The following is a 41,875-nucleotide window of genomic DNA, read 5'->3' on the forward strand; positions in this document are numbered from 1 at the left end:
TGTGGTGTACGCGTCAGCTTCACAACCGGAATAATGGGCTCTAATCCAAATTAACAACCTCTCTAACCCGATTAATTAAGTTGGTTGCCAGGCTCAAACGCAACCTTAACGTGACAAGGACAGAACGATGACTCAAGCAAACATGATTCAACCAGAAAACGCGCTTTATATCGCTGGAGAATGGCAAGCGGGCGTGAGCACTGTTGAAAATATTAACCCTTCAGATATCAGCGAAAGTCTTGGTCACTTTGCTCAGGCTAGCGAATCTCAAGTTCAACAAGCAATCTCGGCAGCTAAGTATGCTCAGCCTGAGTGGGAAAAAACGCCTATTGAGCGTAAGCAAGCGGTACTGCAAGCAATAGGTGATGAACTGATTGCCCGTTGCGACGAGCTAGGCACCTTACTTTCTCGTGAAGAAGGTAAGCCTTTTGTTGAAGGGCGCGGTGAAATTTACCGTGCTGGACAGTTTTTCCAGTATTTTGCAGCAGAAGTACTGCGTCAAATTGGTGATAACGCAGCTTCCGTCCGTCCAGGGGTCTCCGTTGAAGTGACCCGTGAAGCCGTGGGCGTTATCGCCATTATTTCCCCTTGGAATTTTCCGACAGCAACAGCCGCTTGGAAGATTGCCCCTGCGTTAGCCTTTGGCAACAGTGTGATTTGGAAGCCAGCGAACCTGACGCCAGCAAGTGCCGTGGCACTGACAGAAATCATCCATCGCCAAGGTATTCCTGCCGGTACGTTTAACTTAGTACTTGGCAGTGGTTCAAAGGTTGGGGATGCGCTGATTCATTCAAAAGATGTGAATGGCGTGAGCTTTACCGGTTCGGTAGAAACTGGTCGTAAAGTTGCAGCAGCAACCGCGCCGAATTTTGTGCGTTGCCAGTTAGAAATGGGCAGTAAGAATGCGTTGGTGATTGCTGATGATGCCGATATTCAAACTGCGGTAGACGCAACCATTGCCGGATCTTTCTCGGGTGCGGGCCAGAAATGTACTGCCTCTTCTCGTCTTGTGGTGATGGACAGTATCCACGACCAATACGTTGAAGCTTTGATCAAGAGAATGAGCGAATTGAAAGTTGGCCACGCATTAGAAGAAGGCGTGTTCATGGGGCCTGTTGTCGATGGCAATCAGCTTGACGCGAATTTCAGCTGGATTGAAAAAGCACGTCAAAGCGGTGGTGAACTAGCCTTTGGCGGAGAGCGTTTGAACCTAGTGCATGATGGCTACTACATGTCACCGACGCTGTTCTTAAATACTCAAAATGATTGGGAAGTGAACCAAGAAGAAGTGTTCGCTCCAATGGCAAGTGTGATTCGCGTTGCCAACCTAGAAGAAGCGATCGCGACGACCAATGACACTCGCTTTGGCTTAACTGGCGGGATCATTACTCAGAGCTTGCGTACTAGCGCCTTATTTAAAGAGCAAGCGCAAACTGGGTGTGTGATGGTCAACTTGCCAACCGCAGGGACAGATTATCACGTGCCATTTGGTGGCCGCAAAGAGTCTAGCTTTGGCCCGCGTGAGCAGGGGCAATACGCCAAAGAATTCTACACCGTGGTGAAGACCGCTTACCAACGTCCTTATTAATCGTGTTCTGGTGGCGGGTTTAACGCCACCATCACTCACCCAATTTAAGACAGTTTATTAAGGAGTGGTTATGTACCAACAACGGATTGTTATCGATGGATTGCAGTACTGCAATTGGGACAGAGAGTATTTTCAAACCTTAAAAGCAAGTGGGATCACCGCAGTACACGCGACCATGGTTTATCACGAAACGGCTCGCGAAACGCTGTCTCGCTTCGCTGAGTGGAATTTAAGATTTGAGCAAAATGCTGATTTGATCATACCGATTCACTCAATGGCTGACGTCGAAGTGGCAAAAGCCACCGGCAAAGTCGGCATTTTCCTTGGTGCACAAAACTGTTCTCCAATAGATGATGAGATTGGCTTGATTGAGGTGATGCGTAAGCAAGGCCTGCTGATCATGCAACTGACGTACAACAACCAAAGTTTACTCGCAACAGGGTGTTACGAGCAGCACGACTCTGGCATCACCCGATTTGGCAAACAAGCGATTGAAGAAATGAACCGCGTCGGAATGATCATCGATATGTCTCACAGCGCTGAGCGTTCGACGCTTGAGGCGATTGACCTTTCATCACGCCCTATTTGTATCAGTCACGCTAACCCGACATTTGCACACGATGCGCTACGTAATAAATCGAACGATGTGATTAAAGCGCTGACCGCTCGTGGTGGTCTCATCGGGTTCAGCTTATACCCGTTCCATTTACCCAATGGCAGCCAATGTTCACTGGAAGATTTTTGCCAAATGGTCGCAACCACTGCGGACATGGTTGGTGTTGAACATTTAGGGATCGGCAGTGATTTATGCCTGAATCAGCCGCAAGCCGTGTTGGAATGGATGCGCAACGGGCGCTGGTCAAAAGCGATGGATTACGGCGAAGGATCTGCAAACAACTCTGGCTGGCCTGATGCGCTGCCTTGGTTCTGCGGAAGTGCAGGTATGGAAAATATTTACAACGGATTAATGCGTCACGGTTTCAGTGAATCCGAGGCGGGACAAGTAATGGGTGAAAACTGGTTTAACTTCCTTAAAGAAGGCTTAGAGCCGATTCACAGGCCTAGCTAAAGACAAGGTAATTAGCCTATTTCGTAACGCGTAACCCAAACATGGAACAGCCTGCTCAATACAAACAACAATAGGGCAGGTGTTAAATACACCTCTTGTAGTCATCATTGAAATGACAGCTGCAATGAAACCTCTGGAGTCAGAGTATGTCTGATTTAACCAATAGCGTGAAACCTTCAAACTTAGACGCGGCAAGCATGAATGCTTCGTTAACGGCAGGAATGAAGAGCCAGTCAACCTCAACAACAAAAGGGACCGAATCCACTTCCGATAAACTCGGACTGAGCAACCCAGCCTTATGGTATAGCGGCGGTTTTATTGCGCTGTTTGTCTCTCTTGCTCTCTATGATGCAGAGCTTCTCTCTAGCCTAGTAAACACAGGGTTTGCTTGGTCGGTTAAAGTTTTTGGGCCTTATTGGCAGCTACTTCTTCTTCTGACTTTTCTTATTGGTCTTGGATTGGCAGCGGGGCGAACAGGCAAAGTGATTCTTGGTGGGCGTGCTAAACCGGAAATGGATGCCTTTCGTTGGATGGCGATCATCTTTTGTACGCTACTTGCCGGGGGCGGGGTCTTTTGGGCGGCGGCTGAGCCAATCGCGCATTTTGTTAGCCCGCCACCTTTGTATGGCGCACAAGAAAATGCTCAGCAAGGTGCGGTCAACGCCTTATCTCAATCTTTCATGCACTGGGGGTTTTTAGCGTGGGCGATTGTCGGTAGTTTAACTTCAATCGTTGTCATGCACCTTCATTATGACAAAGGTTTACCACTAAAACCGCGCATTTTGCTTTACCCAGTGTTGGGCGAACGAGCTCTAAAAGGTCACACCGGTGCGTTGATTGACGCATGTTGTATTGTGGCGGTCGCTGCAGGAACGATTGGGCCAATTGGTTTCCTAGGCCTACAAGTGAGCTACGCATTAAACGCCTTGTTTGAGATCCCTGATGGGTTCACGACGCAGCTGATTATTATCTTATTCGCGATTGTACTTTACACCTTATCAGCGCTCAGTGGTCTTAATCGCGGTATGCAGATGTTAAGTCGCTACAACGTGATTTTGGCAATGGCTTTGATGGTTTACATCCTGCTGTTTGGCCCAACTAACTTCATTTTTAATGGCTACATCCAAGGCGTTGGTAGCATGCTCGACAACTTTATCCCAATGGCTACGTATCGTGGTGATGAAGGCTGGCTGAGCTGGTGGACGGTATTCTTCTGGGGATGGTTCTTAGGTTACGGACCAATGATGGCAATTTTCATCGCGCGTATTTCTCGTGGTCGCAGCATCCGCCAATTGGTTTCCACAATTAGCATTGTCGCGCCGTTAGTGACGTGCTTTTGGTTCACCATTGTCGGTGGTTCGGGCTTGGCGTTTGAAATTGCAGAACCGGGCAGTGTGAGTAAAGCATTTGAAGGCTTCAACCTACCTGGTGCACTGCTCGCTGTAACTCAGCAATTACCGCTACCGATGCTGATTTCAATTCTCTTTCTCATATTAACCACGATTTTTATCGTCACCACGGGCGACTCAATGACTTATACGATCAGCGTGGTAATCAGTGGTGAAACTGAGCCTAACGCGATTATTAGAACATTTTGGGGTGTGATGATGGGGGTAACCGCTTTGATTCTGATTTCCCTGGGTTCAGGTGGTATTTCCGCGCTGCAATCTTTCATCGTTATTACCGCGGTTCCTGTGTCTTTAATTCTTTTACCGTCTCTTTGGAATGCGCCACAAATCGCAATCAAGATGGCGAAAGAGCAAGGCTATTAGAAAAGCAATAACCGTACTAATGAGCATACATTAGACGGCGTGAAAGTAGAGTCAATCAAAAGGAAGGGGCGGGTATGCTCGCCCAAATAGAACATCAAAGGCTAACCAGCGTGTGACCGCTAGAGCTCTGAAAAATAATGGAGCAGCGCTATGCGAACTGGTTATTACTACTCTTATAACGACAAATGGTGGTGAGCAAAATGGATGCACATCGTTCTACCTACACTGAAACAACACTGCGCAATGCAGACACCGTGATGACTCCCGACAGGCTAGGGGCAATGCACCAAACTCGAATCAGCTTCGTAAGAACATTGATCCGTAAAATGGCGCAGCAAAACTGGCAAGTAACTAAGCATGATTGGCAGCTTTGCCCGCAAGGTTACGGCCATGTGATTTACAAATTAGCGACACCAAGCCACGTGTATCATTTGGTTGTGTTTTGCGATCAAATTGCTGATGACGAACGAAACGATCGTGTGATTGCCGAAAAGTGGGATGTGACTTTTGCACTCGTCCTAGGGGGGGTGGATGTTGCGTTACTAGAACAACTTCGCGCTAATGTGCCACTTCAAGAAGCAGGGCGAAATCCCAATAATGTTTTAGTGCTAGCTCGTGCTAACAAGAGTGTTCGTGTGTTTGAACACATTGTTGCTCATCTAGCGAAAGGAGAGCAGCCGTCACCTCAAGAGTTGGCGGAAGTGGGGTATATACTGCGTACCACGGCAGTGTACGGGAACGGAAAGTTTGGCATTGCTGACTTTAAAGTGCTGGAAAACAACCCAGATTTTAATCAGTCGTTCAGTGCGCAAATGTGCGCGGTTTATATGTTGCGTGAGTTCAGCTTAGATTGGGTTCATTATCTTGCAGAGCAGCAAGGTCAGGAACAAGCGACGACGCTACATCGTGGTTTACAGCGTTATTTAGGCGTCGGGAACGCAACAGGGCTTGGCATGGCACCCTATTTGATCAACCACCCAAGTATTGTTGATCAATGGATGACAACCCGAGAGACTGCATTGGCTGCGGTGCTGGCATGTGAAGCTGATGCTAGCAAAGTCGAATGGTTAAGTGCTTTGGTTGAAAAAGGCATTCATCACTTACAACAAGTGATTACGATTAACGAATTACAAAAAGAATTGAACGCGATTGCGGTTCACGATCTCACCCAGTTGCTCAGTAAGCTCGACGCCTTGGTAAAAGTACAGGCAGACGATTTAGGTTTTGCGACTTGGCAAAGCGTCGTTGATAAGTCACAACAGATGAGTTTGGAAGCCCAAGAAATCCTAACTTCTTGTTTGATGGAGCTGTACCCAGATCTAGTGGATTCCTACCAAGAACAAATGAATTGTGACGAGACGTTATCGTTACCAAGTGGCAAAAAAGTGCAAGATCTCCTAGTGACCCTCGAAGAAAACTACCGCTGGGCAATTAACACCGATTTCAATAAACCTGAAAACAATTATTGGTTTTGGTATCGCTCACAAGACAAAGAAGAGCCAAGACTCGGTGTTCGTGGAGAAGAGCCGGGAGAGGAGCGTGAGTTACCCCTTGATATCGGTCGTCAGGCATTTCGCTTGTATCACGCGCTGCTTGAGGAAAAACCAGAAACCTCACTGGCGGAGTTTTTGGTTCAACGCCCACAGTTTCGTGCGATTGCTCGCCGTGTCTGGACGTTAGGGCATAAGGCGATGGGTGATATCCAAATGAATGTCTTGCATCAATCGTCTTTGCCAATGCACTTACTTCGCTGCAAATTGGCAGTGTTTGGGGCTACCAAATTTGACCCGCGTTCGGAACGTTGGGTGCGAGTGACTTTCTTCCAAGGTTCGCCTTTGCTGGATGAAATTCATGAAGATGAATGGCTGTTCCCTCTACTGCCGAGCCAGGCTGAACTTTCGGGAATAGAGCTCCAAGACAACCACGTAAAGGGAGGTACATGCTAATGATCGTTTCTCATAATGAATTGGTTGCGGCGGTGAACAAAGCGTTTCTAGGAATGCGTCGTACGTGCGGCGAAGCGGATGTCATCGCGAATATGGTGGCAGACTTGCAAATGGCCGGGCTAGATGGAGTTCGCCACTTTAATAATGCGAGCAATTTCATGGGGTTGGAAGATGACAGCCCTGTAGACATCAACACCACATCAAATAATAGCATTGAAGTGGATTTACATGGCGGTAGTTTGGCTTGTCATTTGCCTGTGATCATAGATTTCGCCATTGAGAAGATGGTCGGTGGTAAAGTCTTGAAAATTGAACTTAATAATTGTCACAATCGTTGGTTAGCTTATAGCGAACTCGTCAAATTGGCGGCAAAAGGCATCGCCTGTACTGCTCGATGGGAGAACGGATCTGATCCAAAGCACACCTTATATGTTTTGAACCGTGGTTGTGTGGCTCCTGAGCTGTTTTTCTGCGATTCCGCACTGGAAACAACGGATAACGTACACAATATGACAATTGAGCTGTCCGTCCATGACTTCGATTTGGAGGTCTTATCTCAAGGATATAAGCGTCACATCACTTCAAGTTCATTGGCAAAAACGCAAGAGCGCGCTTGGCGCGATGGAATCGAAGTGGACGATGCGGAATGGGCAAGCTTGAAAGAAACGGCGACCGCTATTCTGGTGGAAAACAGCCAACGTTCGATACAAGGGGCGGGAGAACTGACCACTAACGCAGCGTAACCCAACCTAACTAAGAGCTTGAATCCTGCGCGTTTCAAGCTCTTAGTTTATAAATTTGGCAAGTGTTAAAAACCTATTGTGGCGAGTAATTTGAAGTACTGCCGTACCTAAGCTTTATGAAAAATAGCGAGGTAAATACTCTTTGAATTGGGTGTTGAATAAAAAGTAATTTAACGAAATCGCTTTACAATGTGTATTAATAGCGTACTATTCACCTCGCTCTGTTGTTCAGAGTTATTAAATGAAACAGAAAGTTTACGCAAAACCTCAGAATTCCTTCGTTATTGTTGTTATCCTCAGATTTTCCCTTAGCTTCATCGTCACATTAAATAATTCAAGCTCTCAGCGCTTCGCATTTAGCGAAAAATCATATGAATTTAAATACAAAATAAGGGACACATTATGTCTACTAAAACAACTGGTCTAGTAAAATGGTTTAACGAAGAGAAAGGTTTTGGTTTCCTAACTCAAGACAACGGCGGCGCTGACGTATTCGTTCACTTCCGTGCTATCGCTTCTGAAGGCTTCAAAACTCTTGCTGAAGGCCAAAAAGTATCTTTCGAAGTTGAGCAAGGCCAAAAAGGTCTTCAAGCTGCGAACGTTACAACTATCTAATTAAAACTTAGATCTTACTCAAGATTTATATTTAATTTAGAATAAAAGCGTAAATAACTTAGCTGTTATTTACGCTTTTATTTTATATAGCACTTTATAGAATATATTTATTCACATCGATTATTAAAGTAGCCCGTAATTCTTTAACTCTGTTATTTCTACTTCGTATCAATCTCGATAGAATTATACTTAACACAAGTAGACGAAGCTACCTGTGTTAAATAAGGTGCGATTATTCGGTGATATTGACCATCATGTCATCGCTCCAAATGACTTGTTCGGATCCATCCGGCGCCTCTGAGAAGATCTTCACAGCCCAGTAGTTATCCACCTCACCTAATAGCGCCCAAGTCGATGTCCACGCTTCTTCATCAACAAATGATACGTATCCATCTTGGGTAATCTCCCAAGTGAAAGGCAAGTTACTTGGTTGGCCTATATCTTTCGCGTAAGTCCCTGTTCCATCTTCATTGAACTGGTAAACACGAGTTATACCTTTATTGTTAGTACGCAGTACATCCCCAGCTAACAGCATATCTTCAGTGAAAATGTCGTAGCCACCACAATCGAATAAGGCTTGCTTGAATTGACCCCAAGTAGCGCTATTCGCGTTATCTCTGCTATCACCAGAGCGGCAAATATTGCTGACTAACTCGTCTTGTTCTGCGGTTAAGTTGGATGAGGTGGATTGGCAACCTGCAATCAGTGCAGCCGAAAGTACTGTTAAGCCTAGAATCCTTTTCATGGATAAATCCTCTTAATATTGATTTGTTTTTCGAGTGACAGTTAATAATTAGCAAAAAATTGCAGCTCTTCAATATATCTAATGTGATCTATTCGTAGTTTTTATGATTGAAAAATCTACAACTTCATCGGATTTTTGGTGAGAGGGAGGAAGCACAGAAAAATTGCATTACATAACTATCAATAAAATGAAGCAGAAAAGTGATCGACTCGGTGTAAATGTAACTCTAAAGTATTATAAATTCACAAATTGATTTCCATCAAAAAAGTAGGGTTTTTGTGTGATACCTTGCACGCAAAATAAGAAATGATGACTCATTCACCAATAAAATGAAGCCTACAAAAGGAAATTATAATGAAAAAAACAGTATGTGGTCTCGCGGTACTGGCTGCTCTTATGTCTACCAATGTTCTTGCACATAAGGAAGGCGATATTATCGTACGAGCAGGAGTTGCGACGGTCGCGCCAAATGATAGCAGCGGCGATGTATTAAACACCTCTGGTTCTAAGTTTTCTGTCGATTCTAATACTCAATTAGGCTTAACGTTCGGTTATATGCTGACCGATAATATTAGCTTCGAAGTGCTTGCCGCCACACCATTCTCACACAGTATTTCGACCAATCATGGTGATCTCGGTGAAATTGCAGACACCAAGCACCTGCCACCGACCTTTATGCTTCAATACTATTTTGGCGAAGCGAATAGCGATATCCGCCCATATGTAGGTGTGGGTATTAATTACACGGTATTCTTTGATGAAGAGCTGAATTCAACGGGTAAAAACGCAGGGCTCAGTGATTTGTCGCTTGATGACTCTTGGGGCTTAGCGGCGAACATTGGCGCTGATTATATGATCAATGAAGATTGGTTTTTAAATGCGTCAGTTTGGTACGCGAATATTGAAACGACGGCGAAGTATAAAGCAGGTGCGACCCAGTTTTCGACCGATGTGACCATTGATCCGTGGGTATTTATGATTGGCGGTGGCTATAAGTTTTAATAGAGAAGAACAAAAAAGCCCGCTATTGCGGGCTTTTTATTGCTTACCTAGCAATATTTCTGTTGGTGCTTATGGTTGGTGCTTATGGTTGTTGCTTTGTTGGCGCTAGCGCAATCTCACGAATACAAACATTCTGTGGTTGCTGGTAAGCAAAAGAAACAGCACGAGCGATATCATCAGCAGCAAGAACGCCACCCATGTCTTCTTTCCACTCACCGTATCCGTCTTTGATTTCTTGAGAAGTCGTGTGAGACAGAAGTTCAGTTTCAACTGCTCCAGGTGCAATTGTGGTTACACGAACATTAGACGCTGCGACTTCTTCACGAACGTTTTCCGAAATTGCGTGAACTGCAAACTTAGTACCGCAATATGCTGCATGGTTCGGGAACGTTTTCTTACCAGCGATTGAGCTGATGTTAATGATAGTGCCGCTGTTACGCGCTTTCATTGGTGCAAGTACCGCTTGCATGCCGTTTAGTAAGCCGATGACGTTAACATCGAACATACGTTTCCATTCAGAAGCATCTTGTGTATCAATTTGACCTAGTAGCATAGTGCCAGCGTTATTGATTAGTGCGTCTGCAGGCCCAAACTTTTCTTCCGCTTTTGCGATAGCAGCTTCAAAGGTCGCTTGTTCAGTTACGTCTACTTGCTCGCACATGGTGTTCGGTAGGTCAAGTGCTTTTAGGCGGTCAACACGACGAGCCAAAAGAAGTAGAGAGTGGCCTTCGTCGCTAAGACGACGAGCGATTGCTTCACCAATACCAGAGCTTGCACCTGTAATTACGATTAAGTTTTTCATTCTTTATTCCTCTATCTTCATTTGAAGTCTTTTTGTTTAGAGGCAATCAAAGCGTTGCCTAGATGGGATAGTGCCGTGCTTCGTTGCGATGGAGGTATATTAAGAAAAGAATGATTGTTGATATATAGCAATTCAATTGAAACACTGTTGTCATACTGCAACAATGTTTAAGCTGTAGACTACAAAGGCCCATTGAGGGCCTTTGTTATTGCAGTTAGCACAACCTAGATCTGAACTGGTGACTGAAAGGAATCCGGTTTTAGTGTGATGACTGAGCAATTTAGTGTGTTGATCATGTCTTCGGCGGTATTGCCCAGTACTAAGCCTGAAATACCAGAGCGGGACATCGACCCCATCACCACGAGATCCATCCTGTTGTCACTCACATATTGAGGGAATACGTCTCGGGTTTCGCCTTCTAGTAAAACGGTATGAATTTCTGTATCGCTGTCGGCGTAAGGGGATAGCAAAGCATTAAGCCTAGTCAGGCGTTCTTCGTGCATATTTTTCGCTAGCAGCGCAATGTCAATATCGCTGTAACCACTCCAGTTTCGTAGAAAGCCTTCAGATTCAAGTTGCCAGACATGACATAAGGTGAGTTTGGCGTTCATCAGCGAACAAAACTCGACGGCCATCGCCACAAGTTTCGTATTGAACTCATGGTAGTCAGCGTTAGTGAGGTCAATTGCAGCAACTACTTGATTGATCGGCGCTGAATCTTTGCTCAATGACCAAATTGGCGTTTCGGACTTACGCATCAGGTTAAGAGTGTTGCTCCCACGTTCGCATGCTTCTTTTTTACTTTGACGGTAAGAGTCAATAATGACCATAGAGGCTTGGAGCTGAGTCGCCTCTTTGATGATTTCAATAAATGGCACTCCCACGTCGACCTTACTGGTGAACTCGATCTTTGGGTAGTGGTTGTTCAAGGTAAGAATGTGTTTATCTAACGTGTCTTGGTAGTGTTTGGTTGCGTGCTTCAGAACATTAAGTGTTGAACTGGATAAATGGTAGATATCCTTATATTCGGCCAGTTCTTTGATGACGAGTTGTAGCGTCACTTTTGCGCCGCACTGATTAGCAAACTGAAATGCTTGGTGGTGTGAGTCGTTAAGGTCTTGCTCTGGCGCAATCGGTACCAACAGCTGATTAAAAGCCATATTGCCTCCTGCAATAAGTGTCGAATTACAATTGCTCTTTAGTAAACTATAGATAACAGTGCTTGAAACGCCATTGAGTCAAGGACTCAACTGAACTTGCTTTGATCTGACACGGTATTTTTGAGCTGAATGTGTTTCATAGGGCTCGCATTAAAAATCAATGAAGTGTTGTACTGCAATTAACTTGAAGCACTGTTGCCATACTGCAACAATGTGAGGGTTGTTAATTCAAAGGGGTCACCATGCTCAACCAAACTAACTTGTCTGATGTTCGCTCTTTTGTCTTGATTGCCCGTTTAGGTAATTTCACAAAAGCCGCGGAAGAATTGGATGTATCCCGCTCACATGTTTCCAGGCAAATAAGCAGCTTAGAAAAACAAATGGGTGTGACCTTGTTTGTAAGAACGACTCGCACGTTAAGGCTGACTCAAGCTGGGAAGGCGTTGTACCAGCAATGCGAACAAGCTTTACACAATATTGATCAGGCTTTGATTGCTGCGGTTGATGATATCGAGGAAGTCCGAGGTGAGATAAAAGTGAACTGCGTTGGCGGCTACCTAGGGGAAGTGATCATTGCCAATATAGTCAATGACTTTATGTTGCAGCATCCTGATATCACTGTGAGCCTTGATTTCAGCAGCCATCGAGTCGACTTAATTGAAGATGAGTTTGATATTGCTTTTCGTATGGGCAAGTTGGAAGATGCCGGCTTCGTCGCACGTAAGTTGCTCGATATTGAGATGGGAACACTTGCAAGCCCAGATTACTTAGCTCGCAAAGGTCGCCCTGTTTACCCTAAAGACTTAGTCGAGCATGATTGCCTAACGGGGTCCGTTCGTAAGTGGAGTTTTCAATCGTCTGCAGATACATCCAAAAATCTTGATGTGGCGGTAAAAGGCCGGCTTCAATGTAAAAATGGACGGGTATTGGTGAATGGCGCGTTAAGTGGAAATGGAATCATACGTGTGCCTCGAATTTATTGTGAGGACGAGCTTGTTCAAGGCAAGCTGGTGGAAGTGTTTGACCAATGGTTGATCCCTAGCGTTGATTTCTCTGCAATTTACCACCGTGATCGTTACCAGCCTAAACGACTAAGAACTTTTATAGACTTTGTTAAAGAGCAATTTGATAAGTTGTCTTAGTGGCTATTCAAGGCGCTATGACTGAATGTTAATCAAAGTGCAGGTGGTATAAGGTAACTTGAACTACATTTGCGCGATTCAAAGCAGGTCGGTATGGATTTAAATCTCATCGTTCCGTTTTTAAGAGTTTATGAACTGAACAGTATTACTCAAGCGGCGGAAGTCATGGGGGTGACGCAGCCTGCGATGTCTGCCATGGTAAAGCGTTTAGAACAGCAGCTTAATAAGCATTTGTTTGTTCGCCACGGCCGCCGCTTAGAACCCACTTCAGAGGCTCACACCTTAGCTTCTCATTTCAAAGAGATAGAACATCGGCTACTACTGGCACTCGATAAACCACGGGAAATTTTGGTTTATGCGCCTGAACATATTGTTATTCAGCTCCCGATTATTGAAGGAGTGAAACTTATCGAAAATCCACTCTCGGAGTATCAAGTGTTGGATAGTTTGAGACACGATAAGATTGATATGGCGATAGAGTCTAGATTTAAACAAGATAAAGAAAACTCGTTCGTTTACGAGCATATTCAAGACATAGACCTCGTCTATGTGTGTCGGCAAGACCACCCTACGATAAACGACTCCGTAACCTTAGAAGAGTTTTTTGAGCTCGAGCATGTGACTCTGACCTATAGTGAACGTGAAGCGTCTGGGGTAGAAAAATTATCGGGAATGAATTTGCCCCGAAAGATTGTTAAACAGGTAACCAGTCCTAGTTCCATGCTGTTATGCGTGCAAAATAGTGATGCCATTTGCGCCACCAATCGCAGTGATGCGCTAATTGAACAGCTAGGCCTAAAGATTGTCGATGTCCCGTTTCCTATTTCCGCCATTCAATTGGATTTGGTTTATCACAAGAAGTTTTCTGAAAATAAACAGCATGCAAAGGTGCGGGCTTTACTTCACCAATATCTCAGTGATTGTTCATAATCTGTTTGCTTGTAGCTAAAACGATTTGCTCGTGATTTTGAGCGTACTTCCTTTCCTCGCATCATAAATTTCACTTTCTGTTTATCCGTAGTGCTCTATATAAATGGTGTTTATGTAGAGCATCACTCTGCGTGTCTACTTCCGTTGCTCATAACTTTGTACATTTGTCGCTCCTACAGCGAATTGCAGAATTGCAATCAATATAAAGCTCAGAACTATCTGAGCATTATATCTACCTCTAATGAGAACGACGTTATGAAAAAATTAATGATAGCAACGACAGTTGCCGCACTTTCCGCTGGATCCTACGCAAACAATATTGCCATTACTTATGACAATTATGAGGTAATGGAATCTCACGAAGCGATGAGCCGCATTACGGATCTAGCGGGTGACAATAACTTCTTTCACTTCCGAGCAATCACGCCTTTGGACAATCAAACGGTTGTCAGAATGAATCAAGATACGCTATACAGTGCCTATGTTACGGACTTGAGTAAAGAGGCTGAAATCACCATTCCAGATTTGGGAGACCGTTATATTTCGGTGATGGTTGTTTTAGGGGATCACTATATCAATCAGGTGTTTACGACAGCTGGCACGCACAAAATTGAAGCTGACACTGAGCAGACTCACGGCATGATTGTGGTACGAACAGAAGTGAATGCGAACAACCCGGAAGACCTTAAAGAAGTGCATCGTATTCAAGATGGGTTAGTCGTGACAAGTAATTCAACCGCCCCTTATGTCAAACCTCAATATGACCGAGATGAACTGCTTAAGTGGCGCGCGATGTTTGATGAAGTGAGCGCTAGAATTGGTTCATTAAACGATATGCAAGGAGCCCGAGGAAATATGAATCCGCTCATGCACCGTTTAGGTACGGCGACAGGGTGGGGCTTACTTCCTGATGCGGCTGCTCAGTATGTTGGTTATACTCATGATGGTGGTTCCACTGAATGTTCTGTCGCGACGTATGACACTCCGCCTTTTTATAACGACGACACTCGCAAAGGCTTTTTCTCTATCACAATGTACGGTTCAGAAGGGTGGATGATGAATGAGAAAGCCATTTTAAATAAGAACAATATTCAATTTAATTCTGACGACACATTTACGGTCCATTTCGGCGATTGTAACGGTGTTAGAGATATGAAAAATCATTTGCCAGTCACGGAAGGGTGGAACTTCCTAGTACGTGTTTATGAGCCGAACCTAGACATGATGGAATCATACGAACTGCCAGCAGCAGTGCCTGTGAAATAAAACAGGGCTCAGGGACGAGCGTTTTTGCAAATTTATTCTTTAACACCACACTACACGGATGTAGCAATCCCTCCAACTTTAACAAACCACTCGCTAAGCGTTATAAGAGCGATTTACATTGTAAACTCTTTATGAAATAGTGAATTATCAATTCAGTACTCTTGTTTTTGTACTGCTTTTTTCTACGTGAATAAGGAGTGTTATGTACGTAGAGTTACAACCAATCCCTCTTCAATCTCGTCATGTATTAGAAAATTTATTCCCGTATTACATCTACGACATTGAACAATTCTTTGTATTACGCAAATACAAGGGGCATGGTGTTGGAACACAAGCTTTGCAAAAGGTTGTTACCCACTTCCCAGGAAACTGGCAGGTGAGGGTTATGCTCGATAATAAAGCTGGTCTTGGCTTTTGGAAATCGGCCATTGGTCAGCTCTCCAATGACTATCAGTATAGCAAGTCGATAGACGTTGATTTGACCATGCATTTCTTTCACTTTGAAGCAGGAAGATCGTGATGAAAATCCCGCTTACTTTTCTGCATACGGCTGACGTCCATGTTCAAACCTTTCAAAACCTGATAGACGAATATGCCCCACAAATAAATGTTAGGCATGTGGTTGAGCCGAGTTACCTTCAACATGTTCAACAATATGGGGTCGATACAGCTTTGGTTGAACGGCTTACTGGCGATATTGAAACCTTAGCGAAAAGTAGTCAGTTGATTGTAGTGACATGTTCATCGATTGGTGGTGTTGCAGAAGCCTTAGATGGGACGAACGGCTGTGGTGTTCATCGAGTGGACAGAGCAATGGCGGATTTAGCGGTTCAACAAGGAAGCAATATTCTGGTATTGGCCGCGCTAGAAAGTACGTTAGAACCAACTCAGCGTTTATTAGAAGACTCAAAACTGGCGTTGCATGTAAGTGCCAGAGTGTCAGTTCAACTGGTTGAAGGAGCATGGGAACATTTTCAAAACAATGAGCAGACAGAGTATTTGAATGCTATAGCGAAAGCCATCAATGAGGACGAAGACAGGCATGACCTAATCGTGTTAGCGCAGGCTTCTATGGCGGGGGTAAGCGCTTTACATCGTGGAGAAGTACCTGTGTTGAGTAGTCCGACGCTCGGTGTTCTCCGAGCCATTAAGGCGTTATCGGTTTAATGAAGAGAATAGAGTATGTATAAGCTAGAGATTTTTTGCCAGCCACAGCAACAAGAGCTGGTGTTGAGTACATTGCATGAAGCAGGTGTCGACAAGATTGGGGACTATGACCATTGTTGGGCAATTGGCAGCATGACAGGATCCCATTGTGCACTTGAAGGTTCTGCTCCCGTATTTGGTGGCGTAGGGCAAATAGAAAATTATCCATTGATCAAGATTGAAATTAACGTCGAAGGTCGCTTTGTGAAAAGCATTGTTGAGCAGTTAAAAGATTGTCTAGGCTGGGAAGAACCTTTGGTCAATATAATGAAGTTATATAATCACGAGTTTGAGCTGTAGATCGGAATTCATACTAAAGTGCTATGTCATACCCTTTATGCCAATTTTAAACTTATGGTTCATAACCTTTTGATTTAAAGGTGGTAAATGGAATTCGTAGGGGCTTAAAGAGGACTGAGTATGGCGAAGTTTTATTTGTTTATGACCTTTCTTGGGATCTTCATCCCTTATGGGGCATTGATTCCTTGGCTAATCGAGCACGGCTTAGATCTATCTGCGCTCGCTCGTGATGTTACCGTCAATCCGATCAGCCTGTTTGCGTGGCTCGATGTGTTTGTTGCTGCGCTGGTGCTCATCGCCTTTATTGTTTCAGACGCCCGCAAGACGGCGACGCCATATTGGTGGTTAGCGATCGTTGGCACACTCGGTGTAGGCGTTTCTTGTGGACTGCCTTTGTACCTGTACTTAAAAACGCGTCACCAGTCGGGCAGCGTATCGACATGAATAATTCGTTGAGTGATAAGAATCCTCTATGTAACGAATCCCTACACTTCTAGGCAGGTCGATAATTTGAGAGCAAAGCGTGCTTTGCGTTGATTTAGCAATTACTCTTCGAGTGCATCAATCTCTTTTTGAAGCTGTTCAAGTTGCTCCAAGATGAGCAGAAACTTTTCTCCAAAAGGGGTGACTTGATATTCAACTCTAGGGGGGAGTTCATTGAACATCTGCTTATCTAGAATTCCAAACTCTACATTTCGTTTTAGACATTCATTCAATACTTTAGTGGATAACCCTTCAACAGAACGCACCATTTCACCGGGGCGATTTATGCCATTTGCCAGTAATTGGTAAACCGTGAGCGACCATTTACAGCCGTAGATGGTTTCGACCATGCGAGCAGAACGTTCTGGTGCCGATTTTCTTGAAAAAAAGTTTTCCTGATTTTTCATAAAGATGTACCAATAAGTACTTACCTAACCGATTTGTACTTACTATTCATAGTGTTAGTTCAAAGCCTAAGATTACCACGTTCACATGACTTAGGAGATAACAAAATGAACTTCACTAAAAACGGTATTGCAGTCGTCATCGGTGGCACAAGCGGCATGGGCTATGAAACCGCGAAGCAATTAGTCGCTCAAAACATCCATGTGTTGGTTGTCGGTAATAACCCAACTAAGTTAGATAAAGCGGTATCAGAACTTCAGTCACTAGGCCATGCTTCTGGCTGGCAAGCGAACCTTTATGATGATGCGAGTGTGTCGAATCTTATTGCACATCTAGAATCGCTTGATGGTGGTGTGGGTTACCTTGTTAATGCGGCTGGCTACTTTAATCCTAAAGCGTTTATTGAGCATCAAGAGTCGGATTACGGGCAATACATGCAGCTTAACAAAGCGACTTTCTTTATCACCCAAGCCGTCAGCAAACTGATGATCAAAAACGGTGGCGGCAACGTGGTAAACGTTGGTTCCATGTGGGCTAAGCAAGCAATCAAAGCGACACCCTCTTCTGCGTACTCAATGGCAAAAGCGGGCCTGCACGCTTTAACGCAGCACATGGCGATGGAGCTAGCGGAGCACAATATTCGGGTGAACGCGGTTTCTCCGGCTGTGGTTAAAACGCCGATTTACGAATCATTCATTAAGCCAGAAGAGGTGGACCAAGCGCTAGAAGGTTTCAACGCATTCCACCCGATTGGCCGAGTCGGTCAGCCCAAAGACATCGCAAACAGCATCTCTTTCTTGCTGTCTGATAGTGCCGATTGGGTAACGGGCGCAATCTGGGATGTGGATGGTGGCGTGATCGCGGGTCGTAACTAATAAAGCCTAGCTTTTAATATGGAGGGGGTATCAGTAATTAGCAGAGAAGTCGCCCCCTCGTTCAGTATTCACGTAGAATAGACATTAGAAAGACAATAATAATTAAAACGATACTAAGAGTAAGGTCGTCATTATGTTCAACATGGACTTTTCAAAGAGACTGGTTATCGAAACCGACAAGCTCGACTGGGTCGCAAGCCCGGCCAAAGGGGTGTGGCGCAAGCCGTTAGAGCGAGAAGAGAAAGAATCGGGCCACACGACTAGCGTGGTGAAGTACGACCCTCAATCTTCATTTTCTGAGCACCCGCACCCACAGGGCGAAGAGATCTTCGTATTAGACGGCGTGTTCTCAGATGAAACTGGTGATTTCCCTGCTGGAACCTATATCCGTAATCCGCCTGGCAGTGCACACTCTCCATTGAGTAAAGATGGCTGTACGATCTTAGTTAAACTAAACCAGTTTGATGCAAGAGACTTAACTCAAGTACGAATCAATACGCTTGAAACGGAATGGCTACCTGGTATTGGTGGTTTACAAGTAATGCCATTGCATGAATTTGAGCACGAACATGTCGCATTAGTGAAGTGGCCAGTTGGCGAGCGTTTTCAGCCGCATCGTCACTTTGGTGGGGAAGAGATCTTTGTGTTGTCGGGCACTTTTAAAGATGAACATGGCGTGTACCCGAAACACACCTGGATGCGAAGCCCTCATATGAGCGAGCATTTCCCATATGTGGAAGAAGAGACGGTCATCCTCGTGAAAACGGGTCATTTGCCACTGATATGATGATTTTCTCGACAAACAAAATAGAAAGCCGCTGACCAGAAGTCAGCGGCTTTTAAGTTTTTGCTATTTATGTTCTAACGCATCAGAGCATTAGTAGGCGACGCCAATTCGCTGCTGCGGGTATTGGCCTGCTTCGAGTTCGTCAATCATCGCGATAGCGTAATCGGCGACCGATATTTTGCTGTTGCCATCTTCGTCGGTGAGCAGCTGGTCGCCACCGGTACGGTAGGTCGATAGCTTTTCGCCAGGGAAGATTTCTGCTGCAGGGCTAACGAACGTCCAGTTGACCTCGCTATTAGAGTGTTTGAACACCTCAAGGGCTTCACCTTGTGCTAGTGCCTCACCTTTGTATTCTTCAGGAAAGTCAGGAACGGTGACAAGCTTTACGTTGGGCGCTACTTCTAATGAGCCAGCACCACCAACCCAAAGTAGGCGAGGTACATTAGCAGCGGGAAGTGCGTCCAGTAATTGACGAGCGGTTCGTTTAACAATGTCGTGATTGCCAACGCTACGCCCACCGACCGAAGCAATCACCGCATCGACGCCAGAAACGGCTTGGGTAAGATCTAGCTGTGAGTCCAGAAGATCAATCGTGCGAACTTCAGCGTTAGCAAGCTCAAGTCGATTCGGGTCTCTTACTAATGCGATGACGTCATGTCCGCGAGAGCTGGCTTCTTGTGCGATGTGGTTTCCGATCCAGCCTGAAGCGCCTAATACTGCAATTTTCATATGATGTTCTCCAATTGATTAAGTCTGTATCTCGACAACAATTGCAGTGTAATAGCATGCTATTTGGCGATAAATATCGATTTATGATGTAGATTGTATCTACTCTTGATGCTAATTGAATGGTTTGAAGCGGTTTATGGATAAATTGAATGCAATGCGTAGTTTCGTGGAAGTGGCAAACTGTTCCAGTTTTACTCAAGCTGCAGACCAGCTAGGCTTAAGTCGCCTACAAGTCTCCCGTCACGTGCAAGATATAGAATCTTGGTTAAAACAACGCCTGCTACATAGAACAACTCGAAAAGTGAGCTTAACCAGTGCAGGAGAAGAAGCCTTAAAAAGGTGTGAGAGAATTCTGCACGAAACCGCTGAACTTGAGGTGACGGCTTTAAATTCATCTCAACACTTATCCGGAACGATAAGAGTCGCTGCTCCCATCGGGCTGACTCAAAATATGCTACTTGATGTTGTCGAGCAATTTACCGATTTGCATCCAAGCATTACGGTGGAATTGTTTGCGTCTGATCACTTCACCCAGTTAGTGGATGAAAGAATCGACATAGCGCTGCGTTACACCGATCAACCGGATGACAGCTTAATCGCACGTAAACTAATGACAATAGAATCTGTAGTGTGCGCTTCACCTGATTATTTACGTGAATATGGCGAGCCGGAAACGGTTGAAGACTTAAAACAACATAATTGTTTTGTACATTTAGGCTCGGCGACTTGGAGTTTTGTTCAACACAATCAAACAACCACCGTAGAAGTGAGTGGCACAATGAAAGCTAACGATGTCGGGGTCTTGGTTCGAGCGGCTCAGCATGGCAAAGGAGTGGTAAGGTTACCGTGTGATTTGGCGAACCCAGTGATAGAGCAAGGCCTGCTCCGGCCGATATTAACGGAGTTTGTTGTACCCAGTAGCACGTTATGGGCAGTGTATTTATCGAGAAGCTATCAGTTGCCTGTCGTTCGTCAGTTTATTGATTTTGTTGCACAGGCTTGGTCGGAAGATATCACTTTGCGATAACGAAGCGGGGAAATAAAAAAGCCTCACGGCAGAGTGAGGCTTTAAAGGGGGATTCTATCGTTTGATGATTAAGCGAGTTTCAAATCAAACTGATTACGGTACATCACCATATCTTCAATGGTCAGTACTGGCATATTGTGTAGTTTGCCAAAAGCAACGATCTCTGGTGCTTTTGCCATCGTACCGTCTGGGTTGGTTACTTCGCACAGTACACCAGCCGATTGAAGACCTGCCATTTGCATAAGATCCACAGTACCTTCTGTGTGACCGCGGCGAGCAAGTACACCACCTTTGCGAGCACGCAGTGGGAATACGTGACCAGGGCGAGCTAGGTCACTTGGCTTAGCTGTTGGGTTTGCAGCTGTCTTGATCGTTGTTACACGGTCAGCGGCAGAAACACCTGTTGTTACGCCCACTTTTGCTTCGATAGTCACCGTAAACGCAGTTTGGTTAGCGCTATTGTTATCAACAACCATAGGTGGAAGTTCAAGTTGGTTCGCTTGCTCGTCTGTTAAACATAAGCACACAATACCGCTGCATTCGCGGATCATAAGCGCCATTTGAGCATTGGTTAGGTGTTCTACTGAGTAGATGATGTCGCCTTCGTTCTCACGATCTTCATCGTCAAGTAACAGTACGCCACGACCTTCTCGCAGTGCTTCTAAAGCATTTTCAACGCGTGTAATTGGTTCGCCAAATTCGGCAAGTAGTGAAGACTGATTCATGGTTAAACTCCTAAATATCACCAGAATCAGGGCTGTATGAGGGACGGCAACCGAGCACAACAAAGCCAACCCATTACGGTCAGCTAAAGCTCGTCGTGGTTTTCATCCAAAACGAAATGCACCAACGAACAACCAGCAATTGGATCACTGGCAGGTTTGTTGATGTGTTTCCATTCTCTCTCATCCGGACTATAACCGTCGGCTCTGGCATCTCACCAGATCTGCTGACCTCGACGAATCGAGCGCTCGCGGGCTTATCTTTAGGTTTTACTAAGGACATACCGCCGGTGGGGAATTTCGCCCCGCCCTGAGAATAAAAATTAATAATTTGATTGCTACTGAGAGCAGACCAGATGGTATCGGTTTCAGGTTTCTTTGAAAAGGGCTAAGAGCAAAGTTTCAAGAATTCGGATCAATTGAATACCTGAACGTATTTATTTTGGTGATGGTTGACTCAATAATCGAAATAACTCCTTATAAATTGGGGGAAAGTTGACATAACGCTGATGCACTAAGAGTAGGGCGCAAGTAGAATCAGCGCTCATTTTCTGACAGGTAATGATGTCTGTGTTTAAATTCCCTACCTCTAAAACAAAAGGTTTGAAAGTACTTTCATTAAGCCTTTATTCGCTTTTTCCAATCATTTTTGTCGGAATGTCAGCTGACCTCGCCAGTGAAGTGGGTCAGGGCTTTGGTCGATTCATCGAAGTGATGACAAATTCAGCAGGTAGCAAGGGTTTCTTACTGAGCTTAGCCGTTTTGTGCTCGCTTACAGCAACATTAAAAATCCCAAATAATAGAATCATAGGGCTAGGGCTTCAATTGGCGATGATATTAGCATTGAGCTTTATGGTAAAAACCACCCTTAAAACGGTTACTGAAAGTCCAAGACCTTATGTCGAGTATCTTTCCGAACAACGAGTGATCAATGCTCCAGAAGATTTCTATCAACTGAATATGATTGAACGGAACAGTGCGATTGACTCCACTCAAGGCTATGTAAGCGAGTGGAGAACGAAGCACTGGCAAGGTGAGAAAGACTATTCATTCCCTTCTGGGCATACGATTTTTGTTGCGATTTGCGTGGCATTTTTCGGTGGGTTGTTCCTTGAACGCCAACAGTATTGGTTGGTGACAGGCTTGCTTGTGTGGGCCGGAATAGTGGCTTATAGCCGTTTGTGGCTCGGTATGCATCGACCAATGGATTTGGTTGGCTCGTTAGCTTTGGGCGCGATGATCTATCTGCTGGTGCCAACCTTTCAAGGTGGCAAGGTTGAACAGTGGCTTAACCGATGGTTACCTGCAACTAAGTAGCCACAAGCTAAAAAGGCGCCGTCAGAGGCTCCTTTTTTGTGCTTGGAGGCTATGTAAGGAAGTGAGCCCAAATATGTCGACATGCCTCTATTGTTAGCAGCGAAAGGTATCGGGTAAGAATTCTAGAAACACTCTGACTTTTGGCGTTGCGCCGCGGTGACTTGGGTAAACTGCGAACATATCCACACTTTCGAATTGCCATTTTGGAAGTACGTTCATTAACTCGCCCCTCTCGATTGCTTGCTGCGCCATGTATTCGGGTAACTCTGTAACACCCAGGCCATCTTGCGCGAGCTGTCTGAGAACGGAAAAGTCATCACATTTGAAAGCAGGGTTAAAATTGACGGTTTCTCTCTGCGTTTCTGACACCAAGTGCCACTGCGCTTTTTGTTCTTTCATGTTCATCCACAAACATTGAACTTGCTGAAGATCACTTGGCTGCATGATGCGGTGGTTCGCCATGTAACTAGGGGACGCATAAAGTTTAAGAGGCAGCTGACATATTTTGCGCGCTATCAGGGTATTGCTGGCAGAACTGAGTGATTTTAGGGGCGAGCAAGCTTTGGCCGATTGCGAGTGAGACACATACCTTAATCGTTCCTTGAGGCTTATCCAGTAAGGTTTCGACAGTTTGCTCGGCTGGCATTGTTACCGACGTTTGTTTACTTTTCCCTGCGCTTTCTGCGGTAGAAGAAGGTTACGATGTCTACGCTGTGATAGACGCGTCTGGCACTTGGAACAAAACGGTTCAAGAAGTAACAATTCAACGCCTGACACAAGCGGGCGTAAAAGTGACGACCTGGGCATCTGTACTGGCTGAATTGATGAACGACTGGCGTAGTGATTACGGGGAAGTACTGGGTAGAGTGCTCGCCGAGCATACAACTAAGTATGGTTATGTGATGAACAGTTACTTTGCCAAAGGGTAAATATGATGAGTGGCGAACCGAAAATTTCGCTACCCAACCGGCATTGGGTGGCACTGTATACTTTTGTTATTTTATTGCCGTTAGTGTATTTGAACCCACCTTTGGTGATGACCTATATAACTGATAACCATGGACTTGTTACTGTTTTGTCAGTCGCTATCATTGTCCCGATTGTATCGTATTTGGCGCTGCCTAATTGTTTGAAAGCGCATCATCGAATCGTGAATAAAAAGTAAAACAAGGTGGTAGTAACTTGGCAGAATTACGGTGAAATGATTTGTAGTTGATAAAAAAGTTGTTACTATCGTCGCATACATAGTCGGGGGGCCACTAGGCTGAGATCGCAATTGCGAGACCCGTTGAACCTGATTCAGTTAATACTGGCGTAGGGAACTATTAGTCTTGCGATCGGCAATGTGATCCCACTTTTGCCATGGTAAGAAAGTTCCTGCACGTCGGTTTAGGAGCTTTTATGCCACACTCTACCGCGACAAAATCTTCTTCTGTTACCACTCCAATCGTATTAACCATTGCAGGTTCCGACAGCGGTGGCGGAGCGGGTATTCAAGCTGATATCAAAGCCATTTCCGCGACAGGTGGATATGCATGTTCGGCAATCACTGCGATTACAGCTCAGAATACACTCGGCGTTTCAGCCATTTTCCCAATTCCTCTAGAACATGTTGAGCAGCAGCTCGATGCCGTATTTTCTGATCTTAATATTGTTGCGGTCAAAGTGGGTATGCTGGCCGACGCGAATATCATCAAAACGGTTGCTGCAAAAATTAAACAATATCGTCCTGAATTTTTGGTGGTCGATCCCGTCATGGTCGCGACAAGCGGGGACTTGTTGTTGCAAGAGTCTGCAATAAGCACCCTCAAGTCTGAGCTTCTTCCTCTTGCTGACGTCATTACCCCTAACCTACCGGAAGGTGCGGCACTTATTGGTGGACAAGTCCCTTCTAACGAAGATGAAATGTCCGACATGATCTCTCAGTTACGTGAATTAGGGGCGCACTCAGTATTACTGAAAGGCGGGCATTTAGAGCAAGACGAGAACAGCAATGATCTACTGATCTTCCCAGATAAAGTGAAACGACTAAGTGCGAAGCGCGTTGATACGCAAAACACCCACGGCACAGGCTGCACTTTGTCCTCTGCGATTGCTTCTTATTTGGCGCAAGGCTATTCACTGATTGAAGCCGCGAAACTTGGTAAGTATTACATTTCGAGTGCCATTGCCCATGCGGACGAACTCGACGTTGGGAAAGGCCATGGCCCTGTTCATCATTTCTATAATGGCCACGCCGATGTTCGCTAAGCAGCTCGAAATTTCAGGAGGGTATCTGCGCTATTTAGACAGTGCTCACCCCACCGTTTTCGGTTTGAATATGCAAATCCCTGTAGGCCGATGGACGTGTTTACTTGGCAGAAGTGGCTGCGGTAAAACGTCTTTGCTTCGACATTTAGCTGGGCTTTTGGGGAGTAAAGCCGAGTGGATTGGCGATATTGATCTCGTCGATGCTGAGGCGAGAGAGCCGATTTCAATCAGCGATAATATTGCCTATATGGCTCAGCAAGATTTGTTGATGCCTTGGTTATCCGTATTAGATAACGTTTTACTGAGTACTCGTTTTGAAAGCGGTCGCCAGTGCCACGCATCCCGAGCGATGGCCTTGTTGGAGCAAGTCGGCTTGGCGGATAAACGCGATGCATTACCTCAGCAGCTTTCTGGGGGAATGAGACAACGAGTTGCGTTGGCACGCACGCTGATGCAAGACAAGTCGATTGTATTGATGGATGAACCTTTCTCGGCGCTAGATGCTGTGACCCGTCATCGTCTTCAAAATTTATCTTACGAATTGTTGAAAGATAAAACGGTGGTGTTGATTACGCACGATCCTCAAGAAGCGGTTCGACTTGCGAGCCGTTTATACATCATGCAGGGCTCGCCTGCGTATGTTCAATCTTTGCCTGTCCCTAGCTCAGAGATCCCAAGAAAACTGGATGCAGAATGTGCCTCTCTTCAGCAACAAATTATCGAACAGTTGGAGAGGGACTATGAGTGATCTAACCCTAGTGAATAAGATATCGCGAAGCCTTAGTAAAGATACCAACGCTCACCCAATGATAAGAGGAATGATCAGTGCTTTGGTGATCATTGGCTTGTGGCAAGCCGTGGTGGTTGTCTTCGACATGCCGGCTTTCATTCTACCCGCTCCACTCGATGTATTTGAACGTTTGATACAGCGATATGACGTTTTAGCAAGGCACTCATGGGTTACCGCTCAGGAAATCGTGTTGGGTTTATTGCTCGGTCTGTCGATGGGCATGATGTTCGCCCTGCAAATGTTGCTATTTAAGCCTGTGAAACGTTGGTTGCTGCCTATCTTAATTGCCAGCCAAGCCATTCCTGTTTTCGCTATCGCGCCAGTATTAATGCTTTGGCTTGGGTATGGCATTGCCTCAAAGGTGGTCATGGCGGCGCTGATTATTTTCTTCCCAGTCACGACCTGTTGTTATGACGGACTTCGAAATACGCCCACTGGCTACTTGGACTTGGTGAAAACCATGGGAGCAAGCAAGTGGCAAACGCTCAGGTATGTTCAATTGCCCGCTTCGTTGCCTACTTTAGCTTCAGGTATTCGTGTCGCCGTGGTTATCGCTCCCATTGGGGCGGTTGCCGGTGAATGGGTGGGGTCAAGTGAGGGTTTAGGTTACTTGATGCTGCAAGCGAATGCTCGAATGATGATTGATGAAATGTTCGCCGCGTTATTTATCTTATCTGCGTTGTCGGTTTCTCTTTATTTCGTTACCGATAAATTGCTGAAAAAGTTTATTCCTTGGGAAGTCTAATAGGCCAATAACCAAGAGATAAAACAAAGCCCATCAATGACTGATGGGACATTATAAAAATGAAAATTCAAAAGGAAATCTAGTGAAAAAACAATCCATTATAGGCGCAGTTGCGCTAGCAGCTTCGGCATTTACTTTTAATGTACAAGCTCAAACTAAAGAACTCACGCTAATGCTGGATTGGTTCGTGAACCCTAACCACGGGCCAATTGTTATAGCCAAAGAGCGCGGATACTTTGCCGAACAAGGGCTGAAAGTCAACGTCCAAGAACCGGCGGATCCGAGTACACCACCTAAGCTGGTGGCTGCGGATAAAGTTGATCTTGCTATCTCATACCAACCAAACCTGACCATTGATGTAGCCGCAGGTCTGCCGTTGATTCGCGCTGCAACATTGATTGCGACCCCTCTTAACACATTAATGGTATTAGACAATAAAAAGGTCGATAGCCTTTCTGATCTAAAAGGCAAAAAGATCGGTATCGCAATCGCAGGTAACGAAGAAGCTACCATTGGCACTATGCTGAAAACGGGTGATGTGAACTATGAGGATGTGGAAATCATTAACGTAGGTTGGGCATTATCGTCTTCATTAGCGTCTGGAAAAGTGGATGCAATCTGGGGTGGCTTACGTAACTTTGAAACGAATCAGCTTGCGCTAGAAGGTTACCAAGCGAAAGCCTTCTTCCCTGAAGAGCATGGTGTGCCTGCCTATGATGAGTTGGTATTTGTAGCCAACGCCAACACTTATGATCAAGCGGCGATCAAAGCCTTTAACAAAGCGTTAGAACAAGCGACAACCTACATAGTGAACCATCCTAAAAAGTCTTGGAACGAGTTCGTCGCTTATGCTCCAGATACACTAAATAATGAACTGAATAAACGCGCTTGGAACGACACATTAACTCGCTTCGCGTTACGCCCTTCTGCTGTCGATCTGAAACGTTACGACGATTACGCGCAGTTTATGTACGATCAGAAAATCATTAAGACTTTACCTAAAGCTCAAGATTACGTGCCTAGTTTTCAATAATTGACCAAGAAGTAGTAACACTATGAATCACCAAGATTTGATCAATGCTTGTCGCGCTGATTGGGATGCGTATACAAAGCATGAGTTTGTACAGAAGCTAGCAGAAGGAACGCTCGCACAACCTTGTTATTTGCATTATTTGAAACAAGATTTCCTATTTTTAAAGCAGTACGCTCGGGCTTATGCACTCGCGATTTACAAAGCTCGTACGTTAGCTGACATGCGTAAAGCTTTGCCAAGTGTGCATGCCTTACTGGATTCGGAGATTAATCATCATATTACTTATTGCGGTAATTGGAGACTGACAGAGTCAGACTTAGAAGCAGAACCGGAAGATTTTGGCACTGTCGCATACACACGTTATGTTCTTGATGCTGGCATGACCGGAGACATTGTCGATTTGTACGCAGCGCTTGCGCCATGTTCTATCGGTTACGCTGAGATTGGGCGAAATTTAAAGGTAAGCGAACAAACGGTTTTTGAAGGAAACCCGTTCGCAAGCTGGATAGAGCTGTACAGCGGTGAAGAATTTCAACAAGGCGTAGCAGAGGGAACGGCTCACATTGATGAACTTCTTGCTGAAATTGATATTAACAGCCAGCGCGGACGAAATTTGGTAGAAGTGTTTAGAACGGCGACTCGCATGGAAATCGCATTCTGGCAGCAAGGGTTAGATGTACAAGACAAGTAATGAGTCACGTAATAGTCTATAAATCAAAAAGAGCACTCGGTGCTCTTTTTTTTGTGCCTGTAGATTACGAAAATGCTTGTTCGCTAGACAGGAGGGGTATTCGCGTAGAAATCGCGTGCAACGCGATGTTGTGGATCATTTCGTCTACGGTTGTACAGCAATCGACAATCACTTTGGGGTTGTATTTCTCTGCCGCTTTGGAAATTGCGGTATGTGTTACGCAGTTCTGGGTCATCATTCCACACAGTAGCAGTTCATCAATACCGTGTTGCTGTAACACGGCTTCTAGTTCAGTTTGTTCAAAACTATCTGCAAAATGCTTTATCACGACATCGGCATCTGGCGCTTGGTTCAAAATCTCTGGGTGAATATTGGCGCCATCAGTGTCTGGATTAAAAAATGGAGCAGGCCCTGCTTGCGAATCAGCGATATGCTGAATATGGATGATTTTAATACCGCGTTCAGTCGCTAAATCGATCGCGTTTTTGATATTCGTGAGGGTGTTTTGCGTGTTCCATAATGGGAATTTGCCTTCCTCGAAGTAGTCGTTTTGTAGGTCGATTACTAGCAATGCTTTGTTCGTCATTATGTGTCCTTATTATGTCGGTGTTTTTCGGTACGCCGATATATTGAGGCTTGAACAAAAATTCAAACAGTGTCATTAATGACGTTATTAAGGGTAAAACTGACAAGGGCTATAAATGAGTCTGAAAATAGCGATAGTGAACTATCAAGGTAGTTTGAAATCAGCGCTTTATGGTCTAGAAGAATTGTTCCAGATGGCGAACTTAGCGTGTGAAGAACAAGGACTAAGCTTCCAATTTGAGCCTGTGATTGTCGATATCGATCATAAACTCAGGTTAGAAGGTGTCGAAACGAATGAGCAAAAACAAGTGTTCGATATCGTTATATTGCCGCCAAGCAACAGTAGCGATTACTACCTAGAGCCTGGCCCTTCACTGGTGAAATGGCTGCAAGATCAAGCCTCGCTGGGAGCAATATTATGTTCGGCCTGTGCGGGCGCATTTATCTTGGCGAAAACAGGGGTATTGAATCATCGAAAGATCACCACACACTGGGGACTAGCGGCGGCCTTTATTGAACGTTTTCCTGAACTTAGCTTGGACACCGACAAAATATTGATTAACGAGTCGGATGTGATCACTGCAGGTGGCATGATGTCTTGGGTCGATTTAGGCTTAGAGCTAGTCGGACAATATTCGCAACCGAGTGTCATGAGGCAGTTAGGCAAAATGCTGGTGGTGGATACGGGGACAAGAGAGCAGAGGTACTACAAACAATTTACTCCTGTTTATAACCACGGTGATGATTTGATCCTCAAAGTACAGAAGTGGATGTTGCAACACGTTACGCAGCAGATAACCCTGTTGGTGTTAGCAGAGTATTGCTGTTTAGGGGAGCGGACCTTTTTACGTCGATTTAAAAAGGCTACAGGGCTCAATCCGACAGAATATATTCAGCACTTACGAGTCCAAAAGGTATGTGAGTTACTGGAGACTTCCAGTAACTCATTTGAGTGGATCGTTCATCAGGTCGGCTATGAAGATGCCAGTGCTTGTCGGAAATTATTCCTGCGCATAATGGGGCTAACGCCACAAGAATTTAGAAAGCGTTTTGTTAATGCCTAGCTTCTTACACTGGCTGCACTAGATGCAAAGATAAGCGTGAGGCTTAATCAAGTTCTGATATTTCACGAATGGCTTGTGCAAGGGTCGCTGGTTCTTGAGCGCCAGTGATCAAATGCTTTTGATTGATGATATAGGCTGGTACGCCTTGAATACCTGCATTCATCCATTGCTGCTCAATCGCTTCAACTTTTTGTGCCCAGCTTGGATCAGAAAGCGTGATTTGAGCCTGCTCTACATCTAAGTTCACCGATTTTGCTAGTGCGAGAAGCACTTGATCATCTTCGATGTTTTCATTGTGAGTAAAGTAAGCGGTAAACATCGCCAGTTTTAGCTCAGTTTGTTTATTGAATTCACTGGCCCAAAGCAACAGTTGATGAGCTTTACGCGTATTGTACATGCGCATTTCATCGGTGAAATTGAAGGTGAATCCGAGCTCTTTGCCTGCATTTGTGATCATTTCGCGAGCTTCGTTGCTGGCTTGGGGTGTTGTCCCGTACTTTTCAGCTAAGTGTTCGCGTAGGTTTTGCCCGCCTTGAGGCATCGCCGGATTGAGTTCAAATGGGTGGAACTGAACCTGAGCACTTATCTCACCGTTTAGTGTGTTAAGTGCCGATTGAAGTCGTTCGTAGCCGATAATACACCAAGGGCATACGACGTCGGATACGATGTCTATTGTTACTTGTTTCATTTCTATTCCTAAAGCCCGTAGCAAGATTAATGGAATAGTATCAACCTCTTTGTTTACTGCAATCCGGCCAATAGAGGGAGATGTTCAAATTAAACCTATTGACTTTGCTTGATTACCCCACAGATAAACCTTGCCATATTGCGGTCAAACCGCTGATTGAGCATAAGCTTAAAGCACCAATACGGATTTTTTCTTTCGGTAAACTTTGTGTGGTCATCATGGCTAGCTTATAGCCTAACCAAGACGCAGGGATAAGCGGAATGGTGATGATGAGGTGATGCAAGGTTAGAAAGCCTGCGGGGATTTGGACCAATAGAGAAATGATCGAACTAAAAACGAAGAATGCAGAAAGGTTACCGCGTAGTTGGTTTGCTTCCTGATGTTGCAGTAATAAAGCCATTGGTGGGCCGCCTATCGCGGAACTGGTACCAAAAAATCCTGAGAAAAACCCAGCAATCCCCATTCGAACGGGAGTAGGCTCGATACGAAATGGTAATAGGCTGACCGCCACCGCAAACACCACAAGAAACCCTAGCCAAAGAGATAAAGCGCTAGTTGAAACCATCACCAACAATACACCGCCAGCCAATGAACCGGGAACGCGCCCAATTAATGCCATTTTTAATCCCCCAATAGAGATGTTTTCTCGATGTTTCATTGCATTCAAAATAGAGATGAACAGTGCCACTAAGCAGATAGGGGCGGGTACATAATCAGGGGAAACAAGAAAGAGTAGGGGGGCCGCGACAATCGCTAAGCCAAAACCAATCGCCGTTTGAACGAATGAGCCAACAAAAATGAGTGCAATAGCGATTAAAGCGGATTGATCTAAGCTTTCTAGGATCATGGCGTGCCTGAATTAGATGAGTAGGAGGTATTACTCCTCATGGTAATGGTTTCTGAATAATTAACAGCAAAAATTTCCCCTATTAATGAACAAAGCCTCCATTGTAGGAGGCTTGGTATTCGTTAAGCTGTAGCAAGCGATGGGCGCTCAACGGGCTTATCGTTAATAGGTAAATGGATGAGGGCGGCAAGGAATGCGAGCACCACGGTCGACCACCAAATTGGCTCGTAAGATCCATAATAATCGTAAATACGACCGCCTGCCCATGCCCCTAAGAAACTGCCGACTTGATGGGTGAAAAATACCAAGCCATATAGGCTAGAAAGGTATTGAGCCCCGAAGATTTGTCTAACGAGCCCTGATGTTAAAGGTACGGTGCCTAACCAGCAAAAGCCGATGGCTCCGCCAAAAATTGCGGCGGTTGATTCGGTGACCGGCAGAGTCACAAACCCAGCAATCACGGCCGTTCTCACAAAATAAAGTGCAGACATCACGTGACGTTTACTGAACTTATCGCCCATTACGCCCCAAAAGTAAGACCCAAAGATATTGAAAATACCAACGTAGGCGAGTGCCATAGCTGCACTGCTTGCGGGTAAATCTTTATCGGCAAGGTAGCTAGGTAAGTGCGTGGCAATAAACATGACATGAAATCCGCACACAAAAAATCCGGCGTGGATTAACCAATAGCCTCGGTGTGAAAAAGCTTCAGACAGTGCTTCCTTAAGAGATAAGGTCGGAGCGTGATTTTGTGTTTGTGTTTGTGTGGCCTGCTTTTCTTTTGGTGTTTTCATAAACAAGGCGAACGCAATCATAAAGCAGCACAGCAGCGCGAATACGTGCATGGCGGTTTGCCAATCGAACTCGTTTAGCATGTATTGCGCGCCGGGGATCACCGCGAACATACCAAATGATCCAGCAGCAGTGGTGAGGCCAAATGCCTTAGCGGCGTGTTGTGCAGGAACCACTTTCGCCACCGCACCTAGAACAATGACATAGCTTGTTGCACTGAGCCCTAACCCGACTAAGGCACCCAAAGAGAGGTAAAGCATGCTTGATTCGGTGGCAATAGAGGTCAGTAGTAAACCCAGTCCATAGGCGCAAGCACCGATGACGATGATGCGTTTTGCGCCCCATTTGTCAGCAGCAATTCCCACAAAAGGTTGGAAAACACCAAATAGAAGGTTTTGAAGGGCGATAGCGAAGCTAAAGAACTCACGGCCAGTTCCGAAATGTTCGGAGATAGGCATCATGAAAATACCAAAAGATTGCCTAATCCCAAGGCTCATAATTAGTGTGCCAATCCCTAGCCAAACTAATAAAGGAAAACGAAAAATACTCATTGATTGCTCTTGTTTTAATGATGGTGTTCGTGAGAACCGTGGTTATGTTCATGGTCAGATTGTTGATGGCACCCGCTTGTTATCGCGTATTGGGCAAGCAGTTCGACCAAAGGTTTGCTGTGATGGACGATAACTAAGCTGATGCTTAACAAAATGATCATTCTGCTCAACTGAGCAAGAAGGGATTGCGAAAACATGAATCCTAATGTGTTCAAAGATTAGAGAAGGCGCGCATCATAATGTCCCCACCACTATGAAACAAATGACCATTTGTGATTTATAACATGCACAATGTGCATAGATTGAAGTTGAAAAATTTTACCGACTTACATGCTACTATTCGGTGCTATTTAATCAGGGGGAAGATCTTGTGAAAGTATTGGCGATAATATTGGTAAGAGCTATTGCGTTGTTAGCGTTGATGAAAAGCATCTTCGCTCTGTTACCGGCAATGGGAATGCCGCAATTTTGGCAACAGTCAATGACGGTGTTAGCGGCGACAATCGGAGGTTATATTGTTGTTCCGATCTTGCTATCTACGCTGGCTTGCTACCATAGCTCGCGAATTGCAAATTGGTTAGTGCCTAAAAGCTTAGTGCCTAAAACCGTAGAGCTTGAACCATGCCCGACATTAGATTCCGAGACGCTGATATTTGGTGGTACTTTCTTAGTGGGCTTATATTGGTTTATCGATAGTTTCTCTAAGTTATTGGGTCAATGGCTATTGACTGCCTCAGTGAATTACTCTTTTGTAGTCGCTTTAATGGTTTCATTGATCGTCATGCTCAGTTGCCGAAAAATAGCGGCTGGCGTGATGAAATTGTCCAAGCTGTAAACACTCAGAACGCCTCACTTCAGCGTTTATGTAAAAATAATTATACAGAGTATTTTCTTGTTAACAGCGCCTTACATCTCGACATGCTTATAAAATCTCGGCATTTTAGTCGCCTTATTTTACTGATGGATTACTTTTTATCGGTACACAAGGATGTAGGAGCTTCATCATGGATCAAGACCATAACCTCAGAGAGAACTTGCTTGCGCTGACACTTGGCAGTGCATTGGTGTCTCTTGGTGTTATCTTTTTTAGTCAAGTAGGCTTGTTAACTGGTGGTACTGCCGGATTGGCAATCTTCCTTACGAAAGTATCAGATTTCAGTTTTGGGCAAATCTTCTTTGCACTAAACCTGCCTTTTTATGTGCTGTCTGTTATGCGTATGGGATGGCGATTTACCGTGAATACTTTTATTGCGGTTTCGATTGTGTCGTTTGCTGTAGACCACTTACATAACGTGATTCAAATTTCTCAAATTCATCCGCTTTACGCGGCATTGTTAGGTGGTGGTTTGATCGGCATTGGAATGCTAGTGATCTTTAGGCACAAGATGAGTTTAGGTGGATTCAACATCTTAGCCCTTTACTTGCAGGAACGCTTTGGAATCCGAGCTGGGAAAATTCAAATGCTTTTGGATTGCAGCATTGTTGTGATGTCGTTGTTCATCGTTGATGTGAATTTAATTTTGCTATCTGTTCTCGGGGCGATAGCGACTAACTTAATACTGGCGATGAATCATAAGCCGGGGCGTTATCAACCGGTTGCCCAGCAATAGTTAAAATGAAAAGCTAGCCATAACGGCTAGCTTTTTTATATTGGTTAGACAAGTATCTAAGGTCACTTAGCAATTTCTACAGCTTTGATTCTTCGCTTGGAAATCGATGACATTGCCATGCTTATCGAGTGATAAGTGGCAGCATTCTTCGAACAGAGCTCGCAAATCTGCACGGCTTTTTTGGACCTGAGATTTTAGAGTCGAATAACTTGTCCCACTTCTCTCTGCTAGCGCTTTTTGGCTCTCACCTTGTAGCTCGACAGCATCCAATAACGCCGCCTGCTTACTGGGAAGCGCTTGGATAAATGGCGAGATACATTGTGCCAGTTCTTGCGCCACATCGGTTTCGCTTTCTTCAAACCAAAGATCGTCAGCCTGCAAATGGCCATCTCTATCTTGTCGAGCTCTTTTACGATAGAAATCAATGATCGTCCGATTCGCTATTTGGAACAGCCACGATTTGATATTGCTTGAATCTTCAAGGGTCGCCAGATTTTGATGGGTTTTGAGTAGGATCTCTTGTTGCAGATCTTCTACGTCGTCACTATTCGATACTTTAGAGTGCAAGAAAGCACGGATGGCTTGTTGGTAGTCTCGCCAAATGGTTTCAAGTTGAAGGGGTTTATTGGCACTTTTCATCAGCACAACACTCGTCTTGTAGGAAACCTATGACCTTTTCTAAGCAGGTGTACTCCGCGACACAAAATAGAGTGCGGCCTTCGCGTCTCTGAGTAAGCAGCCCTGCAGATGATAGGCTAGAAATGTGGTGCGACAAGGTTGAGCCTGGAATATCAAGTTGTTCTTGAATACCGCCTACCGCGATGCCTTGATAGCCAGCTTTTACTACAGACTTATAGATGGATAGACGTGTTGGGTGGCCTAGCTCTTTAAGTGCTTTTGCGACAGCTTCTAATTCCACAGGGTACCTCAGATATAGCGAATTAATAATTCGATAATAATGGAAATGTTATCGAATGACAAACTTCATTTTTCTCTCAATGGTAAGCCCTTATTCAAACACTAAAGGTATTTATTTCCATATTTGTCGAAATAAAGCTTGCAACAGAATTTAATATTTCTATAATTCGAGAAAAATCGAAATGATTTATTTTGTTTTAGTGAAGTAATAAATGCACACCACGATGTGGTGGAGGAGTAAAAATGAGCAATGAATATATGGTGATGGCAAGTGAAGCCTTGGACATGTTTGCTTTCTTGGCGACAGAGCTGATCATCTTGTTCTTAGCGATAAGCTACATTGTTGGTGTATTGCAAGAGTTTTTAACACCGGAAAAAATCCAATCAATTCTGAGTTCGCGTAACGGAAAGGGGTACTTTGTCGCGGCATTATTGGGGGCGATTACTCCGTTTTGTTCTTGCTCAACCATCCCTTTCTTGAAAGGTCTGTTGAGAGCAAGAGCGGGGTTCGGACCGATGATGGTGTTCCTATTTGGCAGCCCGTTGTTGAATCCAGTGATCATTGGACTGTTTGTGGTGACCTTTGGTTGGAAAGTCGCGGTGTTTTATTTCGCGATTGCGATGGCCGTTTCTGTTATAGCGGGCTACGTCCTTGAGAAGCTTGGTTTTGAACGTTACGTAAAACCAGAAGCGTACGAGTCAGCAGGCGCTTCAAGTTGTGGGACAAGTTGTGGCGATTCTGCTCCAAAAGTTGAGAAACAAGCTTCTTCTTGTGGGCCATCTTCATGTGGCGATTCTGCACCAGTAATGGCAAAAGAAACTTCATGCGGTGGTACAAAAGAAGAACCAACAGTAGAAGTATCATGCTGCTCAATCGATGGCGCTGCGATGGCGACAGTCGTAGAGAAGAAAGAACCAAACCGTTGGATGCGTATCTGGCTTTCAACGTGGAAAGACTTTAAACAGGTTTTCCCTTACCTAATGATGGGTATTGCGATTGGTTCATTCATCTATGGTTTTATCCCAACGGACTTGATTGCTGAATATGCAGGTGAAGGTAAGTGGTACGCGATTCCTATCGCAGCAGTCATTGGTATACCACTATATATACGTGCAGAAGCGGTGATTCCATTGAGCGCGGCTTTAGTTCAAAAAGGCATGGCACTTGGCTCGGTGATGGCGCTGATCATTGGTAGTGCTGGTGCAAGTTTGACGGAAGTTATTTTGCTGAAGTCGATCTTCAAAAACCAAATGATAGTGGCATTTCTAACCGTTATTTTAAGTATGGCGATTGGGGCGGGGTATCTATATAGCATGATTTTTAGTTAATCGATGTTCTAACTGAGAGCCCAAAATGTTTGGGCTCTTTTGAAGGACTTTGTTTGCTATTCGACGGCGAGAGAAAATTTAGTCTCGATAGCATTTTCACGTAAGTGTTTTACGTCTTGGTATGCTTGAGAGTTAAAACAAACGAGTAAGGCTTGCATGGACGGGAATTTAACTATCGTTACCTTCGCATTCTGATCGGGCCAATCTTGGTCGACAATATTGACGGTTTGTTCTGTATTCCCCACCACGATAGGCTCAGCTCCGTGGGCTTTGAATATCGGGCCACAGGCTTGTGCGTATTCTAGTAGTGGAGTATGCCCTTCTGGGTACAAGCTTGAAGATATTAAATAAGCAGGTTTGGTACTTGGTGTGTAGGGGCCATGAATCGCGCGATATACTCTGCCAGTTTCATCGCCTGAAATGCTAGCATAATAGTAGGAAGCCACATCGCTCGCTTTAATCCCATTGGCACTATCCACGCCCCAAAGGTCCATGGTTTCTTTCACTAGGCTCGGGCTAACGGCATTGATGCGTTTATTCCCTGACAGTTCAAGAGATACGTTCGCAACAAACGCGTTGATTGCCGCCGTTCCCATAGAGATGGCACTGACGCCTGGCATCGAGTTAAATGCCGCTTCTCCGGATGTTAAAGTAATGCTGCCCCCTTCATTGAGATAATCAAGCCCAACTCTAACTATGTTGACCTGCCCCATGACTTTGTTGTCGAACACGGTATCAAAGTCTGAATCTTGCATTTCCGACAGCGCGCCCATTTGACCGTTACCCGCCATGCTGATAATTGCGTCTACGTGCCCAACATTAGCAAACAGAGCTCGGAGAGAATCCTTATCCTCTATATTGACTCTAAGATCGCCTTTACTGTTACCAACGGCAATAACCTCATGTTGATCCTTTAGTCGTTCTAAAACGGCTTGCCCAATCACGCCGTTTGCGCCAATAGCTAAAATTTTCATGGATGCTTCCTTATTAAAAACGAGTTTGTTGTAACCACTGCGTGGCTTGCTCAGCTAGAACCGCAGACTGATCTTCTTGTAAAAAGTGAGATGCATTCTTGATGGTGGTATGCGGCTGCTTGAATGCACCACTAAAGTTATTTTGAAATTTGATGTCATAGCCTTTGTCTGCCAAGAAAGGGTCAAGGTCACTGAACAATGTCAGCACTGGATGCTTCCAATCCTTGAGTGCTTTCCAATCTTGGTTAACGTCATCTAGCTCTGAAGCTACGATTTCCGGCATTTTTCTCGGAGCGGCATAATAGTCAGCATTTGGGAAAGGCGCATCGTAGGCGGACATTTCGTCGGCAGTAAGCGATTTAGTCGATAAGGCCTGGATTACTTCACCGATTTCGAGTTGATCTGAATGTCTGAAATACCCAGCCCAATTTCCATAGGTGATTTTGCTTTTTAGTGTCGCTAAATCCGGTTTTCCTGCGAATGCTGCCATCGCTTTAAGGACTTTCGGTACCATGAATTTTTCTAAGCCATTCATTTCGGCAAGAGCGGTGTTTGACAGCATGAGGCGAGAAAGCCATTCAGGCTCTTGCGCCAGAACTCTAAGCCCAATCATTCCCCCCCAATCTTGAAAGAAGGCCGCAGCATTTTTGATATCGAGCTGTTGAACAAAGCTCTGCATCCATTTCACATGGTTGGCGTAGGTATGTTGATTTGCTGACAGTGGTTTGTCTGACTTACCAAAACCAATTAAGTCGGGAGCGATGACACGATATCCGGCATCCACAAGTAAAGGGATCATATGTCGATATAGGTAGCTCCAAGTCGGTTGACCATGAAAGAGAAAAATGGTTTTGCTGTGCTGGCGACCTTCATCGACATAGTGCATGCGTAACCCATCGACGTATAAGTAGTTTGGCGTAAATGGGTAATCAGTCAGGTTCTCAAATGCTTGGTCTGGTGTTCGAAGCGTGTTTGATTTCAATGTCATAATCTGTCCTTGAGCGAGTAGCGATGCGATGAGGGTTACTTTAGAAAACAACAAGGTCAAAAAAAAGCATAGATATTAGACCTAAACGGTCATAATATTTGACTATGACAAATTTAGAACACCTGCAAGTAATAGAAGCGATTTGTACTGAAGGGAGCTTTCAGAAGGCCAGTGAAAAGCTTCATAAGGTGCGCTCTGCGGTTTCATACTCAGTGAAACAAATGGAATCTCACTATGGGATTCAAATATTCACACGCGATACGTATCGCCCGGAGCTCACCGCCGAAGGAAAGATGCTCATCGTACGAATTCGTCATTTGCTACGGCAAGCGAACGAATTTGAAGCTTTCATAAAAGAAATGAAAGGAGAAGTGGAGACGGAATTAAGGTTGGGCGTGGGTTCGTTATTCCCAATCGAGAAAATCACCCGCTTGCTACAAACGCTAAAACAACGCTACCCATCAACCACAATACATTTAGACATAGAAGTGGCTTCAGGAGAGAGAAAGCTACTCGAAGAAACGGTGGATGTTGCCATCTATGGTACGCCTTCACGTCACAAGCTGGTGGATTACCAACAAATAGACACGATTAACATTCCATTGGTCATATCAAAAACACTGTTGAAAGATGGTGTACCGATTGTAGAACGTGACCTTGCTGCCTACCCACAAGTCATCATGAAATCCAGCGATGAAAAAGCGCCTGATACGGGGATTATAGACGACGCGTTGAAATGGTATGTCACGGATTTAACCACCAAAAAAGCGCTGATCGTATCAGGACTAGGGTGGGGAAGAGTTCCATTGCACCTAATTGAAGAAGAGCTCAAAAGCGGACAGTTGATCACTTTAGAGATATATGGCGACTTTGAACTGCCTATCTATGTCGCTAAGCTGAAAAACAAAGTTGTTGGTCCGGTAGCAAAAGAAATTTGGCAGCATTTTTCGATGAATTAGCCACAAATTAAGACGTCAAGGTGATGCGATACGATTGTCATAATACTCGCGCTAAGTTTGCCTAGTATCAATAGACTTCCCATCAAGTAAGAAAGTTGAGAACCATGGTCTACACTCGGGTTGGTATCTTAAAATAAACTTGAAGGAGGCTTTATGTTTGGCATACACCGCGACTATATAGTTCAAAATCAACATCACTTTCATGCCCATATAGAAGTGAATCCGATTGGCCGTCTGGAATGTGAGATATTGGAATCACGTGAAAATCATAATGTTGAATTCGACAAAATTTCCTTTGAAAACATAGAGGGCGCAACCAAGCTAACGGGATATGATGAAAAAGGGCAATCAGGAGCTTGGTGCTTGCTGCTAACAGATAAAGATGCTCTGGAACTGAGTAACCTCATTTCGTTAGCGAAGGAAGAATACGAAATACTAATGTGTGACTTGATGTAGCGACGTGAATGCTGATGTTGAAAGCGGGAAGTTGACTAAATAGGCCCAGAAGGTTTTCTGGGCTTTATATTACGAGGTCCAATTAGAAGTCGCGCAAATCCAGCTCGTTGTTTATTAATACGACGCACTGAGAAGCGAAAAGCATATTGGGACCTAAACTGATCTTTTCCGTCCCCAAACGTTTAAGGCTATTGAAGCTCTTTTTGGGCATCGGGATATGGTCTGTTAAAAGGAAACATGGTTTTTCAGCGATCTCAGCATCACGGATAAACTCGCCTTTTTTATCCATCATATAAAGCTGATGGTCTTCCGACAGTTCCTTTACTAATTTTTCGAAACTCACTGTACGAACCTGAATTCCGGGCTCAACTTGGCGAGTTTGCTCCTTAGTCATTCCTTGCGAAGCATCTACAGCACGAACGACCGCAGCCAATAGCGCAGATTCATGGAAGCCACCAATATTGGTTATTTGATTTGAATCGAAGGTGATAGTACGCGAGAAGTCTTTAGTACTTTCTAATACTAAGTGAACGGTAACGTCTTCTCGATGGGACTGAGCGACGAAAATTGTGTTCATTAATGTGTGTGCAAGAATCTCTGTATGAGCGTCTTGACCAACACCTTCTAGAATGAGCTTGCTCTCTGTCGGGGCAGCACGAGCACGTAATACGAAAGAACGCATATGATGACCTAATAATAATTCTTTGGAGAGTTTGGATAAAAGTGAGAACCAAACATAGATGCGGTATGTAACTCCTTTCTTTCCTTTAAGTCAATTTATATGGGGAAATTGATCAATGGCTAATGACGAGAAGGAAAATCTTGTAGCTCTTGTCTAGTTGGGTAATATGCCCAAAGTAACGAAAGGAAGAACTATGAAACTATTGAAGGTAGATAAACAGGATTATAGAAAGAAGATAAATACGGTCATTATTGCTTTTGTCTCTTCGTTGGCAGTAATGGCGGTTGGCTTTGGAGCCATTCTTATTCATTTGTTTGGATCTGAGGAGACTGTTTCTGGAGAACCGACAGGACATTTTCACCTAAATTTAATCGGGGTCATTATTGCTGTCGCAGTGAATAGTTTTTCTTTGAATAAGCTTAAAGGGCAGCCTTACTTAAAAGAAGTCGTATATGTATGGAGGCTTAAAAACATACACAACCGTGTTTACCGAAAGCTAAAGCAGATAAAGAAAGAAGCGAAGCAAGGAAATCGTATTGCTTTGCAGATCCTCTACTTCTACTACATGACGCAAAAACAGGTCTTTGAGCTGGATAACAATACATTGACCATAACAAGTGTTGTTAAATCGATAAATGAACTACAGGAAGACGCAGAAAGATGGGGCGTGGAGTTAGATTTAGAGCAATTTAATACAGAAATGCTCAATCAGATTGGTTAAAATTTAATCTTAAAACTCAAGGAAACGGCAGTTTGAATACCTTTTGTCCATGTAAGTACTTTTTTTCTATTTTTTTAGGAAAAAGGGTTGCCAAGTTTAATCTGTTCTCTATAATGCCGCCTCACTGACACGGCAGACGCCACAAGGCTTCAGCGAAGAATGTCAGTTAGGCTTATAGCTAAAAAGATTTTTTAAAAAGTGTTTGACACAATAAATTATCTCGCTAGAATGGCCGCCTCTTCCGATGTGATGTGAGTCGCAAAGAAGAAAAGCTCTTTAACAATTTAAACCTATCAATCTGTGTGGGCACTCGTTGATGAATATCAAAATTGATTCTTAGGAATCACTTTGGTTTCAATGAACTGAGTGACCAATCAAGACTTCGGTCTTGGCACAGTCAATTCATTATCGTTCTGTTGGAACGATAATAGCTTTAAAATTACATGTTCATTTTCGAATGAATAATAGTTTTGAAGTCAGTATTCATTGAGCCGACAAAATCTTAAATTGAAGAGTTTGATCATGGCTCAGATTGAACGCTGGCGGCAGGCCTAACACATGCAAGTCGAGC

50 protein-coding genes, 1 rRNA gene and 2 riboswitches (1 of these 53 cut by a window edge) are annotated in these 41,875 nt (G+C 44.6%); of the genes, 33 read left to right on the top strand and 18 right to left on the bottom strand.

From position 1 onward, the window contains the following. From ACHUFI_RS03245 to cspE, 7 genes are all read left to right on the top strand, one after another. Positions 1 to 34, top strand: partial view of a RidA family protein gene (locus ACHUFI_RS03245; RefSeq protein WP_394246860.1) — the 3' portion only. The gene continues 365 nt to the left of window position 1, outside the view; only the last 34 of its 399 coding nucleotides appear in the window; its start codon lies beyond the left edge, outside the window; it ends in the stop codon at positions 32 to 34. A gap of 93 nt (positions 35 to 127) precedes the next feature. Continuing rightward, on the top strand, positions 128 to 1,588 hold the full coding sequence (locus ACHUFI_RS03250) for an aldehyde dehydrogenase family protein (RefSeq protein WP_394246862.1): 1,461 nt from the start codon (positions 128 to 130) through the stop codon (positions 1,586 to 1,588). Between the two features lie 70 nt (positions 1,589 to 1,658). Further along, a complete protein-coding gene (locus ACHUFI_RS03255) occupies positions 1,659 to 2,657 on the top strand; it encodes a membrane dipeptidase (RefSeq protein ID WP_394246863.1) in 999 nt (332 codons plus the stop codon). A 146-nt stretch (positions 2,658 to 2,803) separates the two neighbouring features. Then, positions 2,804 to 4,429 (top strand): BCCT family transporter, encoded by a 1,626-nt coding sequence (locus ACHUFI_RS03260; RefSeq protein WP_394246865.1) that lies wholly within the window; start codon positions 2,804 to 2,806, stop codon positions 4,427 to 4,429. 200 nt (positions 4,430 to 4,629) lie between these two features. Beyond that, a complete protein-coding gene (locus ACHUFI_RS03265; protein WP_394246867.1) occupies positions 4,630 to 6,375 on the top strand; it encodes a hypothetical protein in 1,746 nt (581 codons plus the stop codon). Then, positions 6,375 to 7,118, top strand: coding sequence for a DUF3726 domain-containing protein (locus ACHUFI_RS03270; protein ID WP_394246969.1), 744 nt, complete (start codon positions 6,375 to 6,377; stop codon positions 7,116 to 7,118). Before ACHUFI_RS03265 ends, ACHUFI_RS03270 begins: the two co-directional genes overlap by 1 nt. A gap of 402 nt (positions 7,119 to 7,520) precedes the next feature. Next, the gene (gene cspE / locus ACHUFI_RS03275; RefSeq protein ID WP_394246868.1) at positions 7,521 to 7,733 is read left to right on the top strand and encodes a transcription antiterminator/RNA stability regulator CspE; all 213 of its coding nucleotides are present in this window, start codon (positions 7,521 to 7,523) and stop codon (positions 7,731 to 7,733) included. A gap of 232 nt (positions 7,734 to 7,965) precedes the next feature. On the opposite strand, the gene ACHUFI_RS03280 is transcribed toward cspE, so the two are convergent. Then, positions 7,966 to 8,478 carry a hypothetical protein gene (locus ACHUFI_RS03280; RefSeq protein ID WP_394246870.1) on the bottom strand — a complete coding sequence of 171 codons (513 nt, stop codon included), beginning with the start codon at positions 8,476 to 8,478 and terminating at the stop codon, positions 7,966 to 7,968. A gap of 354 nt (positions 8,479 to 8,832) precedes the next feature. On the opposite strand from ACHUFI_RS03280, the gene ompW reads away from it, so the two are divergent. Further along, positions 8,833 to 9,480: an outer membrane protein OmpW gene (gene ompW / locus ACHUFI_RS03285; protein ID WP_394246872.1), complete on the top strand. Its 648-nt coding sequence runs from the start codon at positions 8,833 to 8,835 to the stop codon at positions 9,478 to 9,480. A gap of 82 nt (positions 9,481 to 9,562) precedes the next feature. On the opposite strand, the gene ACHUFI_RS03290 is transcribed toward ompW, so the two are convergent. After that, positions 9,563 to 10,282, bottom strand: a complete 720-nt coding sequence (locus ACHUFI_RS03290; RefSeq protein WP_394246873.1) for an SDR family oxidoreductase — start codon at positions 10,280 to 10,282, stop codon at positions 9,563 to 9,565. Positions 10,283 to 10,506: 224 nt separating this feature from the next. Next, on the bottom strand, positions 10,507 to 11,442 hold the full coding sequence (locus tag ACHUFI_RS03295; protein WP_394246875.1) for a universal stress protein: 936 nt from the start codon (positions 11,440 to 11,442) through the stop codon (positions 10,507 to 10,509). Positions 11,443 to 11,684: 242 nt separating this feature from the next. Here ACHUFI_RS03295 and ACHUFI_RS03300 point away from each other — a divergent pair, with 242 nt between their 5' ends. The 7 genes from ACHUFI_RS03300 to ACHUFI_RS03330 all read left to right on the top strand — a co-directional run bounded on the left by ACHUFI_RS03300 (position 11,685) and on the right by ACHUFI_RS03330 (position 16,730). Next, entirely contained in the window at positions 11,685 to 12,584 is a 900-nt protein-coding gene (locus ACHUFI_RS03300) for a LysR family transcriptional regulator (RefSeq protein ID WP_394246877.1), read from the top strand. Positions 12,585 to 12,677: 93 nt separating this feature from the next. After that, positions 12,678 to 13,514: a LysR family transcriptional regulator gene (locus ACHUFI_RS03305; RefSeq protein WP_394246878.1), complete on the top strand. Its 837-nt coding sequence runs from the start codon at positions 12,678 to 12,680 to the stop codon at positions 13,512 to 13,514. Positions 13,515 to 13,769: 255 nt separating this feature from the next. After that, positions 13,770 to 14,780 carry a DUF1254 domain-containing protein gene (locus tag ACHUFI_RS03310; RefSeq protein WP_394246880.1) on the top strand — a complete coding sequence of 337 codons (1,011 nt, stop codon included), beginning with the start codon at positions 13,770 to 13,772 and terminating at the stop codon, positions 14,778 to 14,780. 202 nt (positions 14,781 to 14,982) lie between these two features. Further along, complete coding sequence (locus tag ACHUFI_RS03315) at positions 14,983 to 15,300, top strand: GNAT family N-acetyltransferase (protein ID WP_394246881.1); 318 nt, start codon at positions 14,983 to 14,985, stop codon at positions 15,298 to 15,300. After that, entirely contained in the window at positions 15,300 to 15,947 is a 648-nt protein-coding gene (locus ACHUFI_RS03320) for an aspartate/glutamate racemase family protein (protein WP_394246882.1), read from the top strand. The genes ACHUFI_RS03315 and ACHUFI_RS03320 overlap by 1 nt, the downstream gene beginning before the upstream one ends. A 15-nt stretch (positions 15,948 to 15,962) precedes the next feature. Beyond that, entirely contained in the window at positions 15,963 to 16,286 is a 324-nt protein-coding gene (locus ACHUFI_RS03325; protein WP_394246884.1) for a YqfO family protein, read from the top strand. A 120-nt stretch (positions 16,287 to 16,406) separates the two neighbouring features. Next, positions 16,407 to 16,730 (top strand): DUF2834 domain-containing protein, encoded by a 324-nt coding sequence (locus ACHUFI_RS03330; protein ID WP_394246886.1) that lies wholly within the window; start codon positions 16,407 to 16,409, stop codon positions 16,728 to 16,730. A 101-nt stretch (positions 16,731 to 16,831) separates the two neighbouring features. On the opposite strand, the gene ACHUFI_RS03335 is transcribed toward ACHUFI_RS03330, so the two are convergent. Beyond that, positions 16,832 to 17,176, bottom strand: a complete 345-nt coding sequence (locus ACHUFI_RS03335; protein ID WP_394246887.1) for a winged helix-turn-helix transcriptional regulator — start codon at positions 17,174 to 17,176, stop codon at positions 16,832 to 16,834. A 105-nt stretch (positions 17,177 to 17,281) separates the two neighbouring features. On the opposite strand from ACHUFI_RS03335, the gene ACHUFI_RS03340 reads away from it, so the two are divergent. Next, a complete protein-coding gene (locus tag ACHUFI_RS03340; RefSeq protein WP_394246888.1) occupies positions 17,282 to 18,049 on the top strand; it encodes an SDR family NAD(P)-dependent oxidoreductase in 768 nt (255 codons plus the stop codon). A 133-nt stretch (positions 18,050 to 18,182) separates the two neighbouring features. After that, entirely contained in the window at positions 18,183 to 18,836 is a 654-nt protein-coding gene (locus tag ACHUFI_RS03345; protein WP_394246889.1) for a cupin domain-containing protein, read from the top strand. Between the two features lie 90 nt (positions 18,837 to 18,926). Here ACHUFI_RS03345 and ACHUFI_RS03350 read toward each other — a convergent pair whose 3' ends face one another. After that, positions 18,927 to 19,565, bottom strand: coding sequence for an NAD(P)-dependent oxidoreductase (locus ACHUFI_RS03350; protein WP_394246890.1), 639 nt, complete (start codon positions 19,563 to 19,565; stop codon positions 18,927 to 18,929). 136 nt (positions 19,566 to 19,701) lie between these two features. On the opposite strand from ACHUFI_RS03350, the gene ACHUFI_RS03355 reads away from it, so the two are divergent. Beyond that, positions 19,702 to 20,592, top strand: a complete 891-nt coding sequence (locus ACHUFI_RS03355) for a LysR family transcriptional regulator (RefSeq protein WP_394246891.1) — start codon at positions 19,702 to 19,704, stop codon at positions 20,590 to 20,592. A gap of 68 nt (positions 20,593 to 20,660) precedes the next feature. Here ACHUFI_RS03355 and ribB read toward each other — a convergent pair whose 3' ends face one another. After that, positions 20,661 to 21,317: a 3,4-dihydroxy-2-butanone-4-phosphate synthase gene (ribB, locus tag ACHUFI_RS03360; protein WP_394246893.1), complete on the bottom strand. Its 657-nt coding sequence runs from the start codon at positions 21,315 to 21,317 to the stop codon at positions 20,661 to 20,663. A gap of 168 nt (positions 21,318 to 21,485) precedes the next feature. Beyond that, positions 21,486 to 21,636: riboswitch (FMN riboswitch) on the bottom strand. 239 nt (positions 21,637 to 21,875) lie between these two features. Between ribB and ACHUFI_RS03365 the strand changes: the two genes are divergently transcribed. Next, positions 21,876 to 22,631 carry a phosphatase PAP2 family protein gene (locus tag ACHUFI_RS03365; RefSeq protein WP_394246894.1) on the top strand — a complete coding sequence of 252 codons (756 nt, stop codon included), beginning with the start codon at positions 21,876 to 21,878 and terminating at the stop codon, positions 22,629 to 22,631. Between the two features lie 93 nt (positions 22,632 to 22,724). Here ACHUFI_RS03365 and ACHUFI_RS03370 read toward each other — a convergent pair whose 3' ends face one another. After that, positions 22,725 to 23,150 (bottom strand): substrate binding domain-containing protein, encoded by a 426-nt coding sequence (locus ACHUFI_RS03370; protein WP_394246970.1) that lies wholly within the window; start codon positions 23,148 to 23,150, stop codon positions 22,725 to 22,727. Further along, positions 23,116 to 23,277 (bottom strand): hypothetical protein, encoded by a 162-nt coding sequence (locus ACHUFI_RS03375; protein ID WP_394246975.1) that lies wholly within the window; start codon positions 23,275 to 23,277, stop codon positions 23,116 to 23,118. Before ACHUFI_RS03375 ends, ACHUFI_RS03370 begins: the two co-directional genes overlap by 35 nt. On the opposite strand from ACHUFI_RS03375, the gene ACHUFI_RS03380 reads away from it, so the two are divergent. The 6 genes from ACHUFI_RS03380 to tenA all read left to right on the top strand — a co-directional run bounded on the left by ACHUFI_RS03380 (position 23,276) and on the right by tenA (position 28,140). Continuing rightward, positions 23,276 to 23,560, top strand: coding sequence for an isochorismatase family protein (locus ACHUFI_RS03380; RefSeq protein WP_394246972.1), 285 nt, complete (start codon positions 23,276 to 23,278; stop codon positions 23,558 to 23,560). The two genes, ACHUFI_RS03375 and ACHUFI_RS03380, sit on opposite strands and share 2 nt — an antisense overlap. Positions 23,561 to 23,870: 310 nt before the next feature. Further along, positions 23,871 to 23,969, top strand: a riboswitch (TPP riboswitch). A 63-nt stretch (positions 23,970 to 24,032) separates the two neighbouring features. Next, positions 24,033 to 24,881 carry a bifunctional hydroxymethylpyrimidine kinase/phosphomethylpyrimidine kinase gene (gene thiD / locus ACHUFI_RS03385; protein WP_394246895.1) on the top strand — a complete coding sequence of 283 codons (849 nt, stop codon included), beginning with the start codon at positions 24,033 to 24,035 and terminating at the stop codon, positions 24,879 to 24,881. Further along, a complete protein-coding gene (locus ACHUFI_RS03390) occupies positions 24,871 to 25,629 on the top strand; it encodes an ABC transporter ATP-binding protein (RefSeq protein ID WP_394246973.1) in 759 nt (252 codons plus the stop codon). The genes thiD and ACHUFI_RS03390 overlap by 11 nt, the downstream gene beginning before the upstream one ends. Continuing rightward, a complete protein-coding gene (locus tag ACHUFI_RS03395) occupies positions 25,622 to 26,416 on the top strand; it encodes an ABC transporter permease (protein WP_394246897.1) in 795 nt (264 codons plus the stop codon). The genes ACHUFI_RS03390 and ACHUFI_RS03395 overlap by 8 nt, the downstream gene beginning before the upstream one ends. Positions 26,417 to 26,459: 43 nt before the next feature. After that, positions 26,460 to 27,449, top strand: coding sequence for an ABC transporter substrate-binding protein (locus tag ACHUFI_RS03400; protein ID WP_394246898.1), 990 nt, complete (start codon positions 26,460 to 26,462; stop codon positions 27,447 to 27,449). 22 nt (positions 27,450 to 27,471) lie between these two features. Next, positions 27,472 to 28,140, top strand: a complete 669-nt coding sequence (tenA, locus tag ACHUFI_RS03405) for a thiaminase II (RefSeq protein WP_394246899.1) — start codon at positions 27,472 to 27,474, stop codon at positions 28,138 to 28,140. Between the two features lie 64 nt (positions 28,141 to 28,204). On the opposite strand, the gene ACHUFI_RS03410 is transcribed toward tenA, so the two are convergent. Beyond that, a complete protein-coding gene (locus tag ACHUFI_RS03410) occupies positions 28,205 to 28,726 on the bottom strand; it encodes a cysteine hydrolase family protein (protein WP_394246900.1) in 522 nt (173 codons plus the stop codon). Positions 28,727 to 28,841: 115 nt separating this feature from the next. On the opposite strand from ACHUFI_RS03410, the gene ACHUFI_RS03415 reads away from it, so the two are divergent. Then, entirely contained in the window at positions 28,842 to 29,789 is a 948-nt protein-coding gene (locus ACHUFI_RS03415; RefSeq protein ID WP_394246901.1) for a GlxA family transcriptional regulator, read from the top strand. Positions 29,790 to 29,832: 43 nt separating this feature from the next. Here ACHUFI_RS03415 and ACHUFI_RS03420 read toward each other — a convergent pair whose 3' ends face one another. The 4 genes from ACHUFI_RS03420 to ACHUFI_RS03435 form a co-directional block, all read right to left on the bottom strand. Then, a complete protein-coding gene (locus tag ACHUFI_RS03420) occupies positions 29,833 to 30,477 on the bottom strand; it encodes a DsbA family oxidoreductase (protein WP_394246902.1) in 645 nt (214 codons plus the stop codon). 112 nt (positions 30,478 to 30,589) lie between these two features. Next, on the bottom strand, positions 30,590 to 31,324 hold the full coding sequence (locus ACHUFI_RS03425; RefSeq protein ID WP_394246904.1) for a sulfite exporter TauE/SafE family protein: 735 nt from the start codon (positions 31,322 to 31,324) through the stop codon (positions 30,590 to 30,592). A gap of 122 nt (positions 31,325 to 31,446) precedes the next feature. Continuing rightward, on the bottom strand, positions 31,447 to 32,667 hold the full coding sequence (locus tag ACHUFI_RS03430) for an MFS transporter (RefSeq protein ID WP_394246905.1): 1,221 nt from the start codon (positions 32,665 to 32,667) through the stop codon (positions 31,447 to 31,449). A gap of 14 nt (positions 32,668 to 32,681) precedes the next feature. Continuing rightward, positions 32,682 to 32,864, bottom strand: coding sequence for a hypothetical protein (locus tag ACHUFI_RS03435; RefSeq protein WP_394246907.1), 183 nt, complete (start codon positions 32,862 to 32,864; stop codon positions 32,682 to 32,684). Between the two features lie 173 nt (positions 32,865 to 33,037). Here ACHUFI_RS03435 and ACHUFI_RS03440 point away from each other — a divergent pair, with 173 nt between their 5' ends. Continuing rightward, the gene (locus tag ACHUFI_RS03440) at positions 33,038 to 33,502 is read left to right on the top strand and encodes a hypothetical protein (RefSeq protein ID WP_394246909.1); all 465 of its coding nucleotides are present in this window, start codon (positions 33,038 to 33,040) and stop codon (positions 33,500 to 33,502) included. A gap of 169 nt (positions 33,503 to 33,671) precedes the next feature. Then, positions 33,672 to 34,277: a YitT family protein gene (locus ACHUFI_RS03445; protein WP_394246910.1), complete on the top strand. Its 606-nt coding sequence runs from the start codon at positions 33,672 to 33,674 to the stop codon at positions 34,275 to 34,277. 66 nt (positions 34,278 to 34,343) lie between these two features. Here ACHUFI_RS03445 and sigZ read toward each other — a convergent pair whose 3' ends face one another. After that, complete coding sequence (gene sigZ, locus ACHUFI_RS03450; RefSeq protein WP_394246912.1) at positions 34,344 to 34,916, bottom strand: RNA polymerase sigma factor SigZ; 573 nt, start codon at positions 34,914 to 34,916, stop codon at positions 34,344 to 34,346. Beyond that, positions 34,900 to 35,196: an ArsR/SmtB family transcription factor gene (locus tag ACHUFI_RS03455; protein WP_394246914.1), complete on the bottom strand. Its 297-nt coding sequence runs from the start codon at positions 35,194 to 35,196 to the stop codon at positions 34,900 to 34,902. Before ACHUFI_RS03455 ends, sigZ begins: the two co-directional genes overlap by 17 nt. Before the next feature lie 242 nt (positions 35,197 to 35,438). Here ACHUFI_RS03455 and ACHUFI_RS03460 point away from each other — a divergent pair, with 242 nt between their 5' ends. Next, positions 35,439 to 36,524: a permease gene (locus ACHUFI_RS03460; RefSeq protein WP_394246916.1), complete on the top strand. Its 1,086-nt coding sequence runs from the start codon at positions 35,439 to 35,441 to the stop codon at positions 36,522 to 36,524. A gap of 56 nt (positions 36,525 to 36,580) precedes the next feature. Here ACHUFI_RS03460 and ACHUFI_RS03465 read toward each other — a convergent pair whose 3' ends face one another. Next, positions 36,581 to 37,498 (bottom strand): short chain dehydrogenase, encoded by a 918-nt coding sequence (locus ACHUFI_RS03465; RefSeq protein ID WP_394246918.1) that lies wholly within the window; start codon positions 37,496 to 37,498, stop codon positions 36,581 to 36,583. Positions 37,499 to 37,511: 13 nt separating this feature from the next. Further along, positions 37,512 to 38,486 (bottom strand): haloalkane dehalogenase, encoded by a 975-nt coding sequence (locus ACHUFI_RS03470; RefSeq protein ID WP_394246920.1) that lies wholly within the window; start codon positions 38,484 to 38,486, stop codon positions 37,512 to 37,514. A gap of 104 nt (positions 38,487 to 38,590) precedes the next feature. Between ACHUFI_RS03470 and ACHUFI_RS03475 the strand changes: the two genes are divergently transcribed. Together ACHUFI_RS03475 and ACHUFI_RS03480 are read left to right on the top strand one after the other, a co-directional pair. Continuing rightward, positions 38,591 to 39,445 carry a LysR family transcriptional regulator gene (locus ACHUFI_RS03475; RefSeq protein ID WP_394246921.1) on the top strand — a complete coding sequence of 285 codons (855 nt, stop codon included), beginning with the start codon at positions 38,591 to 38,593 and terminating at the stop codon, positions 39,443 to 39,445. A gap of 153 nt (positions 39,446 to 39,598) precedes the next feature. Next, complete coding sequence (locus ACHUFI_RS03480) at positions 39,599 to 39,901, top strand: hypothetical protein (RefSeq protein WP_394246923.1); 303 nt, start codon at positions 39,599 to 39,601, stop codon at positions 39,899 to 39,901. 82 nt (positions 39,902 to 39,983) lie between these two features. Here ACHUFI_RS03480 and trmY read toward each other — a convergent pair whose 3' ends face one another. After that, a complete protein-coding gene (trmY, locus tag ACHUFI_RS03485) occupies positions 39,984 to 40,583 on the bottom strand; it encodes a tRNA (pseudouridine(54)-N(1))-methyltransferase TrmY (protein ID WP_394246925.1) in 600 nt (199 codons plus the stop codon). Between the two features lie 193 nt (positions 40,584 to 40,776). Here trmY and ACHUFI_RS03490 point away from each other — a divergent pair, with 193 nt between their 5' ends. Together ACHUFI_RS03490 and ACHUFI_RS03495 are read left to right on the top strand one after the other, a co-directional pair. Further along, a complete protein-coding gene (locus ACHUFI_RS03490; protein ID WP_394246926.1) occupies positions 40,777 to 41,304 on the top strand; it encodes a DUF3087 domain-containing protein in 528 nt (175 codons plus the stop codon). 504 nt (positions 41,305 to 41,808) lie between these two features. Continuing rightward, positions 41,809 to 41,875 (top strand): 16S ribosomal RNA (locus tag ACHUFI_RS03495); the annotation flags it as partial.

The sequence above is a fragment of the Vibrio profundi genome (assembly GCF_043642225.1).
GTDB classification, from domain to species: domain Bacteria; phylum Pseudomonadota; class Gammaproteobacteria; order Enterobacterales; family Vibrionaceae; genus Vibrio; species Vibrio profundi_A.

Excerpts from the sequence above, each read along its gene's own strand:
- ACHUFI_RS03250 (WP_394246862.1), top strand. The coding sequence starts at position 128 with ATGACTCAAGCAAACATGATTCAACCAGAAAACGCGCTTTATATCGCT.
- ACHUFI_RS03255 (WP_394246863.1), top strand. The coding sequence starts at position 1,659 with ATGTACCAACAACGGATTGTTATCGATGGATTGCAGTACTGCAATTGG.
- ACHUFI_RS03260 (WP_394246865.1), top strand. The coding sequence starts at position 2,804 with ATGTCTGATTTAACCAATAGCGTGAAACCTTCAAACTTAGACGCGGCA.
- ACHUFI_RS03265 (WP_394246867.1), top strand. The coding sequence starts at position 4,630 with ATGGATGCACATCGTTCTACCTACACTGAAACAACACTGCGCAATGCA.
- ACHUFI_RS03270 (WP_394246969.1), top strand. The coding sequence starts at position 6,375 with ATGATCGTTTCTCATAATGAATTGGTTGCGGCGGTGAACAAAGCGTTT.
- cspE (WP_394246868.1), top strand. The coding sequence starts at position 7,521 with ATGTCTACTAAAACAACTGGTCTAGTAAAATGGTTTAACGAAGAGAAA.
- ACHUFI_RS03280 (WP_394246870.1), bottom strand. The coding sequence starts at position 8,478 with ATGAAAAGGATTCTAGGCTTAACAGTACTTTCGGCTGCACTGATTGCA.
- ompW (WP_394246872.1), top strand. The coding sequence starts at position 8,833 with ATGAAAAAAACAGTATGTGGTCTCGCGGTACTGGCTGCTCTTATGTCT.
- ACHUFI_RS03290 (WP_394246873.1), bottom strand. The coding sequence starts at position 10,282 with ATGAAAAACTTAATCGTAATTACAGGTGCAAGCTCTGGTATTGGTGAA.
- ACHUFI_RS03295 (WP_394246875.1), bottom strand. The coding sequence starts at position 11,442 with ATGGCTTTTAATCAGCTGTTGGTACCGATTGCGCCAGAGCAAGACCTT.
- ACHUFI_RS03300 (WP_394246877.1), top strand. The coding sequence starts at position 11,685 with ATGCTCAACCAAACTAACTTGTCTGATGTTCGCTCTTTTGTCTTGATT.
- ACHUFI_RS03305 (WP_394246878.1), top strand. The coding sequence starts at position 12,678 with ATGGATTTAAATCTCATCGTTCCGTTTTTAAGAGTTTATGAACTGAAC.
- ACHUFI_RS03310 (WP_394246880.1), top strand. The coding sequence starts at position 13,770 with ATGAAAAAATTAATGATAGCAACGACAGTTGCCGCACTTTCCGCTGGA.
- ACHUFI_RS03315 (WP_394246881.1), top strand. The coding sequence starts at position 14,983 with ATGTACGTAGAGTTACAACCAATCCCTCTTCAATCTCGTCATGTATTA.
- ACHUFI_RS03320 (WP_394246882.1), top strand. The coding sequence starts at position 15,300 with ATGAAAATCCCGCTTACTTTTCTGCATACGGCTGACGTCCATGTTCAA.
- ACHUFI_RS03325 (WP_394246884.1), top strand. The coding sequence starts at position 15,963 with ATGTATAAGCTAGAGATTTTTTGCCAGCCACAGCAACAAGAGCTGGTG.
- ACHUFI_RS03330 (WP_394246886.1), top strand. The coding sequence starts at position 16,407 with ATGGCGAAGTTTTATTTGTTTATGACCTTTCTTGGGATCTTCATCCCT.
- ACHUFI_RS03335 (WP_394246887.1), bottom strand. The coding sequence starts at position 17,176 with ATGAAAAATCAGGAAAACTTTTTTTCAAGAAAATCGGCACCAGAACGT.
- ACHUFI_RS03340 (WP_394246888.1), top strand. The coding sequence starts at position 17,282 with ATGAACTTCACTAAAAACGGTATTGCAGTCGTCATCGGTGGCACAAGC.
- ACHUFI_RS03345 (WP_394246889.1), top strand. The coding sequence starts at position 18,183 with ATGTTCAACATGGACTTTTCAAAGAGACTGGTTATCGAAACCGACAAG.
- ACHUFI_RS03350 (WP_394246890.1), bottom strand. The coding sequence starts at position 19,565 with ATGAAAATTGCAGTATTAGGCGCTTCAGGCTGGATCGGAAACCACATC.
- ACHUFI_RS03355 (WP_394246891.1), top strand. The coding sequence starts at position 19,702 with ATGGATAAATTGAATGCAATGCGTAGTTTCGTGGAAGTGGCAAACTGT.
- ribB (WP_394246893.1), bottom strand. The coding sequence starts at position 21,317 with ATGAATCAGTCTTCACTACTTGCCGAATTTGGCGAACCAATTACACGC.
- ACHUFI_RS03365 (WP_394246894.1), top strand. The coding sequence starts at position 21,876 with ATGATGTCTGTGTTTAAATTCCCTACCTCTAAAACAAAAGGTTTGAAA.
- ACHUFI_RS03375 (WP_394246975.1), bottom strand. The coding sequence starts at position 23,277 with ATGCCAGCCGAGCAAACTGTCGAAACCTTACTGGATAAGCCTCAAGGA.
- thiD (WP_394246895.1), top strand. The coding sequence starts at position 24,033 with ATGCCACACTCTACCGCGACAAAATCTTCTTCTGTTACCACTCCAATC.
- ACHUFI_RS03390 (WP_394246973.1), top strand. The coding sequence starts at position 24,871 with ATGTTCGCTAAGCAGCTCGAAATTTCAGGAGGGTATCTGCGCTATTTA.
- ACHUFI_RS03395 (WP_394246897.1), top strand. The coding sequence starts at position 25,622 with ATGAGTGATCTAACCCTAGTGAATAAGATATCGCGAAGCCTTAGTAAA.
- ACHUFI_RS03400 (WP_394246898.1), top strand. The coding sequence starts at position 26,460 with ATGGGACATTATAAAAATGAAAATTCAAAAGGAAATCTAGTGAAAAAA.
- tenA (WP_394246899.1), top strand. The coding sequence starts at position 27,472 with ATGAATCACCAAGATTTGATCAATGCTTGTCGCGCTGATTGGGATGCG.
- ACHUFI_RS03410 (WP_394246900.1), bottom strand. The coding sequence starts at position 28,726 with ATGACGAACAAAGCATTGCTAGTAATCGACCTACAAAACGACTACTTC.
- ACHUFI_RS03415 (WP_394246901.1), top strand. The coding sequence starts at position 28,842 with ATGAGTCTGAAAATAGCGATAGTGAACTATCAAGGTAGTTTGAAATCA.
- ACHUFI_RS03420 (WP_394246902.1), bottom strand. The coding sequence starts at position 30,477 with ATGAAACAAGTAACAATAGACATCGTATCCGACGTCGTATGCCCTTGG.
- ACHUFI_RS03425 (WP_394246904.1), bottom strand. The coding sequence starts at position 31,324 with ATGATCCTAGAAAGCTTAGATCAATCCGCTTTAATCGCTATTGCACTC.
- ACHUFI_RS03430 (WP_394246905.1), bottom strand. The coding sequence starts at position 32,667 with ATGAGTATTTTTCGTTTTCCTTTATTAGTTTGGCTAGGGATTGGCACA.
- ACHUFI_RS03435 (WP_394246907.1), bottom strand. The coding sequence starts at position 32,864 with ATGTTTTCGCAATCCCTTCTTGCTCAGTTGAGCAGAATGATCATTTTG.
- ACHUFI_RS03445 (WP_394246910.1), top strand. The coding sequence starts at position 33,672 with ATGGATCAAGACCATAACCTCAGAGAGAACTTGCTTGCGCTGACACTT.
- sigZ (WP_394246912.1), bottom strand. The coding sequence starts at position 34,916 with ATGAAAAGTGCCAATAAACCCCTTCAACTTGAAACCATTTGGCGAGAC.
- ACHUFI_RS03460 (WP_394246916.1), top strand. The coding sequence starts at position 35,439 with ATGAGCAATGAATATATGGTGATGGCAAGTGAAGCCTTGGACATGTTT.
- ACHUFI_RS03465 (WP_394246918.1), bottom strand. The coding sequence starts at position 37,498 with ATGAAAATTTTAGCTATTGGCGCAAACGGCGTGATTGGGCAAGCCGTT.
- ACHUFI_RS03470 (WP_394246920.1), bottom strand. The coding sequence starts at position 38,486 with ATGACATTGAAATCAAACACGCTTCGAACACCAGACCAAGCATTTGAG.
- ACHUFI_RS03475 (WP_394246921.1), top strand. The coding sequence starts at position 38,591 with ATGACAAATTTAGAACACCTGCAAGTAATAGAAGCGATTTGTACTGAA.
- ACHUFI_RS03480 (WP_394246923.1), top strand. The coding sequence starts at position 39,599 with ATGTTTGGCATACACCGCGACTATATAGTTCAAAATCAACATCACTTT.
- trmY (WP_394246925.1), bottom strand. The coding sequence starts at position 40,583 with ATGCGTTCTTTCGTATTACGTGCTCGTGCTGCCCCGACAGAGAGCAAG.
- ACHUFI_RS03490 (WP_394246926.1), top strand. The coding sequence starts at position 40,777 with ATGAAACTATTGAAGGTAGATAAACAGGATTATAGAAAGAAGATAAAT.